General features: G+C 65.3%; 53 protein-coding genes and 1 tRNA gene (2 of these 54 running past the window's edge). 20 read left to right on the top strand and 34 right to left on the bottom strand.

The window, feature by feature from the left end:
* Positions 1–1,118: the 5' portion of an S-(hydroxymethyl)glutathione dehydrogenase/class III alcohol dehydrogenase gene (locus tag ACEN2S_RS03340; protein ID WP_441862346.1), read on the bottom strand. Its footprint begins 13 nt before the window's first position; the window shows 1,118 of its 1,131 coding nt (coding positions 1–1,118); it begins with the start codon at positions 1,116–1,118; the stop codon falls past the left edge of the window.
* An 81-nt stretch (positions 1,119–1,199) separates the two neighbouring features.
* On the opposite strand from ACEN2S_RS03340, the gene ACEN2S_RS03335 reads away from it, so the two are divergent.
* Positions 1,200–1,514, top strand: coding sequence for a hypothetical protein (locus ACEN2S_RS03335; protein ID WP_441862344.1), 315 nt, complete (start codon positions 1,200–1,202; stop codon positions 1,512–1,514).
* Complete coding sequence (locus ACEN2S_RS03330; protein ID WP_441862341.1) at positions 1,514–1,816, top strand: I78 family peptidase inhibitor; 303 nt, start codon at positions 1,514–1,516, stop codon at positions 1,814–1,816. The genes ACEN2S_RS03335 and ACEN2S_RS03330 overlap by 1 nt, the downstream gene beginning before the upstream one ends.
* A 68-nt stretch (positions 1,817–1,884) precedes the next feature.
* Here ACEN2S_RS03330 and ACEN2S_RS03325 read toward each other — a convergent pair whose 3' ends face one another.
* Positions 1,885–2,361, bottom strand: coding sequence for a c-type cytochrome (locus ACEN2S_RS03325; RefSeq protein ID WP_441862339.1), 477 nt, complete (start codon positions 2,359–2,361; stop codon positions 1,885–1,887).
* Positions 2,362–2,702: 341 nt separating this feature from the next.
* Here ACEN2S_RS03325 and ACEN2S_RS03320 point away from each other — a divergent pair, with 341 nt between their 5' ends.
* Positions 2,703–3,050: a DUF2794 domain-containing protein gene (locus ACEN2S_RS03320; RefSeq protein ID WP_441862337.1), complete on the top strand. Its 348-nt coding sequence runs from the start codon at positions 2,703–2,705 to the stop codon at positions 3,048–3,050.
* Between the two features lie 32 nt (positions 3,051–3,082).
* Here ACEN2S_RS03320 and ACEN2S_RS03315 read toward each other — a convergent pair whose 3' ends face one another.
* The 3 genes from ACEN2S_RS03315 to ACEN2S_RS03305 all read right to left on the bottom strand — a co-directional run bounded on the left by ACEN2S_RS03315 (position 3,083) and on the right by ACEN2S_RS03305 (position 5,722).
* Entirely contained in the window at positions 3,083–3,931 is an 849-nt protein-coding gene (locus ACEN2S_RS03315) for a C40 family peptidase (protein WP_441862335.1), read from the bottom strand.
* Positions 3,928–5,298 carry a leucyl aminopeptidase family protein gene (locus ACEN2S_RS03310; protein WP_441862333.1) on the bottom strand — a complete coding sequence of 457 codons (1,371 nt, stop codon included), beginning with the start codon at positions 5,296–5,298 and terminating at the stop codon, positions 3,928–3,930. Before ACEN2S_RS03310 ends, ACEN2S_RS03315 begins: the two co-directional genes overlap by 4 nt.
* Before the next feature lie 79 nt (positions 5,299–5,377).
* On the bottom strand, positions 5,378–5,722 hold the full coding sequence (locus tag ACEN2S_RS03305; RefSeq protein ID WP_441862331.1) for a hypothetical protein: 345 nt from the start codon (positions 5,720–5,722) through the stop codon (positions 5,378–5,380).
* A 180-nt stretch (positions 5,723–5,902) separates the two neighbouring features.
* Between ACEN2S_RS03305 and ACEN2S_RS03300 the strand changes: the two genes are divergently transcribed.
* Positions 5,903–6,550 (top strand): carbonic anhydrase, encoded by a 648-nt coding sequence (locus ACEN2S_RS03300; protein ID WP_441862329.1) that lies wholly within the window; start codon positions 5,903–5,905, stop codon positions 6,548–6,550.
* 133 nt (positions 6,551–6,683) lie between these two features.
* Positions 6,684–7,142 carry a CopG family transcriptional regulator gene (locus ACEN2S_RS03295; protein WP_441862327.1) on the top strand — a complete coding sequence of 153 codons (459 nt, stop codon included), beginning with the start codon at positions 6,684–6,686 and terminating at the stop codon, positions 7,140–7,142.
* Positions 7,143–7,198: 56 nt separating this feature from the next.
* Here the strand turns inward: ACEN2S_RS03295 and ACEN2S_RS03290 are convergent, their stop codons facing one another.
* Positions 7,199–8,128 carry a LysR family transcriptional regulator gene (locus ACEN2S_RS03290; protein WP_441862324.1) on the bottom strand — a complete coding sequence of 310 codons (930 nt, stop codon included), beginning with the start codon at positions 8,126–8,128 and terminating at the stop codon, positions 7,199–7,201.
* An 89-nt stretch (positions 8,129–8,217) separates the two neighbouring features.
* Here ACEN2S_RS03290 and ACEN2S_RS03285 point away from each other — a divergent pair, with 89 nt between their 5' ends.
* The 6 genes from ACEN2S_RS03285 (at position 8,218) to ACEN2S_RS03260 (ending at position 14,696) form a co-directional block, all read left to right on the top strand.
* A complete protein-coding gene (locus tag ACEN2S_RS03285; RefSeq protein WP_441862321.1) occupies positions 8,218–9,384 on the top strand; it encodes an alanine racemase in 1,167 nt (388 codons plus the stop codon).
* 10 nt (positions 9,385–9,394) lie between these two features.
* Positions 9,395–10,321 carry an ornithine cyclodeaminase family protein gene (locus ACEN2S_RS03280; protein WP_441862318.1) on the top strand — a complete coding sequence of 309 codons (927 nt, stop codon included), beginning with the start codon at positions 9,395–9,397 and terminating at the stop codon, positions 10,319–10,321.
* 326 nt (positions 10,322–10,647) lie between these two features.
* Entirely contained in the window at positions 10,648–11,001 is a 354-nt protein-coding gene (locus tag ACEN2S_RS03275) for a cupin domain-containing protein (RefSeq protein ID WP_441862317.1), read from the top strand.
* A gap of 208 nt (positions 11,002–11,209) precedes the next feature.
* On the top strand, positions 11,210–12,535 hold the full coding sequence (locus ACEN2S_RS03270; protein WP_441862315.1) for an NAD(P)/FAD-dependent oxidoreductase: 1,326 nt from the start codon (positions 11,210–11,212) through the stop codon (positions 12,533–12,535).
* A gap of 27 nt (positions 12,536–12,562) precedes the next feature.
* Entirely contained in the window at positions 12,563–13,999 is a 1,437-nt protein-coding gene (locus ACEN2S_RS03265; RefSeq protein WP_441862313.1) for an aldehyde dehydrogenase family protein, read from the top strand.
* A gap of 190 nt (positions 14,000–14,189) precedes the next feature.
* A complete protein-coding gene (locus ACEN2S_RS03260) occupies positions 14,190–14,696 on the top strand; it encodes an Lrp/AsnC family transcriptional regulator (RefSeq protein WP_441862311.1) in 507 nt (168 codons plus the stop codon).
* Between the two features lie 6 nt (positions 14,697–14,702).
* On the opposite strand, the gene ACEN2S_RS03255 is transcribed toward ACEN2S_RS03260, so the two are convergent.
* The 7 genes from ACEN2S_RS03255 to ACEN2S_RS03225 form a co-directional block, all read right to left on the bottom strand.
* Positions 14,703–16,373, bottom strand: coding sequence for an ABC transporter ATP-binding protein (locus ACEN2S_RS03255; RefSeq protein WP_441862309.1), 1,671 nt, complete (start codon positions 16,371–16,373; stop codon positions 14,703–14,705).
* Positions 16,370–17,227, bottom strand: coding sequence for an ABC transporter permease (locus ACEN2S_RS03250; protein ID WP_441862306.1), 858 nt, complete (start codon positions 17,225–17,227; stop codon positions 16,370–16,372). The genes ACEN2S_RS03255 and ACEN2S_RS03250 overlap by 4 nt, the downstream gene beginning before the upstream one ends.
* Before the next feature lie 2 nt (positions 17,228–17,229).
* A complete protein-coding gene (locus ACEN2S_RS03245; protein ID WP_441862304.1) occupies positions 17,230–18,192 on the bottom strand; it encodes an ABC transporter permease in 963 nt (320 codons plus the stop codon).
* A 70-nt stretch (positions 18,193–18,262) separates the two neighbouring features.
* Positions 18,263–19,879 carry an ABC transporter substrate-binding protein gene (locus tag ACEN2S_RS03240; protein ID WP_441862302.1) on the bottom strand — a complete coding sequence of 539 codons (1,617 nt, stop codon included), beginning with the start codon at positions 19,877–19,879 and terminating at the stop codon, positions 18,263–18,265.
* Between the two features lie 119 nt (positions 19,880–19,998).
* Positions 19,999–20,742, bottom strand: coding sequence for an HAD-IA family hydrolase (locus ACEN2S_RS03235; RefSeq protein WP_441862300.1), 744 nt, complete (start codon positions 20,740–20,742; stop codon positions 19,999–20,001).
* A gap of 313 nt (positions 20,743–21,055) precedes the next feature.
* Positions 21,056–21,973, bottom strand: a complete 918-nt coding sequence (locus ACEN2S_RS03230; RefSeq protein ID WP_441862297.1) for an N-acetyltransferase — start codon at positions 21,971–21,973, stop codon at positions 21,056–21,058.
* Positions 21,974–22,193: 220 nt separating this feature from the next.
* Complete coding sequence (locus tag ACEN2S_RS03225) at positions 22,194–23,471, bottom strand: NAD(P)/FAD-dependent oxidoreductase (protein ID WP_441862296.1); 1,278 nt, start codon at positions 23,469–23,471, stop codon at positions 22,194–22,196.
* Between the two features lie 238 nt (positions 23,472–23,709).
* Between ACEN2S_RS03225 and argE the strand changes: the two genes are divergently transcribed.
* The 3 genes from argE to ACEN2S_RS03210 all read left to right on the top strand — a co-directional run bounded on the left by argE (position 23,710) and on the right by ACEN2S_RS03210 (position 26,940).
* Entirely contained in the window at positions 23,710–24,822 is a 1,113-nt protein-coding gene (argE, locus tag ACEN2S_RS03220) for an acetylornithine deacetylase (protein WP_441862293.1), read from the top strand.
* Between the two features lie 165 nt (positions 24,823–24,987).
* A complete protein-coding gene (locus ACEN2S_RS03215) occupies positions 24,988–25,839 on the top strand; it encodes a GNAT family N-acetyltransferase (protein ID WP_441862290.1) in 852 nt (283 codons plus the stop codon).
* A 204-nt stretch (positions 25,840–26,043) separates the two neighbouring features.
* Positions 26,044–26,940: a ketopantoate reductase family protein gene (locus tag ACEN2S_RS03210; protein ID WP_441862288.1), complete on the top strand. Its 897-nt coding sequence runs from the start codon at positions 26,044–26,046 to the stop codon at positions 26,938–26,940.
* A 138-nt stretch (positions 26,941–27,078) separates the two neighbouring features.
* Here ACEN2S_RS03210 and ACEN2S_RS03205 read toward each other — a convergent pair.
* The 7 genes from ACEN2S_RS03205 to leuC form a co-directional block, all read right to left on the bottom strand.
* Positions 27,079–27,155, bottom strand: a tRNA-Pro gene (locus ACEN2S_RS03205).
* Positions 27,156–27,210: 55 nt separating this feature from the next.
* Positions 27,211–28,185, bottom strand: a complete 975-nt coding sequence (locus tag ACEN2S_RS03200; RefSeq protein WP_441862286.1) for a DMT family transporter — start codon at positions 28,183–28,185, stop codon at positions 27,211–27,213.
* Between the two features lie 158 nt (positions 28,186–28,343).
* A complete protein-coding gene (leuB, locus tag ACEN2S_RS03195) occupies positions 28,344–29,453 on the bottom strand; it encodes a 3-isopropylmalate dehydrogenase (protein ID WP_441862284.1) in 1,110 nt (369 codons plus the stop codon).
* Between the two features lie 93 nt (positions 29,454–29,546).
* Entirely contained in the window at positions 29,547–30,737 is a 1,191-nt protein-coding gene (locus ACEN2S_RS03190) for an endonuclease/exonuclease/phosphatase family protein (protein WP_441862282.1), read from the bottom strand.
* Positions 30,620–31,450: a hypothetical protein gene (locus ACEN2S_RS03185; protein WP_441862911.1), complete on the bottom strand. Its 831-nt coding sequence runs from the start codon at positions 31,448–31,450 to the stop codon at positions 30,620–30,622. The genes ACEN2S_RS03190 and ACEN2S_RS03185 overlap by 118 nt, the downstream gene beginning before the upstream one ends.
* A gap of 279 nt (positions 31,451–31,729) precedes the next feature.
* A complete protein-coding gene (leuD, locus tag ACEN2S_RS03180) occupies positions 31,730–32,335 on the bottom strand; it encodes a 3-isopropylmalate dehydratase small subunit (RefSeq protein WP_441862280.1) in 606 nt (201 codons plus the stop codon).
* Between the two features lie 12 nt (positions 32,336–32,347).
* The gene (gene leuC, locus ACEN2S_RS03175) at positions 32,348–33,766 is read right to left on the bottom strand and encodes a 3-isopropylmalate dehydratase large subunit (protein WP_441862277.1); all 1,419 of its coding nucleotides are present in this window, start codon (positions 33,764–33,766) and stop codon (positions 32,348–32,350) included.
* A 320-nt stretch (positions 33,767–34,086) separates the two neighbouring features.
* On the opposite strand from leuC, the gene rsfS reads away from it, so the two are divergent.
* The 6 genes from rsfS to ACEN2S_RS03145 all read left to right on the top strand — a co-directional run bounded on the left by rsfS (position 34,087) and on the right by ACEN2S_RS03145 (position 39,631).
* The gene (gene rsfS / locus ACEN2S_RS03170) at positions 34,087–34,506 is read left to right on the top strand and encodes a ribosome silencing factor (protein WP_441862909.1); all 420 of its coding nucleotides are present in this window, start codon (positions 34,087–34,089) and stop codon (positions 34,504–34,506) included.
* A complete protein-coding gene (rlmH, locus tag ACEN2S_RS03165) occupies positions 34,506–34,976 on the top strand; it encodes a 23S rRNA (pseudouridine(1915)-N(3))-methyltransferase RlmH (protein WP_441862275.1) in 471 nt (156 codons plus the stop codon). Before rsfS ends, rlmH begins: the two co-directional genes overlap by 1 nt.
* Before the next feature lie 62 nt (positions 34,977–35,038).
* Positions 35,039–36,562, top strand: a complete 1,524-nt coding sequence (gene gpmI, locus ACEN2S_RS03160; RefSeq protein ID WP_441862272.1) for a 2,3-bisphosphoglycerate-independent phosphoglycerate mutase — start codon at positions 35,039–35,041, stop codon at positions 36,560–36,562.
* Positions 36,559–37,719, top strand: a complete 1,161-nt coding sequence (locus ACEN2S_RS03155; protein ID WP_441862269.1) for a murein hydrolase activator EnvC family protein — start codon at positions 36,559–36,561, stop codon at positions 37,717–37,719. The genes gpmI and ACEN2S_RS03155 overlap by 4 nt, the downstream gene beginning before the upstream one ends.
* Before the next feature lie 3 nt (positions 37,720–37,722).
* Positions 37,723–39,069 carry a S41 family peptidase gene (locus tag ACEN2S_RS03150; RefSeq protein ID WP_441862266.1) on the top strand — a complete coding sequence of 449 codons (1,347 nt, stop codon included), beginning with the start codon at positions 37,723–37,725 and terminating at the stop codon, positions 39,067–39,069.
* Between the two features lie 64 nt (positions 39,070–39,133).
* Positions 39,134–39,631, top strand: a complete 498-nt coding sequence (locus ACEN2S_RS03145; RefSeq protein WP_441862263.1) for an RNA pyrophosphohydrolase — start codon at positions 39,134–39,136, stop codon at positions 39,629–39,631.
* 60 nt (positions 39,632–39,691) lie between these two features.
* Here ACEN2S_RS03145 and nadC read toward each other — a convergent pair whose 3' ends face one another.
* The 14 genes from nadC to ACEN2S_RS03075 all read right to left on the bottom strand — a co-directional run.
* A complete protein-coding gene (nadC, locus tag ACEN2S_RS03140; protein WP_441862260.1) occupies positions 39,692–40,528 on the bottom strand; it encodes a carboxylating nicotinate-nucleotide diphosphorylase in 837 nt (278 codons plus the stop codon).
* The gene (locus ACEN2S_RS03135) at positions 40,518–42,116 is read right to left on the bottom strand and encodes an L-aspartate oxidase (RefSeq protein ID WP_441862257.1); all 1,599 of its coding nucleotides are present in this window, start codon (positions 42,114–42,116) and stop codon (positions 40,518–40,520) included. Before ACEN2S_RS03135 ends, nadC begins: the two co-directional genes overlap by 11 nt.
* On the bottom strand, positions 42,113–43,165 hold the full coding sequence (gene nadA, locus ACEN2S_RS03130; protein ID WP_441862254.1) for a quinolinate synthase NadA: 1,053 nt from the start codon (positions 43,163–43,165) through the stop codon (positions 42,113–42,115). Before nadA ends, ACEN2S_RS03135 begins: the two co-directional genes overlap by 4 nt.
* A gap of 142 nt (positions 43,166–43,307) precedes the next feature.
* Complete coding sequence (locus ACEN2S_RS03125) at positions 43,308–44,387, bottom strand: bifunctional transcriptional activator/DNA repair enzyme AdaA (protein WP_441862252.1); 1,080 nt, start codon at positions 44,385–44,387, stop codon at positions 43,308–43,310.
* Between the two features lie 78 nt (positions 44,388–44,465).
* Positions 44,466–45,317 carry a tryptophan 2,3-dioxygenase gene (gene kynA, locus ACEN2S_RS03120; protein ID WP_441862249.1) on the bottom strand — a complete coding sequence of 284 codons (852 nt, stop codon included), beginning with the start codon at positions 45,315–45,317 and terminating at the stop codon, positions 44,466–44,468.
* A 42-nt stretch (positions 45,318–45,359) separates the two neighbouring features.
* Positions 45,360–45,509 carry a hypothetical protein gene (locus ACEN2S_RS03115; RefSeq protein WP_441862246.1) on the bottom strand — a complete coding sequence of 50 codons (150 nt, stop codon included), beginning with the start codon at positions 45,507–45,509 and terminating at the stop codon, positions 45,360–45,362.
* Complete coding sequence (kynU, locus tag ACEN2S_RS03110; RefSeq protein ID WP_441862244.1) at positions 45,509–46,702, bottom strand: kynureninase; 1,194 nt, start codon at positions 46,700–46,702, stop codon at positions 45,509–45,511. Before kynU ends, ACEN2S_RS03115 begins: the two co-directional genes overlap by 1 nt.
* A 121-nt stretch (positions 46,703–46,823) precedes the next feature.
* Positions 46,824–47,672, bottom strand: coding sequence for an SMP-30/gluconolactonase/LRE family protein (locus tag ACEN2S_RS03105; RefSeq protein WP_441862241.1), 849 nt, complete (start codon positions 47,670–47,672; stop codon positions 46,824–46,826).
* Positions 47,673–47,763: 91 nt separating this feature from the next.
* The gene (locus tag ACEN2S_RS03100; protein ID WP_441862238.1) at positions 47,764–49,380 is read right to left on the bottom strand and encodes a DUF4139 domain-containing protein; all 1,617 of its coding nucleotides are present in this window, start codon (positions 49,378–49,380) and stop codon (positions 47,764–47,766) included.
* Positions 49,381–49,507: 127 nt separating this feature from the next.
* On the bottom strand, positions 49,508–50,530 hold the full coding sequence (locus ACEN2S_RS03095; protein ID WP_441862235.1) for an aspartate-semialdehyde dehydrogenase: 1,023 nt from the start codon (positions 50,528–50,530) through the stop codon (positions 49,508–49,510).
* Between the two features lie 92 nt (positions 50,531–50,622).
* Positions 50,623–51,240 carry a glycosyltransferase family 29 protein gene (locus ACEN2S_RS03090; RefSeq protein ID WP_441862232.1) on the bottom strand — a complete coding sequence of 206 codons (618 nt, stop codon included), beginning with the start codon at positions 51,238–51,240 and terminating at the stop codon, positions 50,623–50,625.
* On the bottom strand, positions 51,237–52,289 hold the full coding sequence (locus ACEN2S_RS03085; RefSeq protein WP_441862230.1) for a glycosyltransferase family 4 protein: 1,053 nt from the start codon (positions 52,287–52,289) through the stop codon (positions 51,237–51,239). The genes ACEN2S_RS03090 and ACEN2S_RS03085 overlap by 4 nt, the downstream gene beginning before the upstream one ends.
* 61 nt (positions 52,290–52,350) lie before the next feature.
* Positions 52,351–53,187, bottom strand: coding sequence for a hypothetical protein (locus tag ACEN2S_RS03080; protein WP_441862228.1), 837 nt, complete (start codon positions 53,185–53,187; stop codon positions 52,351–52,353).
* A 135-nt stretch (positions 53,188–53,322) separates the two neighbouring features.
* On the bottom strand, positions 53,323–56,287 hold the 3' portion of the coding sequence (locus ACEN2S_RS03075; RefSeq protein WP_441862225.1) for a beta strand repeat-containing protein. Its footprint extends 1,331 nt past the window's final position; 2,965 of the gene's 4,296 nt are visible here — the last part of the coding sequence; its start codon lies beyond the right edge, outside the window; the stop codon is at positions 53,323–53,325.

The following is a 56,287-nucleotide window of genomic DNA, read 5'->3' as shown; positions in this document are numbered from 1 at the left end:
ACCGAGCGGATGCTCTCGCCCGAATGCATCAGATCAAAGCCTTTGTTGATGTCTTCGAGCGGCAAGATATGGGTGATCATCGGATCGATCTCGATCTTGCCATCCATGTACCAATCGACGAATTGCGGCACATCGGTGCGCCCGCGCGCGCCCCCAAAGGCCGAGCCTTTCCAGACGCGGCCGGTGACCAGCTGGAACGGTCGGGTCTCGATCACCGCGCCCGCCGGGGCCACGCCGATGACAATCGACTGACCCCAGCCACGGTGGGTGCATTCGAGCGCATCGCGCATCACTTTGACGTTACCCGTGCAGTCGAACGAGTAGTCCGCGCCGCCGATCTGATCGAAGGGCGTCTTGGTCATCTCGACGATATGCTGAACGACGGAGCCTTCGATTTCCTTCGGATTGACGAAATGGGTCATGCCGAACCGCGTGCCCCATTCCTTCTTGTCGTTGTTCAGATCGACGCCGATGATCATGTCGGCCCCGGCCATTTTCAGGCCTTGAATCACGTTCAGCCCGATGCCGCCCAGACCAAAGACCACCGCCTTGGCGCCGATCTCGACTTTGGCGGTGTTGATCACCGCGCCGATGCCGGTGGTGACGCCGCAACCGATGTAGCAGATCTTCTCGAACGGCGCGTCGTCGCGCACCTTGGCCAGTGCAATCTCGGGCACGACCGTGTGGTTGGCGAAGGTCGAACACCCCATATAGTGATGAATCGGCGTGCCATCGAGCATCGAGAACCGCGTGGTGCCATCCGGCATCAGCCCCTGCCCCTGCGTCGAGCGGATCGAGGTGCAGAGGTTGGTTTTCTGGCTCAGACAGCTCGGGCATTGGCGGCATTCGGGCGTGTAGAGCGGGATCACATGGTCGCCCGGTTTCAGCGTGGTGACGCCGGGCCCCACTTCCAGCACGATGCCCGCGCCTTCATGGCCAAGGATGGCCGGGAACAGGCCTTCGGGATCGGCGCCCGAACGGGTGAAATCATCGGTATGGCAAATGCCGGTCGCCTTGATCTCGACCAGAACCTCGCCGGCCTTCGGGCCTTCGAGGTTCACCTCCATGATTTCGAGCGGTTGGCCAGGCGCAAGCGCCACTGCGGCACGGGTTCTCATCGGGCAATCCTCACTGTATATCGTCGGGTCAGAGACTGTGCCAAACGCGGCGCAGGTGCAACCACGGGGAATGTCCGAATGATGAAACGAGCGCTTTTTTCTGCGGCCTTGCTGCTGGCCGGCTGCCAGTCCGCCCCTGAGGAAATCGCCCCCATCGACACGCCGATCCTGCCGGTGATCAATCACACGCTGGAAGAGCGCGAGCCTGACCTCTGCCACGCCAAGGATTACATCTCGGCACTGGGCCAGCCTGCGGGCGTGATCGGGTCGCTGGGCGTGACGCGGGAATACCGGGTGGTGGAGTTCCGCGGGATTGAGCCGCAGGAATACAACCCGCAGCGGATCGTGTTCCGGCTCGATCAATTCGGCAATGTTTACAACATTGATTGCGGCTGATGCGCGGGTCCCTGCTGAAAAGCGCCGCGATCTGCGGCGGCCTCACCGCCTTTCTCGCGCTCGCGGCCTGCCGTGACGAGATGGCCGAAGCCCCCGCCGGTGTCGAGCCTGCGCAGATGTGCCCGGCCGCCGCGCAGGCGGGGCTGATCGGTCAGCCCGCCAGCGTGCTGGAGACAATGCGCTTTGCGGATCCGGTGCGGATTTTGCGCCCCGGCACCGCGATGACGATGGATTACCGCGCCGAGCGGATGAACATCTACATCGACGCCGATGAAAAGATCGAAAAGCTGACCTGCGGCTGATCCGCCCGGTCACATGAGATGAAAAAGGGGGCCTCGCGGCCCCCTTTTGCGTTCACATCGCCGGGAATTCACATGCGATAGGCGGAATGGCAAGCCTTGCAGGCGCCGCCGATCGGCCCCATCGAGGTCTTCAACCCCTCGACCGAGCTGCTGTCGACGCTTTGCGCCGCCGCATAGAGCGCATCGGCCTTGCTGGTGAAATCGGCAAAGTTCAGCCAGATCTCGGGCTTGCCCTCGGTGGCCTTGTCCTGCACCTCGGTCTCGAAATGCGCGGGGATGGCGGCGGCATCGGCGGCGAGGGCCGCCGCCGCTTCGGCGGCTTTGGTCTGGTCGAAAGCGATCTTGCCGCTGGCCATGCCGCCCAGCACGCCGGAGGCATTCTTGATCTTATCCATCAGCTCCTGACGGGCGAGGATGGTCGGATCACTGGATTTGGTTTCGGCGCGGGCGCTGCCCAAATTGGCAACAGTGCCCAGCGCGAGGCTGGCCACCAGCATCGCGGTCAGGGATTTGGAACGAAACGGATTGGCGATAAAACGGATCACGGAAGCAGTCTCCCTTTTTGGCTGCGAGATGGGGAATGCTACACAGGTGACAGCCAGAACGGCGGTGCAAAGACACCAAACCGGCCCCGCCTCACGCAGATGTCATCGCGCGCACGGCCCCGTCAGCAGCGACGGGACCGTGCAGCCGCAAGAGGCGGCCCTGGCGGTGCGGGCTGGGTGGGGGCTTTCGACCTCACCGCCAGAGCCCCAGCGTTTTCCGCTAAGCCCTGTATCCCGCGCAAGCAGGGCAAGGCCGGGGCGGCTTCGCGGTAGGGTTGCGCTGATTTGCGGGCATTTTTGTGGCGCTTGATTTGCCGCAGCGGCGGTGTCACACTTTGGTCATGTCGATCCAACCGCCGACACCTTTCCCATCGAACAGTGCTGCCGCGCCGCAGATTGCCTTTGATCGTGCCGAGTTGCGGGTGATCATGGGTCTATACGGGCGCATGGTGGGGGCCGGGGAATGGCGCGATTACGGCATGAGCTTTCTGCGCGATGTGGCGGTGTTTTCGGTGTTCCGGCGTGCGGCGGAAAACCCGCTCTACCGCATCGAAAAGCGGCCCAAGCTGCGCAATCTGCAAGGGATGTATGCGGTTTTTGGCCCCGAGGGGCAGGTGCTGCGGCGCGGACATGAGCTGAGCATGGTGCTGCGGGTGCTCGAGAAGAAGCTGATCCGCCCGATCGATTGAGGTGGCTGACAAGTGACGCGGCAGGCCCGCCGTCAGAGAGGCCGCGCCCGCAGCGTCACCGGGCCACCGCCCTGCGCCATGATCCGCGCGATGGCGTCGCTGATCCCTTCACAGGCCACCGACATCGTATGGCCGTTGGCATGGATCAGCCGCGCGGCATCCACCACCAGCGCCACATGCCCCTTCCAGAACACCAGATCCCCCCTGCGCAACGGCTCTGCCTCGGCCAAGCCCCGTCCCAGCGGCCCGGCGAAAGCATGCGCCTGCAGATCACTGTCGCCCGGACAGGCCCGCCCCGCCGCATGATGCGCCAGTTGCACCAGGCCCGAGCAATCCACCCCCGCCCGGCTGTTGCCGCCCCAAAGATAGGGCGAGCCGAGCAGGCTTTCCGCCACCGTCACCGGATCCGCCGCCACTTCGGTCAACGGGCAAAGATGCGGCGCGGGGACATAGCCCGCCTCGGTCCGCCAGAGCGGCCCCTCGGCCGCGATCACCCGCAGCCGCGCATTCATCGGCAGCCAGGCCGATTCGATCTCCTTGATCGAGGCCTCGGGATAAAGATGCGTCGCAGGCGCGCACACCCGGTGGGTGGCAGCCTCTCCCCCCTCGCGCAGCGAATCCTCGGCGAGCCAGCCGCAATAGCCATCCGCCCCGGCCTGCACAAAGGCATGGCCCGCGTCGCGGTCAATCACCAGCACCTCGGCGCCGTAGAGCAGTTGCCGGTCGCGTGGCCCGCCCGGGCGTGCCAGGAGATTGGCCACCGGCTGCACCACGCGTGCGGGCGCGCCCTCGGTCAGCGCCGGCGCCTTGGCCTGGCCCCGCAGCGCGACGCGCGCGGTGGCGGGGGTCAGGCGGCGGTCCGGGGTCGGCCCGGTGGTCACAGCCCGAGCACTTCCGGCAATGCCGCAAGAATCGCCCGCGCGCCCTGGCCGACGCCGCCTTTGCCGCGGCCCGGCGCCGCCACCGGCTGCCAGCCGTAAATGTCGAAATGCGCGAATTTTTTGGTGTTGGTGACAAAGCGGCGCAGGAACAATGCCGCGGTGATCGCCCCCGCCATCCCGCCCGCGGGCGCATTGTCGAGGTCCGCGATCCCCGGCTCGATCAGCGCCTCGTAGGGTTGCCAGAACGGCAGCCGCCAGACCGGGTCCGAGGCCCGCGCGCCCGAAACGCTGAGCGCCTGCGCCAGATCATCGCAATCGGTGAAGAAGGGTGGCAGATCGGGGCCCATCGCCACCCGCGCGGCCCCCGTCAGCGTCGCCATGCAGATCATCAGATCCGGTTCTTCCTCATCCGCCAAAGCCAAGGCATCGGCCAACACGAGCCGCCCCTCGGCATCGGTATTGTTGATCTCGACCGTCAGGCCCTTGCGGCTGGTCAGCACATCCTGCGGGCGGAAGGCATTGCCCGCCACCGAATTTTCCACCGCCGGGATCAGCACCCGCAGCCGCACCGGCAGGCCCAGCGCCATGATCATATGGGCCAGCCCCATCACCGTGGCCGCGCCGCCCATGTCCTTTTTCATCAAGCCCATCGACGAGGAGGGCTTCAGATCCAGCCCGCCGGTGTCAAAGCACACGCCCTTGCCGACCAGCGTCAGTTTCGGCCCCCGCCCGCCCCAGCGCAGGTCCAGCAGGCGCGGCGCGCGCGGGCTGGCGCGGCCCACCGCATGGATCATCGGGAAATTCTCAACCAGCAGGTTGTCGCCGTGAATCACCCGCGCCTCGGCCCCGAACCGGTCGGCGAGCGCCAGAAACGCCTGCTCCAGCTCCTCCGGCCCCATGTCGGAGGCGGGGGTGTTGATCAGATCGCGGGTCAGCGCTTCGGCGGCGGCCAGCACCTCGATGCGGTCACTGTCCACACCCTCCGGGCAGACAAGCCGCGCCTTGGGCGCGCTGGCGGATTTGTAGCGGGTGAACCGATAGCCTGCGAGCAGCCAGCCCAGCGCCGCCTCTTCCGCCTCCGACGAGGAGAGCGGGCCGATCAGCTGCCAGGGCCCTTCGGGCAAGGTTTCCGCCGCGCGGGCGAGTGAAAACCGCGCGCGCGACCGCGTGGCCGCACTGCCCCAGCCGAACAGCGCGCCCATCGGTGCCCCGTCTTCACCCGGCAAGAGACAGACCTGACCCAATGCCCCGGTAAAGCCCTGCGCCGCCGCCCAGGCCTGCGCCGGGGCGGGAAACTCGCTCAGATCCGCGCCATCGGGCAGGATGTGCAACGGCAGGGCATCGGTGGCATCGTCGGCAAAACGCATCGGCTGGGCTCCTGTTATCAGCGGCGCCAGCCTAGCCCATGGTGCCGCCCCCGCAAGGGGGGAAGCCATGCGCTCAGGTTCAGACAGACATGTCGCGCAGATCCCAGACGGCGGTCAGCGAGCGGTCGCCGATCCGCACCAGACGCCCCAGCGTGGCCGCCTGCGCCACCGGATCCCCGGCACGCGTGGCATCCACCAGATCCAGCGCCACCCGCGCCAAACTGCCCATTCCCACGTTCTGGGCCAAGGCGATCAGGCTATAGAGCGCATTGGTCATTTCCATGCTGTTGCGCGCCTCAAAGGCCACCTGCGACGAGGCCAGCAGCACCGCCAGCTCCTCCATCGCATGGCACACAAACCGCTCGGCGCGGGCATCGCCCATCGCCGCATAAAGCGCCGAAACACAGTCCGGATCCAACCGCACCTGCTCATCATGACGCAGCCTGCACAAATTCTGCATGCCCACCCCTTTTTTCCACGCCCCCACGACGTGGCGCCACTCTGCCCCAGTGAGGTCAAGAAAAGGTTGAAGCCCAGCGAAAAACCTCTCGAATTTGCTGCGTCTGCATCATATCAGAGGAAAGCGACCAGAAAGGCTGACATCATGAACCATGTTCGACCGCTGCCCTCCTATCTGATCCAGCGCTATCATGGCTGGAAAGCAACCACCTATGCCGAGAACCGCGCCTGGTACCGGCGTCTGGCAGACGAGGGCCAACGCCCCCGTGCCATGGTGATTTCCTGCTGTGACAGCCGGGTCCATGTCACCTCGATCTTCGGGGCGGATCAGGGCGAGTTTTTCATTCACCGCAACATCGCCAACCTCGTGCCGCCGTTCAATCCTGACGGCGATCACCACGGCACCTCGGCCGCCGTTGAATATGCGGTCACCACGCTGAAAGTGGCGCATATCATCGTGCTGGGGCATTCCAGCTGCGGTGGCGTACAGGGATGCGACGCCATGTGTTCGGGCCATGCCCCGGCGCTGGAAGAAAAAACCAGCTTCGTCGGCACCTGGCTGAACCTGCTGCGCCCCGGCTATGAGCGCGTGGCGCATCTGCCGGACGGCGAGCGCGTTCCCGCGCTCGAGCGTGAAGCGGTCCTCGTCAGTCTGGACAATCTGATGACCTTCCCCTTCATCAAATCCGCCATCGACTCGAACGAGTTGTCGCTGCACGGCCTGTGGACCGACATTGGCGAGGGCGGCCTGCATCAGTTTGATCCGCAGACGGGCAAATTCGCGCAGATCTGACCGGATCCGGCCTCCGCTCCCAGAGGGGACGGGGGCCGTTTTCCACCAGCGCCATACCTAAGATCATCTGCCCCCGCCGACCGGACATGCGGCGCTTTACCGGCGCTTAATTGGTTAATGGCACTCTGGGGGCATGAAACTCCAGAAACTCGTCTCATTGAAACTGCCTGCCGATCTGATCGCCGTGGTTGAGCGCGCGGCGCATGCGCAGGAACGCAGTCCGGCGGACCTCATCCGCGCGGCGCTGCTCGCGGCCTTCATGCCGCGCGAGGGGGAGGCCGATCCCGGCCTTGCTGAATATGCGGTGGTGCAAGAGGCGTTTCAGGCGGCCGAAGGCTGGCTGGATCTGCAAACCCGCCTGCGCGCCGTGGGCTTTGTGCTGCGGCTGCGCGAGGGGACCACGTTGGGTCTGCACGCCTGGCCCTCCAACCGGCATCTGATCGACGTCGAGGCTTTGGGCCAGTGCCTCACCGCCCTGACACTGCGGTTTCAGGCCCATTTCCCCGGCGTCATGCCGCGCCGGGCCCGGCTGGCCGATCTGACGGCCCCCGCGGTGGCCGCACCGCGCGGCACCCACCGCGCCGCGGGATAAGGCGCCGTCATCGCGCCCCCAGAACCGGCGCCGGGTCAACCGGTGCCGGACCGGCGTCAGCGATGATCCGCAGCGGCGCCCCTGCGCCATGGCGGCGGCGCGAGAGCCGCCACGATATGCTCCAGAAAGCCGTTGCTGCGCGCGGTCCGGACGCGGTTGGGGTTCACCAGCGCGCAGACATCCGCATCCGGCAGCTGCCAGTCCGGCAGCACCGTCACCAGCCGCCCCGCCGCCAGATCGGCGGCGACGCTCCATTCCGAGCGCTCCACAATCCCCTGACCCTCCAGCGCCCAGCGGCGCATCACCTCCCCATCATTGCAGGCAAAGACCGGCGTGATCCGCACCGAGGCCCGCGCCTTGCGCGGATGTTGCAACAGCCAGAGCGTCACATCGGCGTTGTTCTCGCGCACCACACCGCAGCGATGCCGGGCCAGATCGGCAGGTTCGCCCGGTTGCCCATGCTCTGCCAGATAGGCCGGTGCCGCGCACAGAAGTCTGCGGTTCGCCGCCAGCTTGCGCTGCGTGATGCCCAGATCCGGCAGCTGGCCGACATGGATCAGAATGTCCCACATTTCGGTTTGCAGCGCGCTGCGCGGATCCTCGGCAAGGCTGAGCAACGGATGCAGGCCCGGATGCGCGCTGGCAAACCGCCACAGCGCAGGCGCCACATGGGCGCGCCCGAACCCATGCGGCGCGATGATCCGCAACGGGCCGGTCAACAGACCGCGCCGATCGGCCAGTTGCTCCTCCAACAGGTCCAGATCCCGCAGGATCGCCTGGGCACGCTGCGCCAAAAGCGCGCCCTCATCGGTCAGCACCAGATGGCGGCCGCCGCGCTCCAGAAGACGCAGGCCCAACCGGTCCTCGATCACCGCCAGACGTTGCGACACGGCCGAGGGGGTCACATTCAGCTGCCGCGCCGCAGCCGCCAACGACGGCGCGGTCGCGATCAGCGCGAAAAACCGCAGGTCCGGAGACTCCATCATTAGCTCGCCCTTCATTCAGACCTAAGTTCAGCTTTATTTCACCGGATCGCCCCCCCCCTGTAAAGTCCCGGCACTGAACAGGAGATGCGATGATGTCCACACAGAGCTATCTGGCGGCGCTGCCGACCCCCTGCCTGATCGTCGATCAGGCCCGCATGACGCGCAACATCGGGCGGCTTGCCACCCGTGCGCGCGCTCTCGGGGTGGCGCTGCGGCCCCATCTGAAAACCGTGAAATCGGTCGCAGCGGCCCGGGCGATTCTGGGGGCGCAGGTGGCTGAAGGGCAAGCGCGGCCGATGGCGACCGTCTCAACCCTGGCCGAGGCCGAGGTGTTTGCCGCCGCGGGCATCACCGACATCATCTATGCCGTGGGGATCAGCCCGGACAAGCTGGACCGGGTGATCGCTTTGCGGCAATCGGGCTGCGATCTGGCGGTTATTCTGGATTCACTGCCCCAGGCGCAGGCCGTGGCCGAGGCCGCGCGCCGGGCCGGTCACCCCATCCCGGCGCTGATCGAGATTGACTGCGACGGGCATCGCGGCGGCTACCTGCCGCAGGATCCGGCGCTGATCGACTGCGCCCGCCTGTTGCAGGACGGCGGCGCCGAACTGCGCGGCGTGCTGACCCATGCGGGCGAGAGCTACAATGTGACGGGCCGCGCCGCCCATGCCGCCTTTGCCGCGCAAGAGCGGGATGCGGTCGTGGCGGCGGCGCAGGCCCTCCGAGCGGCGGGTCTGCCCTGTCCGGTGGTCAGCGTGGGATCGACACCCACCGCCCATGCCGCCAGCGATCTGTCCGGAGTGACCGAGCTGCGCGCCGGGGTCTATGTGTTTTTCGATCTGGTGATGGCGGGAATCGGCGTCTGCACCCCTGATGACCTGGCGCTCTCGGTGCTGACCACGGTGATCGGCCATCAGGATGCCAAGAGCTGGATTCTGATCGACGCGGGCTGGATGGCCCTGTCGCGCGACCGGGGCACCCAGCGGCAGGCCGTCGATCAGGGTTACGGTCTGGTCTGCGATGCGGCGGGAACCATCATCGAGGGGCTGATCGTGGCGGCCGCCAATCAGGAGCATGGCATCATCACCCGCCGCCCCGGCAGCGCGGCGCCGCTGCCCGATCTGCCGCTGGGCACGAAACTGCGGATCTTGCCCAACCACGCCTGCGCCACCGGGGCGCAACACAGGGAATACCACGTCCTGCCCGCGGATCCTGACGCCGAGCCGGTCGTCTGGTCCCGCTTTGGCGGCTGGTGAGGAGAAAACGATGCTCTATCTGTCCGAAGACCAGACCTCGGCCGTGATCACCCATGATCTGGCCCGCAGCGCCGTCCGTGCCGCGATGATTGCGGTGCTCGAGGATGCCGCCCACAGCTTTCCGGTGCTGATCGGCCATGCCAGCGATGCGCGCAACCGGTTCACGCTGAAATCCGCCAGTGACGCGCGGCTGGCCGGGGTCAAGGTGGGGTCCTATTTCCCCAGCAACGATGCGGCGGGGCTGCCGCGCCACAGCTCGACCACGCTGCTGTTCGATCAGACGCGGGGTGAGATCGGGGCGGTGGTTCAGGGCGGCCACGTCAATGCCTATCGCACCGCCGCCGCCAATGCGGTCGCCACCGAAGCATTGTCACGCCCGCCCTCCAGCGTGATCGCCCTGTTCGGCACCGGCAATCAGGCGGGATATGAGGTCGAGGCCGTGGCCCGCATCCGTCCCATCACCCGGGTGCTGGTGGTCGGGCGCAGCCCGGAGAAATCCGCAGCGATGGTCGCACGGCTGGCCGGGATGGGCCTGAACGCCACAGCCTGCGGGGCACAGGATGCCTGTGCGCAGGCCGATATCATCATCACCGCCACGACCGCGCGCGGACCGCTGTTTGCGGCAGATTGGGTGCGGGCGGGCACGCATATCTCGGCGATGGGGGCAGATGCCCCAGGCAAGCAGGAGCTGCCGCTGGCAGAGCTGACGCAGGCGCGGCTGTTTTGCGACCTGCCCGCGCAATCGCGCCGGATCGGCGAATATCAGCATGCGGCGCCCGATGCCCCCCTGACCGCCCTCGGCGCCGTCCTGTCGGGCACCGCGCCGGGGCGGCAGCATGCCGATGAGATCACCATCTTCGACAGCTCCGGCATCTCGCTGCAGGATCTCTACATCGCCGAAGCCGTCATTGCCGCCCATCTTGCGGCACAGGGCTGACGCGGGGACCGGATGGCCCGACGGCGGTGGCAACAGCAACGGCAACGGCCGGGCAACGCGGGCAGCTGCCCCCGCACTTGCCGGGGGGACGGCGCACTTCCCTGCCCCCCGCCCCAGCGGGACGCCCCACCAATCAGCGCCGTGGCACGCCAGATGTCACGGCGGCGCGCCACGCCCTACGGATCGCGGTTCAGGCGGCAGGATATGCTGCGGCTCCAGGGGCGCTCTGCCGCGTTTTCCACCTCGGCGGCGGGGCGATGCAGTGCCAAAAGCTGTGGGCACAGACCTAGACTCTCCCCTGTATCCCTGACCCGAACGAGGCTCCCATGACATTGTTGAAATCCATCGACCCGGCCAATCTCGGTGATCCGAAAATCAGTGAGGTGGATCCGGCCAAGATCCTTGCGGGCAACCCCGAGTTCCGGGTCTGGGCGCTGGACGAGTCCCGCGACGGCACGGTCCGCACCGGCGTTTTCGAAGGCACCCCGGGCGAGAATATCTCGATCAAGGGTGCATATTTTGAGTTTTGCCACATCCTTGAAGGTGTCGTTGAACTGACCGAGGATGGCCAACCCCCGGTCACCTATCGCGCCGGCGACAGCTTCGTGATGAAGCCGGGCTACTCAGGCCGCTGGAAGACCATCGAAAAGATGCGAAAGCTCTATGTGATGGTCGGCTGACACCCGGTGCGGGCGCAGGCGGGGCAAGATGTCCCCCCGCCTCTCCCCGGCCCCGCCCCACCCCAACGGTGCCCCGGCCATCAACCGCGCCAGATGTGACTGCAAAGCAGGGGACGCAAGGCAGAATATGCCGCACCCGCCCCGCCATTCCGCAGCCTGCCGGGTCTGGGTGGCCTATACTCGCCGTAAGACAGGATCAGGAGTCCCCATGCCCGCGCCCCTTTTGAACATCGAAACCGCGTCCGATCTGCCAAAACAGGCAGATGTCGTCGTGATCGGCGGCGGCATCATCGGCACCACCACCGCCTATTTCCTCGCACGCGAAGGTCTGCAGGTGGCGCTGATCGAAAAGGGCCGGATCGGCGCTGAACAATCCAGCCGCAACTGGGGCTGGTGCCGCCAGCAAAACCGCGATGCCCGCGAACTGCCGATGGCGCGCCTGAGCCTGCAGCTTTGGGAAGAGATCGCGGCGGATCTGGGCGTGGATCTCGGCTTTCGCCGCTGCGGTCTGCTGTATCTGTCGCGCGACGCGGCCGAGATCGAGACATGGGACGCCTGGGGGAAATTCGCGCGCGGCGAAGGGGTTGATACGCGCATGCTCTCCGCCACCGAAGCCAATGCGCGCGGCCGTGCCACCGGGCAATCGTGGAAGGGCGGCGTCTGGTCTCCCTCGGATGGCACGGCAGACCCGTCGCGCGCCGCACCGCTGATCGCGGCAGGGCTGGCGAAATATGGCAGCGCGGCGCATCAGAACTGCGCGGCACGCGGGATTGAGACCGCGGCCGGGCGGGTGACCGGGGTGATCACCGAAAAAGGCGTCATCGCCACCACCCGCGTGGTCATGGCCGGCGGTGCCTGGGCCTCTTCCTTCGTGAACCAGATGGGCATCACCATGCCACAAACGACCGTCCGCTCGACGGTGGTGTCGCTGCAGCCCAATGACCTTGATCTGCCCGCCGCGCTGCACACGGCCGCGGCCAATGTGACGCGGCGCGGCGATGGCGGCCTGGGTGTTGCCATTTCAGGCCTGGCGCGCGTCGATCCGACGCCGCAAAGCATCCGCTTCGCACGGCATTTTCTGCCGATGTTTGCCCGGCGCTGGCGCGTGCTGACCCCCGGCGATTTCCGCGCCCTTGGCTATGGGCATGAAACACGCAGCATCTGGCGCATGGACCAGCCCACCCCGATGGAGCGCTGCCGGACGCTGGATCCCACCCCCGACGCGCGGATGATCGCCAGAACATTGCGGCAGGCCTATGCGCTGCTCCCGCAGCTGAAAGATGTGGCGATCCAGACCAGCTGGTCGGGCTATATCGACTGCACGCCCGATGCGGTGCCGGTGATTGACCCCACCGTGGGGCCGGACGGATTCGTGCTGGCGGCGGGCTTTTCCGGCCATGGTTTCGGCATCGGCCCGGGCGCGGGACGGCTGATCGCCGATCTGGTGCTGGGCAAGACCCCCGCCTGCGACCACGCCGAATATGCACTGGCCCGCCTGCTGAAAAGCGTGCGCGGCAAAGTGTCTGATTTCTGACCTTTCCCCCAACCGACAGGCCCCTTCATGACGCCCGCCCATGCAGACGATTTCTTTATCGACGGCCGCTGGCAGCCTGCTGCACAGCCGGGTTTTCTGACCGTCATCAACCCCGCCACCGAAACCCCGATCGGCCAGATCGCGGCGGGCACGCCGGCCGAGGTGGATGCGGCGGTTGCCGCCGCCCGTCGGGCCTTTCCCGGTTTCGCGCAAACGACGACGCAGGCGCGCGCGGATCTGCTGGGGCGCATCCATGCGCTGATCCTCGCGCGTGCCGAGGAATTCGCCCGGGCCATCGCCACGGAAATGGGCTGTGCCATCACCTTCGCCCGTAATGCGCAGGTGCCATTCGCGGCGGAGCATCTGCGCGTGCAGGCCGAAGGGGTGCTGCGCTATCCGTTCCTGTCGCATCAGGGCACCACCGCCATCGCGCGCGAGGCGATCGGCGTCGCCGCGCTGATCACGCCCTGGAACTGGCCGCTGTACCAGATCACCGCCAAGGTCGCGCCCGCGCTGGCCGCGGGCTGCACGGTGGTCCTGAAACCCAGTGAGCTGTCACCCTACAGCGCGCTGCTCTTCGCGCAGGTGGTCGCAGATGCGGGCGCACCCGCCGGGGTGTTCAACATGATCGGCGGCACCGGCCCGGTGGTGGGCGCGGCTTTGGCGGCGCATCCGGAGGTGGATGCGATTTCCATCACCGGCTCGACCGGCGCCGGGGCCGCGGTCGCGCGCGGCGCCGCCGCGGGCGTCAAGCGCGTCGTGCAGGAACTGGGCGGGAAATCCCCCAATGTGCTGCTTGAGGATGCCGATTTCGGGGTGGCGGTCGAAAAGGGTCTGCTGGCGGGCATGCGCAATGTCGGGCAATCGTGCAGTGCCCCCACCCGGATGCTGGTGCCGCGCGCGCGCCTGCGCGAGGTTGAAGGGCTGGCGGCCCGCGCCGCTGCAGCCATCCGCCTGGGCGATCCGCAGGACGCCGCCACCGACATGGGCCCCATCGCCAACCAGGCGCAATGGGAGCGGGTGCAAAAGATGATCAGCACCGGCATTGCCGAGGGGGCCACGCTGATCGCCGGTGGCATGGGGCGACCCGAGGGGCTGGAACGCGGATATTTCGCCCGCCCCACCGTGTTTTCCAATGTGGCCACCGGTATGCAGATCGCGCAGCAGGAAATCTTTGGTCCGGTGCTGGTGATCCTGCCCTATGATGACGAAGACCATGCCGCAGAGATCGCCAATGACACCATCTATGGTCTGGGCGCGCATGTGCAATCGGCCAATGCCGACCGGGCACGCCGCTTTGCAATGCGCATCCGCGCCGGTCAGGTGCATCTGAACAACCCCGCCTGGGATCCCGAAGCACCTTTTGGCGGCTATAAACAATCCGGCAACGGCCGCGAATACGGCCGCTTCGGCCTTGAAGAGTTTCTGGAGACCAAAGCCATCATCGGCTACGGCGCGCCCTGAGCCTTCAACGGGGCCATGCGCGGCGGAATGGTCCTGAACATAAGCCTCGCCCCCCGCGCGCCGGACCCGCGCCGCTGTCACCGCCGTGGCGGCCCCGCCCGCATCCGGAGACGGCAGCGCAGGCACGCCTGTCTGGACACAGGATGGTGGCGTGGTATGTCCCAGATTATGCCACCGGAAAGGACCGCGCATGACCGTTCGCCACAAGCTTGATCGGATTGACCTGAAAGTGCTGGTCGAGCTGCAACGCAACGGCCGGATCAGCAATGTCGAATTGGCCGAGCGGGTGAACCTTTCGCCCTCGCCCTGTCTGATGCGGGTCAAGAAACTGCAATCGGCGGGATTCATCACCGGCTATACCGCGCAGATCGACACTTCAAAGCTGGGCGAAACGCTGACCGTTTTTACCGAAGTCACGCTGAAGAGCCACCGCCCGAACAATTTCTCGCGGTTCCAGCAGGCGGCCGAGAAAATCGAAGGCTGTGTGGAATGCCATATGGTGTCGGGCGGGTATGATTATCTGCTGAAATTCGTCACCGCCGGCATTGCCGATTATCAGGCCGTCGTCGAACGGCTGCTTGACGACCCCAGTTTTGAGATCGACAAATATTTCAGTTATATCGTGATCAAATCACCCTTCGTGAAGGCCGAAGCGCCGCTGATGCGCCTGTTTGAAACCAACGTCGAGCCGGACTGATCACCCTCAGTCGACGGTGGCCAGATCCACCCCGTCAAGCCAGGCCGGGTCAAGCTGCGGCACCGAGGCGATCAGCTTGCGCGAATAGGGATGGGTTGCCCGTTCCGCCAGATCTTCTGCCGGCAGCGCCTCGACCATCCGGCCTTTGTACATGACCAGAACGTCATCGCAGATGGCCTGAACCGTCGACAGATGGTGGCTGATGAACAGGTAGCTGACCCCCAGTTCCCGCTGCAATTCCGTCAACAGCTCAAGGATCGAGGCCGCGACCACGGTGTCCAGCGCCGAGGTGACCTCATCACAGAGGATAACCTGCGGTTTGGCGGCCAGCGCGCGGGCGAAATTCACCCGCTGCTTCTGGCCGCCCGACAATTCGCCCGGCAGGCGGTGGCGCATGGCGGCGGGCAGATGCACCATCTCCAGCAGCTCAATCACCCGCCGCTCGCACTCAGCCCCGCGGATCCCGTCGTAGAAAGTCAGCGGGCGGCCCAGAATATTGCCCACCGAGCGCGTTGGATTCAACGCGGTATCGGCCAGCTGAAACACCATCTGCATCCGCCGCAACTCTTCGCGCGAGCGGTTCTTCAGATCGGAGTCCAGTTGCTGGCCATCCAGCTGCGTTTCACCGCGATAGGCGGGCAGGATGCCCGCCAGCGCGCGCGCCAGCGTTGATTTCCCCGAACCTGACTCCCCGATCACGCCCAGATTGCGGCCCTTTTCCAACCGGAAGCTGACCCGGTCCAGAACCTTGAACCGCGGCTCTCCATCATGGATCGGTCCGTATCCGGCGCAGATGTTATTGGCCTCAAGGATGAAGCGCGGCCGCTTTTCAGGTGCGGCGGCGGCGGCCGGAACGCGGTGCACCGGTTTGAACGCCGCCAGCAGTTCGCGGGTGTAGGGGTGCTGCGGATTTTCAAGGATCTGGCGGGTCGTGCCCTGCTCCTGGATCTCGCCGTCGCGCAGCACGATGATGCGGTCCGCCACTTGTGCCACAACAGCCAGATCATGGCTGACATAAACGCCCGCCAGGCCCCCCCGCCGCATCACCGATTTGAAGGCGCGCAGCACCTCGATCTGGGTGGTGACGTCAAGCGCGGTGGTCGGCTCGTCAAACACCACCAGCGAGGGATCGGCGATCAGCGCCATTGCCGCGGCCAGACGCTGCAACTGCCCGCCCGAGACCTGATGCGGATAGCGCTCCCCGATGGTGTCGGGGTCCGGCAAGGCCAGCGCGCGGAACAGATCGCGGGCCTTGGCCTCGGCCTCCGGTTTGGGCATCACGCCGTGGATGCGGGTGATCTCGATCACCTGCTCCAGAATGCGGCGGCTTGGGTTGAAGGCGGCGGCGGCCGACTGCGGCACATAGGCCATGCGGGTGCCGCGCAGTTTCGCCCGCCCGGCATTGGACAGGATCACCAGGTTTTGCCCGCCAATGCGGATGGAGCCGCTGAGGAAAGTGCAGCCCTTTCGGGTATGGCCCAACAGCGACAGCGCGATCGTGGTCTTGCCCGAGCCGGATTCGCCGATCAGGGCCACGACCTCACCTTCATGCACGTCAAAGGACACGCCACGGATGATCTGCACCTTGCGGCCGGAATCGGTGACCGCCCCGATCTTGAGGTCGCGGATTTCCATCAGCGGGGCGGTTGCGGGGGTGGGGGTCAAACTGTCGATCATGCGCTGCGGTCCCGGATGATGGTGGGCAGGTTGTCGATGAAGAGGTTCATCGAAATGGTCAGCGAGGCGATGGCCAGTGACGGGAACAATACGGCCGGTGCCCCCATCGAAAGACCGGCGATGTTTTCGCGCACGAGGGCACCCCAGTCCGCGTTGGGCGGCTGCACGCCAAGCCCCAGGAACGACAGGCCCGAGAGTACCAGCACGATGTAGACAAAGCGCAAGCCGACATCGGCCAGAACCGGGCCGGTGATGCTGGGCAGGATTTCCTGCACGATCAGATAGGGGGTCCGCTCGCCCCGGGCGCGGGCCACGGTCACGAAATCCATCGCGTTGACATTGACCGCCAGGGCACGGGCAAAACGGTACGAACCCGGCATATAGACCACCCCGAGCATCACGATCAGCACCTCCAGCGACGAGCCGATGGCCGCCACCACCACGAGGCCGAACAGCAGGGACGGGATGCCGTTCAGCGCGTCCAGCAGCCGCGACAGCACCATGTCAAAGGCCCCGCCGACCACCGCCGCGATCATGCCCAGCACAACCCCGGCTACACAGGCCAGCGTGACCGCGGCCATCGAAATGCCAACGGTGTAGCGCGCGCCCACCAGAATCCGCGAAAACATATCGCGGCCCAGATAATCGGATCCCAGCCACAGCTTGGCGCTGACCGGCCCGAAATAATCCATGTCGATGATCTGGCCGACGGGATAGGTGGCCAGCCAACCGCCGAACAGGGCGATGCAGGCCCAGAACAAGATGACGCACAGCGAAATCCGGCCCGTCCAGTTGAAATGGATGCGCGGGCCGGGCGCGGGCCGGGCTGCGGCGTCTTTGGTGTCATGGGTCATGGTCATTTCCGCAGCCTCGGGTTGGACAGGATCGCCACGATATCGGCCAGCGCGATCAGCAAGAGATAGCTTGCGCAGAACAGGATCGTGCAGGCCTGGATCAGCGGCAGATCGCGGGTGGCGACCGAATCAAGCATCAGCTTGGCAACGCCGGGATAATTGAAAATCGTCTCGACGATGATGACACCGCCGAGGAGATAGGACAGCGACAGCGCCATCGCATTGGCGATGGGCCCGAGCGCATTTGGCAGGGCATGGTGCAGCACCATGCGGCGGCGCGAGGCGCCTTTCAGCAGCGCCATCTCGACATAGGGGGTGTCGATGGTTTCGATGACAGCGGCGCGCGTCATCCGGATCATCTGCGCCGAGACCACGAAGGCCAGCGTCATCACCGGCATCGCGTAGAACTGCAGCATCTGCCACAGGCTGTCGGCGCGCAAACCGCCATAGCTCAGCGCGGGCAGCCATTGCAGCCAGACCGCAAACACCAGCACCGCCACCGTGGCGACCATGAATTCCGGCACCGAAATCAGCGAAATCGTCACCGCCGACACGATCCGGTCATAGGCCGACCCGCGCCACATCGCCGCCGTGATCCCCAGAAACAGCGAGACGGGCACCGCCACCAGAGCCGTGAGCCCAGCCAGCCGCAAGGAGTTGTTCAGCCGGTCACCGATCATCTCTGCCACCGGCATTCCGGTCACATAGGATGTGCCAAGATCGCCCCGCAGCAGCCCTGTCAGCCAGATCACAAAGCGTTGCGCCGCGGGTTGGTCGACGCCCATCGCCTGCCGCAGACCGGCGGCGGCTTCGGGGGTCGAGGCCTGCCCCAGTAAGATCTCGGCCACGTCGCCGGGCAGCAGGGCAGTCGCGAAAAACACGATGAAAGACACGATCAGCAACGTCAGCAAGGTCAGCGCCAGACGGCGCCCGACAAGGATCGTGGGGGTGAGAAAACGGATCATGGGCGGCGTTCTCCGAAGGGGGCTTGCGGGCAAGGTCGGGATGGCGCGCGGGGGCGCCATCCCCATCGGATCACGCGTCTTCGAGCCAGCAGTATTCCGGGAAAACATAGCCCATCATGCCGCCCAGCGGGTTGGGTTTCCAGCCCTTCACCCGGTTTGACAGCCCGGCGATATCGGCGATGAAACAGGGGATGGCGGTGCCGGCCTCATTGGCGACCATCTCTTGCATCTCCCAATAGATCTCGGTCCGCTTCTCCTCATCGAGCATGCCGCGCGCCTCGATCAGCATGCTGTCGAACTTCTCGGATTTATACTGGCTCTCATTCCAGGCCGCATCGGATTTATACAGCAGCGAGAACAGGATATCGGGCGTTGGGCGCGGGTTGATATTGCCGAAATGGATCGGTGATTTCAGCCAGTAGTTCGACCAGTAGCCATCCGCCGGCATCCGCTGCACATCGAGATCCAGCCCGATGCCACGGCCCGAGGCCTGAATGATCGTGGCCATATCCACCGAGGACAGCGCCGCATCCGACGCGATCACCGGAATTTTCTGGCCGAGCACTCCGGCCTTTTCAAACAGGCTTTTCGCCCGGTCCGGATCATAGGCGCGCGGCAGCACATTGGGGTTGTGATAGCGGTTGATCGGGGGAACGGGCTGGTCATTCCCGATCTCGCCCATACCGCGCAGGGCCGATTGCAGGATGGTCTCGCGGTCCATCAGATATTTCATCCCCTCGGCAAAGCCTGCCTTCTGGCCGGGGTCCATATCCAGACGCATGTTCATATTGGTGTAATTGCCGAGGTTTTCCGCAACGCCACGCGCCTTGCCACTCGCTTCCAGCTGGCGGACGGCGCGCGGATTGATCGACCCGGCAATCTGGATCTGATCCGAAACCAGCGCATTGACGCGCGAGGCATCATCGGGAATGGCGAACAGCTCATGGCTGTCCAGATGCGGCAGCCCCGGCTTGAAGTAATTCGGGTTGCGCTGGTGCACCGAGCGCACGCCCGGCTCGAAGGTTTCAACGATGAACGGGCCGGTGCCGATGCCCTTGTTGAAATCGGTGGTGCCGTCCTTGACGATCATGAAGTGGTTCAGCGCCAGAATCGTGGTCAGATCCGCGTTGGGGCTGCTCAGCACGATGCGCAGGGTCAGCGGATCAATGGCGGTGATTTCCGACATCTGCTTGGCGATCGAATTGACCTTGGACCCCGTCGCCTCGTCCAGATGCCGCGCCAGCGAGAACACGACATCGGCCGAGGTCAGCGTGCTCCCATCATGGAAGGTGATGCCCGGCTTCAGGTGTACGGTCCAGGTTTGCGCATCATCAGTGTCGATGCGCTCGGCCAGTTCCATCTGGATTTCGCTGTTTTCATCAAGGAACGTCAGACGGTTATAGCTTGATGCACAGCGGATGTAATCCGGCGCGCTCGCGGCCTTGGCCGGGTCCAGCGTGTCGGCGGTTGAGCCGTGCCACAGCGCAGTCACCAGATGGCCGCCCTTTTTCGGCGTGGCCGCGGTCTGTGCCTGCGCGCGGCCCAACAGCGTGCCGCCCGCCATGACGGCGACACCCGATGCCATCAGCATCCGCAAAAGATCGCGCCGGGATGCGCCGCGGCGGATCGCGTTTTCGACCGCTGCATCGTCGTGCCGGGTCCAGTTGGTCACATTCTGATCTGACATTTCATGCTTCCCTGTTGAGATATGGCCTGTCGAGGTTTGGCCACTATGGATGGATCGTGCCGCTTTGATGCGGCTATCATTCATTCCGTTGCTTCCGTCTTCGTCGGCTGCCGCGCGCCTCAGCGCGCAGCAGCATCCACCGCATCCGCCAGCGCGCGCATGCTGTGAAAGTGGTAATCCGGCACTGTGAAAGCCTGCGGTGCGGGCGTACCGCCCCAGCCGTTCTCGGCGTGCCGGCGTTCGATCCAGCAATTGGTCATCCCAAGGCTGCGGGAGACGGCCATGTCGTGGTACTGGCTTTGGGCGGTGTGCAAAATGTCGTCCTTGCTGCCGCCATCCCGGGCCACATGGTCAAACACCGCGTGGAAAAACGCCGGGTTCGGCTTTTCCGCGCCGGTATCATCGCTGGTGAACCCGGCCCAGAACGGGTTGCCCAGCTTTTGCTCATAGCGCTCAAACCCCCAGCGCCGGGCATTGGTCATCGCGATCAGTTTGAAATGCTCGCGCAGACGGCCGAGCGCCTCGACGCTGTCGGGAAACGGGCGTGATTCGGCCACCGCCTCGACCATCGCGGCGCGGTAGGCGGGGGTGTCGGGCAGGCCCAGCGATGCCGCAATGGCGCCATAGCAATAGGCCAGATCATCCGGGCAGCGCGGCGCATCGGGACGCGAGCGGGCACCGAGATAGGCCGCATAGACCTGCTCCATGTCCAGCGTGACACCGGCCTCGGCGGCGGGGGCCTGCAGACCTTCGGCAATGGCGGTTTCAAAATCGATCAGCGTGCCGACGACATCAAAGCTCATATAGCGAAAGGCGGAAAACGGTTTCGGGGTCTCGGTCCGTTGCGGGGCAAGGGCGGTCATCTGTGTCTCCTGGCGTGGGATAGGCCGGCAATGGCTGGGGCTGCGCGGTCCGACATGCTTCGGAACCGGCGCCCTGAAGCCAGACTAGTCGCAGGATCGCAGATGATTTCACGCAAACGGGGGGCTTTCGCAGTGGAAACTGCCGTAGTTCACCCGATCGCAGCCAATTCATCGGGCATCATCTGCTGATCCGCCCATGCCCGGTTCTCTCTCCCGGGGCCAGAAAAAAGCGCCGCCGCAACGGGTGCGGGGCGCTTCAGCTCGGGCAAGAGCGGGGGCAGAGTGACGTAGGGGAATTATCGGGGCTGCGTGCTCAGCCGAGGGGCTGCGCCGCCAGCCCGTAAATCGCGGTCGCGCCGCTGCCGATGCCCGCGCGGGCGGGTACCGGGCCACGGTGCATTTCGATGACCCAATCGAAAAGCCCCAGCCCGCAGGCCGAGAGAAAGCTGCTGAGCGGGCCATTTTCCTCAGGCGTGTCCAACCGCAGAAAGGCGCCCGGATGCGCTGCGATCATCGGCGCAATCAGCGCCATCGCCGCCTCCGCCGACCCGGCGATGACCGGGCCGATCAACCTGCCCCGGCCAAAGCTGCGGATCAGCGCATAGCCGGTGATGCGGTCGCCCTCGAGGATCACGCGGCCGGTGCAGTCGGGCAGCAGATGGTTCAGCAAAGCGGTCCGCGCGGCGCCAAAGGCCTGCGCATCCAGCGCGCGCACCCCCGCGTGGTCATCGTTGGTCATATCGCGGCTGTCGAACAGCGCCGATGCCTCGGGCAGATAGATCGGACGCGCGATGCCCTGATGCTGCTGCACGGTGCGGATGGTGCGGAACCCCTCGCTTTCGTACAGGCGGTGCCCGCGCCGGGTCGAGTTCAGCAAAAACGCCTTGGCACCGCTGTCGGCCATCAGGCGGCGCAGCATCCAGCGGCCCGCACCAATGGCCTGCAGCCGCGGCGCGGTGATCATCATGCCAATCGTGGCCAGATCCGGGGTGACCGGGAACAACATCCCTGAACTCAGCGGGCGCTCGATATCATCCACGGCCAGATAGCCCTGCCCCAGATCGGTCAGCAAAGCGATATCCCGGCGACGGTGCGGCCAGCCCACGCCCACGGCCAGCTCATGCAGCGCTCGCTGATCCGCGTCGGTGCCCGCAAGCGCGCGCAGCGACACGTCGAATGCCGCCAGCCGCCGGGCATCGTCCGACCGGATATCCGAGGTTGCGTCACCCATGAGCTGATCCTTTGTCCGTCTGTGTCGCAAAACGCGCGCCAGCGCGGCCCTGCGGGTTTCCTATCACTTGACCGACAGCGATTTGCAGCGTCAAGCCGCGATCCGCGCCGCAATCCGCATCAGCCCGACATTTCCGCCACGGGCGAATGCGCGTGGCCGGTTTCTTTGCCGGGGCATCTGCGCCCTGAACCACCGGCGGCGGCGGTCAGCGCCCCCCCCCTCAGGGCAACGCATCCTTCACCCGGTAGTAGGCGCCGACAACCGGCATGAACCAGGGCTTGCCAGTGTGCAGCGGCACGGCCTTCCAGGCCATTGCGTCCAGCGGGTTGCTGCCTTCGACACCCATCGCAATATCGGCCAGGGCCGCCCCGATCAGCGTGGACATCTGCGCGCCATGACCCGAGTATCCCGCGCCATAAATCACCCCATCTGCCCGGCCCGCGCGGGGCAGGCGGTCCTGCGTGCAGCCCACCAGCCCGCCCCAGCAATAATCGATGGGGATCCCGGCCATCTGCGGCAGCATCTGAACCATCTGCCGCGCCAGCAGGTGCCCCGAGCTTTCATTCGTCCGCTGATCGGAGCGGGCCGAGAAGCGCGCCCGCCCGCCAAACAGCACCCGATTGTCGGGCGACAGACGAAAATAATTGGCGATATTCAGAGAGTTCACATAGGTGCGGTTGCCGGGCAGGATGGCCTGCGCCTCGGCATCGCTCAGCGGCCGCGTGCCAATGATGAACGAGGCAATCGGCACGATGCGCCGCCGGAAATAGGGGAAGGCCGCATCCGTATAGGCATCGGTGGCGAGAATGACCTGATCGGCGCTCAGCGCGCCTTGCGGGGTGATCAGCCGGGTGGCCGCCCCCTCGGACCGACGGGCGGTCACCGGCGTGTGCTCCCAGATCACGGCGCCATGACGGCAGGCAGCGCGCGCAAGCCCGTTGACATAGTCGCCCATGTGCATCATCGCCGATTTCGGATAGAGGATCGCGCCGTGAAACCTGTCCGAGCCGATCTCGGCGCCCAGCGCATCGCGGTCAAGCCAGCGGACACTGTCATCAACCGCGCCGCGGATCTCCCGCGCCATCGCCTGCATCCGCGGGATCTGCGAGGGTTTCGACACCAGTTTCAGCTTGCCAGAGCGGCGGAAGGCGCAATCGATGCCCTCTTCCGCGACCACCGCTTCGATCAGATCAATCGAGGCGTCATAGGCCGCCCAAAGCCGCCGCGCACGGTCGGCCCCGAGATGCGCGGCGGCATGGCCGAAACTCTCGGCCATGCCGCTGTTCAGATGGCCGCCATTGCGCCCCGAGGCACCAAAGCCGACATGCTGCGCCTCAAGCACGGCCACCTTGCGACCGGCCCGCGCCAGACGCAGCGCCGCCGACAGCCCGGTGAACCCGGCACCGATCACCGCGACATCGTAATGCCCGGCCACATCCCCGGTCTGCGCGCCGTCAAAGGCCCGCGCCGTGTCATGCCAATAGGATTTCTGTTTCATCTGCCGACCACCCCGAAGGGCGCCGGAACGGGCGGGGTGAAAGGGAATGTTGGCATGATACCTCCGTCGGCGATCAGATGCCTTTATCGCGCGGTTCCGCCGGAACAGCTTGCTGCCGTGGCGCGGTATTGCGCAGCATATTGCGTTTTTACCCGCCAGAACGGCAGGCTGTGCCGCCGGGCCCGCGCTACCACAGATCAGGCGCAAAACCGCGCCGTCAGCCCGCGATGAGGACAGCATGCACACCAAGATTTTGGCCGACCTCGTCGGGTTTCCCTCGGTCGTGGGCACCCCCAATCACGCCATCGTCGACTATGTCGAGGCGCATTTCGCCGCCCATGGCATCACCGCCACCCGGATCCCCGGACCCGAAGGCGACCGCGCCAATATCTTTGCCACCATCGGACCGGCGAATGTGCCGGGCTATGTCTTGTCGGGGCATCTCGATGTGGTGCCCGCGACCGAACCGGACTGGCAGGCGGACCCGTTCGTGTTGCGGCAGTCGGGGGAGCGGCTGATCGGTCGCGGCGCCTGCGACATGAAGGGCTTTGTGGCCGCGATGCTGTCGGTGGTGCCCGATCTGGTCGCGCGGCCGCTCAGGGTGCCCATCCATTTCGCGCTCTCCTATGACGAAGAGGCCGGGGGCCGGGGCGCGCCGCATATGATTGCGCGCCTCCCCGATCTGTGCGCCCCGCCGCTGGGCTGCATCGTCGGCGAGCCGAGCAATCTGGTGCCGGTGCTGCGCCACAAGGGCAAGATGGCCCTGCGGGTCACCGCGCGCGGCATCCCGGGCCACAGTTCCCGCCCCGATCTGGGGCGCAATGCGGTGCATATGCTGGCGCCGGTCATTGCCGCCGCCGTGACCGCGGCACAGGATCTGCAATCGGGCGCGCAGGATGCGATGTTCGCCCCACCTTGGTCCAGCCTGCAAATCGGGGTGATCCGGGGCGGCGCCGCGATCAACATCATCCCCGACCACGCCTTTATGGACATCGAGGCCCGCGCCATCGCGGGGGTTGATCCGGCCTGCCTGCTGGCGCCGGTCCGCTCCGCCGCCGCCGCCACGGGCGATGATATAACCGTCGAGATCCTGTCCTCCTACCCGCCCCTTGCGATGTCGGAAGACGATCCGTTGGCGCGGTTGATGGCCGGGATCAGCGGGCAGGCGCCGCTGCCAGCGGTCAGCTATGGCACCGAGGCGGGTTTGTTCCAGCAAGCGGGCATTCCCACGGTGATCTGCGGTCCCGGCGACATCGGGCGCGCCCATAAACCCGAGGAGTATCTGACCCTTGCCGAGCTGTCGGCCGCCCGCGCCCTGATCATGGCGCTGGTGGAAAAGGTGGCGGGCTGACGCGCCCCTGCCGCTCTGGCCCCGCCCGCCGCAAGCCGGATCCTGTGTATTTCCGGTTGCCGACAGCCGATTATGCCGCGAAACCTGCCGATCCGGTGCCATCTGTTTCGCCACAGCGGCCAAACTGGACCTGACACGTTACATCCCACCCCCCCGAGGAAGCCCATGACCCAGAACACCATTTTCACCAGTCCCGCCGGAGATGCCGACGTCACGCTGGTGCCGATGACCCCCGCGCATCTGGACGGTGCCCTTGCCCTGTCGCAGGCCGCAGGCTGGCCACACCGGCGCGAGGACTGGGCGAATTTCCTCGGCATCTCTCAGGGCATCGTCGCCCTTTGCGCGGGCGAGGTCGTCGGCACCGGCATGTGCAGCATCTTTGACGGGCGCGCCCGGCTGAGCCTGATCATCGTCTCGGAGAAGATGCGCAGCCGCGGTCTCGGGCGGCGGATCATGACCGCGCTGATCGCGCTTGGCGGCGATCTGCCCATGTCGTTGACCGCCACCGAAGACGGGTTTCCCCTCTACCGCAAACTGGGGTTTGAGACCGCCACGACAGTCTCGCAATATCAGGGCATTGCCCGGGCCGGGACAGAGCTGTTGGCGGGTGCGGGCATTCGCCGCGCGGGTGAGGCCGATATGGCCGCCCTCCTCGACATGGACCGCAAAGCCACCGGCGCGGGGCGCGCGCCGCTGCTGCAGGCTCTGGCGGCGCGGGGCAAAATGTGGATTGCTGACAAGGGCTTTGCATGTCTAGTGCCTTTTGGACGTGGTCTGGTGCTCGGCCCCCTGGCGGCGGCAGATCTGGACACGGCGCAGGCACTGCTGGCCCAGGTGGTTGCGGATTGTGACGGCATGTTCCTGCGTGTCGACACCGATCCCGCGCAGGGATTGGTGCCGATGCTCACCGCGCGGGGCCTGATGCCGGTGGGCGACGGCACGGTGATGCACCGCAGCGCAGCGCCGGTCCCGGAGGGGATGACGGCCTTTGCGCTGGCCTCACAGGCGCTCGGCTGAACACCGGATTCCGGCCTGCGGCATTGCCCGGCTGACCAGCGTGATCACAGCCGGGCGGATGGAGACATCGCGGCCGTCAGCGCCTCTCTCCGGGGCCCCGCAGGGCGGCCCGCCGGGCGCTGACACCCTGCGGGACCCGGTTTGGGGTTGATATCGGACCGGGCGCGGCTTTTAGTCGGCGGCGACATGCTACCGGAGGCCGCGATGAACCCGCAAAAGATTGCCATCATGGGCGCTGGCGCCGTTGGATGCTACTATGGCGCGATGCTCGCGCTGGCGGGCGAGGCCGTCTGCCTCATCGGGCGGCCCGCGCTGGCAGAGGCGGTCCGCGCCGACGGGCTTTTGCTTGAAAAGGCCGGCACGATGACCCGGGTGGCGGTCGAGGCCAGCACCGAGCCCGACGCCGTTGCCGGGGCAGACATTGTGCTCTTTTGCGTCAAATCCCCGGATACCGAAGCCGCAGGGGCCGCCATCGCGCCGTTTCTGGCCGAAGGGGCCACCGTGCTCAGCCTGCAAAACGGCGTCAGCAATGCCGGGCGTCTGGCGGCGGTCCTCGGGCGTCCGGTGATCCCCGCCGTGGTCTATGTGGCGGCGCAAATGTCCGGGGCGGCGCATGTCACGCATCGGGGGCGCGGCGAGCTGATCCTGGGCGAACATGCCGCAAGTGCCACGGTTGCCGCGCGCCTTTGTGCGGCAGGCATCCCCACCGAAGTCTCGGCCACCGCCGACTCCGCGCTCTGGTCGAAACTGGTGATCAATTGCACGCTGAATGCGGTGTCGGCCCTGACCGGGCAGCCCTATGGCCCGATCATCGCCATGCCGGGCGCCGAAGAGCTGATGCGCGGGATCGTGGCGGAATGCGCCGCCGTGGCCTCGGCGGCGGGTGTCCCTCTGCCCGCGGATCTTCTGGCACAGGCCATGACCATCGCGCGGACCATGCCGGGGCAGATCTCGTCGACGGCGCAGGATATGCAGCGCGGCAAGACCACCGAAATCGACTATCTGAATGGTGAGATCGTCCGCTTGGCTGCGGCCTATGGCATTCCGGTGCCGCTGAACAATGCGCTGACGCTGATGGTCCGGCTGGCCGAAACGCGCTGAGCCGCGGCGCATGCGCGGCAAAGGGCACGGCGCAAACAGGGCAGGAACCACGTGAACTGCGGATGATTTTCGGGAAATCCCCGCGGGTCAATCTTGCGCCAACCGGCTGACATCATTGACCCGCGACAGGGGGATATTTGGTCGGAGCGAGAGGATTCGAACCTCCGACCCCCTGCTCCCGAAGCAGGTGCGCTACCAGGCTGCGCTACGCTCCGACCGTGCTGCGGGGGTTACAATGTCCCCGCAGCATTTGCAAGAGGAGCGTGAGAGTTATTTTGCGCCCCGCCCCACCGGCGGCAACAGGCGCTGCAAAATGCTCGAGCGCGGCGAGGTGACCGTCTCGTTTCGGCCACGGGTGGAGAGCACCGGCTGATTCTCGGAGACCGACCCCCGGCTTTCCCGAAACACGATATACATGCCCGAGGCGATGATGGTGCCCGCGCCAATGATCGTGGCCAGATCCAGTTTTTCGCCAAACAGGAACCAGCCATAAATCGTGGCCCAGATGATCTGCGAATATTGCATCGGTGCCACCACTGCCGCTTCGCCCGCACGATAGGCCATGATGATGAGGAACGAGGCGGTGAGGCCAAAGACCGCGATCACCGCCAAAAGCCCCAGATCCGAGAGCGCCATCGGCACATAGACGAAGGGCAGCGCCGCACCCATGAACAGGAAGTTGGCCACCATAGGGTAGAGCAGAAGCACGACCGAGCGCTCTTCGGCCCCGATCTTGCGCACGATGACAGAGGCGGTGGCACCGCAAATGGCCGAGATCAGCGCGGCGGCATGGCCCACCTCGAGATCAGCCTGTCCGGGCCGCAGCACGATCAACACGCCGATCAGCCCCAGAATCACCGCGCCCCAGCGGTGCAGGCCGACGCTTTCGCCGAGGATCGGGATCGAGAGGATGGTGATCAGCAAAGGCGCCGCGAAGAGAATCGCATAGACCTGCGCCAGCGGCAGTTTGGAAAAGGCGTAGAACGCCGAGACGCCGGTGACCACGGTGCAGACCGTCCGCGCCACCATCCACCAGGGATGCCTGGGCCGCAGATTGCCCTCGCGCTTCTCATTCAGCAGAATCACGGAAACCACGGGAAAACTGAGCAGGGCCGCAAAGAACACGATCTGAAAAGCGGTCATATGGGTGCCCAGGGTTTTGATCACCACATCATGCGTCGCGTAAATGCCCATCGCGATCAGCGCGAGCAGCGCGCCCTTCGCATTACTCTTGTTCCCGCTCATGAAATTCGCTCCCGTTTGCGCTCACATTGTCGGTCTCGGGGGCGGATTGGCAAGTCCGGTTTCCCGCCATGAAAAAACGGCGCGGAAATCCGCGCCGTTCTGTGTCGTTTTGGCCCGCCTGCGCGGTTGCGCCCGGAGACCACTCTCCGAGACTTGGCTCAGAGGCTGGCGTCGAGGGCCGCGATGATCGCATCGCCCATCTGGCTGGTCGAGACCGGGGTACCGCCCTCCGGGCCCATCAGATCGGCCGTCCGCACGCCATCGGCCAGAACTTTTTCCACCGCCTTTTCAAGGCGCGTGGCCTCATCGCCCTGATCAAAGCTGTAACGCAGCGCCATCGCGAAGGACAGGATGCAGGCGATCGGGTTGGCCTTGCCCTGACCGGTGATGTCGGGGGCCGAGCCGTGTACGGGCTCATAGAGCGCTTTCGGGCGGCCATTGGCCATCGGCGAGCCGAGCGAGGCCGAGGGCAGCATCCCGAGCGAGCCGGTCAGCATCGCGGCGGCATCCGACAAAAGGTCGCCGAACAGGTTGTCGGTGACGATGACGTCGAATTGCTTGGGGTTGCGCACCAGCTGCATCGCGCCGTTGTCGGCATACATATGGCTGAGCTCGACCTCGGGGTATTCGTTGTCATGCACCCATTGCACTTCTTCGCGCCACAGGATGCCCGATTCCATCACATTGGCCTTCTCCATCGAGCAGACCTTGTTGCCGCGGCGCTTGGCCAGCTCGAAGGCCGAGCGGGCGACGCGGCGGATCTCGTTGGTGGTGTAGCGCTGGGTGTTGATGCCGACGCGGCCGCCTTCATTGTCCGGGAAAATCCCGCGCGGTTCGCCGAAATAGACGCCCGAGGTCAGCTCGCGCACGATCATGATGTCGAGACCGGCAACGATGTCTTTCTTCAGCGAGGAGAAATCGGCCAAAGCGTCAAAGCACTGCGCCGGACGCAGGTTCGAGAAGAGGTCCATCTCCTTGCGCAGGCGCAGGAGGCCGCGCTCGGGCTTTACCGAGAAGTCCAGCACGTCGTATTTCGGGCCGCCCACGGCGCCGAGCAGAACCGCATCCACTTCCTGTGCCTTGGCCATCGTGTCGTCATGCAGCGGCGTGCCATGCGCGTCATAGGCGCAGCCGCCCACGAGGTCTTCGGAGACGTCAAAGGCCAGACCGCGCTTGTCGCCGTACCAGGTGATGATTTTCTTCACTTCGCCCATGACTTCGGGGCCGATGCCGTCGCCGGCCAGGATCAGGATGGATGGGTTAGCCATGGGGTTCCTCCGATGGAAAAGCGTTCGAAAACGGGTTGCAAGCGGCCTATCCAATGGGGGACGCAGGGTCAAGAACCGGGCCGTGAAACAAGGCTATTGCAGCGAAATATCTGCCCAGACGAGGTGATGGCGCGCGGCGGCGGCGGCCTCGGCGGCACCCGGCGTCTCCGGGGCGGGCCAATAGACCCCCGCGCCCGTCACTGTCAGCGTGGCGGCGGGCAGAACATAGTCAACCCGCAGGTTGCCGGGGCCGGGCGCATCCGGCCAATCGGCGGTATCCAACGCCGGGTCGCCCCGATGGGTCGCATTATCCCCGCCCTGCCCGGCCGCGGCCACCCCGCCCGCGCTGCGCGGTGCGGGATCTTGCAGCGCAGGATGTGCCAAAAGAGCGCGCAGGGCCTCCGGGCGGCCATCGCCATCCAGCGGGTCGAGGTTGGCATCGCCCAGCAGCACGAAAGGGGCATCCGCCGGTTTATCGGGCAAAGCCCCCTCCAGATAGCGCAGCCAAAAGGCGGCTTCATCATGGTTGCGGCGGCCATTGCGGTCCTCGGGCCCGTCAAACACCGGCGGGGTGGCGGCAAAGATCCAAAGATGCAGCGGCGCGCCATTCGGCATCTGCACCGGCAGGTCCCAATGCACGGTGGAGGAGAGGCGCTGCACCGCCTGCGCCCCGGGCGAGAGCGCCGCGCCACCGATCAGCGATCCGGGCAGGTCGCGCCAGAGAAAGCCGGAGAAATCCCGAAACCCGTCCTCCAGGATCGGCAGGCGTGAGAGGACGGCGACACCTCCCTGCCCGGCAAAGCGGCCAAAACCCTGCGCGTCGCCCGCCCCGCCCCGCCGCCCGTCGCCATCAAGGTCAAGATCGGTCGCCCAGCCGCTGTTGGGGCGGGCGGTGAACTGAAACGGAAAGGGGGCGGCGAGGCCCTGGTTCAGCGCGGACAGAGCATGGGCGTCGTAGTCCCAATCCATGCCGGTCAGCACCAGCACATCGGGTTGCGTGGCGGCGATCACCGCGCGCACGGCGGCCAGTTGGGCATCCTTGCCCGAGGTCAGATCGCGCAGCAAAAGGCCCGGCCCGTCGCGGGTCAGATCCGCGTGGAAACTGGCGATGCGGATATCCTGCGCGGCCAGCGGCGCCGCGCTGAGCAGCACGGCGCACAGGCCGATCAGGCAAAGGCCGTTGCGCTGCGCGGCATGGAAAGCTGGCGTTTGTGCGCGATCATCGCCGCCACCCGCCCCATGGCGATGCCGCGCATGAAAAGACTGGCCGGAAGAAATGCCCATGCGGTCACCATCCAGATCATAGACTGCGCCGACTCGAGCGAGACCGGCGCGAAATCATGCGCCGTCAGTTTGAGCGCCGCCGGAATAAGGAACGGCAAAACAAAGCCCAAAGCAATGTTCACCCGCGCATCCCGCCGCAGCCGCGCCACCACATCGCCGCCCGCCGTCGGGTCAAAGGTCGGCAGATTGACCCAGACGTTGAAGCCGCCGCGCGGATGCGGCCAGCCCATCATCCGCAGCACGATGACGAAATATCCCAGCGTGATCAGCGAGATGATATAGGCCACCCCGGCGGCCGAGCGCAGCAGGGTCACCTGCGCGGCGCTCTGCCCCTCGGGCAGGACCAGCACCAGAAGGCGTACCGGCGAATAGGGGAAATCAATGCTCTGCGCCACCGCGCCGCCGATGGCCTGCACAAACTGGATCAGCGGCGAGCTTTGATATTGCCCCGCCACCAGCGCCGAAAGGCTGAACAATGTCAGGAACAGCGAGATCAGCCGCAGACGGTTGAAGGGCGGCGCATCGCGGAATTCGATCAGGCCGGGATAGATCGAAGCATATTCGACAAAGGTCAGCACCCCGGCAAACAGCGCGACCAGTGCCACGATTTGCGTCGTGTCATGCCCCGTCCCCGGCAACATCAGCGCCGGGGTGGCGATGACCAATATCACCAAGAAAGCGCGGATAAGCGCCCCTGTCAGCCGTGCAACCACTGCGTCCAACCTCTGCCCTGGCCGGGTTCGGTACATTGCCGAATCCCTTGTGCCGATACGTCCGCCAATTGCGGCGGAATGCCTCATTCTTGACAAAATTCTGCCCATATCGGTGCCCCTTGGCAATCTTTAGATAGGGTTAACCAAGACTTTCGGGCAGAACCGGGGCAAAACTGGTGCGGGATTGCATCAAAAGTGGCGCCAAAAAAAGGCCGCCCCCGGGGGATCCCGAGGGCGGCGCAAGATGTTGTGTTCAGGGGCTTTTCAGCCCATAGGCGCTCAGGCCCAGGGCTGCGACTGCGCCAGTTTCGCCTCATAGGCGTCGATCGAGGCGGCCTTTTCCAGCGTCAGGCCGATGTCGTCGAGACCGTTCAGCAGGCAGTGCTTTTTGAACGCATCCACCTCAAACGGATAGGCGGTGCCATCCGGCGCGGTGACAGTCTGCTCTTCCAGATCGACGGTCAGACGGGCATTGGCGCCGTTTTCCGCGTCCTTCATCAGCGCATCCACCACATCCTTCGGCATCACGATCGGCAGGATGCCGTTCTTGAAGCAGTTGTTGAAGAAGATGTCGGCGAAAGAGGTCGAGATCACGCAGCGGATGCCAAAGTCGAGCAGCGCCCAGGGGGCATGTTCGCGCGACGAGCCGCAGCCGAAGTTGTCGCCCGCCACGATGATCTCGGCCTTGCGATAGGCCGGCTGGTTCAGCACGAAGCTTTCGATCTCGCTGCCATCGAGGTTATAGCGCATCTCGTCGAACAGATTCACACCCAGCCCCGACCGTTTGATGGTCTTGAGGAAGTTCTTCGGGATGATCATGTCGGTGTCGATGTTCAGCAGCGGCATCGGCGCGGCAATGCCGGTGAGTTTGGTGAATTTATCCATCACAGGCGCTCCTTATGCGAATTCACGGATGTCGGTCAGATGACCGGTGACCGCAGCAGCAGCTGCCATCGCGGGGCTGAGCAGATGCGTGCGACCGCCGCGGCCCTGACGCCCTTCAAAGTTGCGGTTCGAGGTCGCGGCACAGCGCTCGCCCGGTTGCAGCTGATCGGGGTTCATCGCCAGACACATCGAGCAGCCCGCCAGACGCCATTCGAACCCCGCATCGATGAAGATCTGCGCCAGACCCTCTTCTTCGGCCTGTGCGCGCACGAGGCCGGAGCCCGGCACCACCATCGCCCGCATGCCGTCCTTGATCTTTTTACCTTTCAGCACTTCGGCTGCGGCGCGCAGATCTTCGATCCGGCCATTGGTGCAGGAGCCGATGAAGACGGTGTCGATCTTGATGTCGGTCAGTTTCTGACCCGGCACCAGACCCATGTATTCCAGCGCGCGTTTGGCGGCCTCAACCTTGCCACCGGTGAAATCTTCCGGCGCGGGCACGGTCGCGGTGATCGGCAGCACGTCCTCGGGCGAGGTGCCCCAGGTCACGACCGGCGCGATGTCTTCGCCCTTCAGGGTGATCACCTTGTCGAAATGCGCGCCTTCGTCGGTGAAGAGCGTTTTCCAATAGCTGACGGCGGCTTCCCATTGTGCGCCCTTCGGCGCATGCGGACGGCCCATGCAATAGGCATAGGTTTTCTCATCCGGCGCGATCAGACCGGCGCGGGCGCCGCCTTCGATCGCCATGTTGCAAACGGTCATCCGGCCTTCCATCGACAGATCGCGGATCGCTTCGCCGCAATATTCGATGACATAGCCGGTGCCGCCCGCGGTGCCCGTCTCGCCGATCACCGAGAGGGTGATGTCCTTGGCGGTGACGCCCGGACGCAGCTTGCCGGTGATTTCCACCTTCATGTTCTTGGATTTCTTCTGGATCAGCGTCTGCGTCGCCAGAACATGCTCCACTTCCGAGGTGCCGATGCCATGCGCCAGCGCGCCAAAGGCGCCATGCGTCGCGGTATGGCTGTCACCGCAGACCACGGTCATGCCCGGCAGGGTCCAGCCCTGTTCCGGGCCGACGATGTGCACGATGCCCTGACGGACATCCGACACCGGATAGTAATGCACGCCGAAATCCTTGGCGTTCTTGTCGAGCGCTTCCACCTGGATGCGGCTTTCCTCGTTCTCGATCCCCTTGGCGCGGTCGAGCGTGGTCGGCACGTTGTGATCCGGCACCGCAATGGTTTTCTCCGGGGCGCGCACTTTGCGACCGGTCATCCGCAGCCCTTCAAAGGCCTGCGGGCTGGTCACTTCATGCACCAGATGGCGGTCGATGTAGAGCAGGCAGGTGCCGTCGGCATCTTCATGCGCCACATGGGCATCCCAGATTTTATCATACAGGGTCTTCGGACCCGAAGCTTGAGCGGTCATGGCTCTCTCTCACAGATAGCTGATGGAAGAATTGGTCTGTTGCGGCGGCCCGAAACGGGTCGCGGGGACAGAGAATCAAAGTCGCGCGAGGACCGACCGGTTCTCGCGGGTGAACCGCTGAGGCAGTCTGGCGTGATCCTGTATGTCGAAAAAGCGCATCATGAGCGGTCTCATACGCCTGAATCGCCCCTCTGGCAAGGATTGGCGCGTTTTCCGCTTGGCCCGGCCGCGGTTTCTTGAGATTTAGCCGCCCTGATGTTACCTTTGACACATGCCCCGCGCCGGGGCCTTGGCGGCGCGCAACACCGGAGGACCATGTCCTGTCCCAAACTCAACCCGCAGCCGGTCTACAGGCTGTATCGGCGGCACCTATGAACAACAAAGTTCAAGGCGCCGAAAATGACGTGACCAGTGAAGAGCTTTTGCAACTCATCCTTGCGTCGCTTGAAGATGACAAAGCCGAGGAGATCGTCACCATCGATCTGCGCGGTCGTTCATCCATGGGCGATTACATGGTGATCTGCTCGGGCCGTTCTTCGCGGCAGGTGGGGGCCATCGCGGAAAAGCTGATGGACCGTCTGAAGCAAGATCACGGTCGGACCTGCAAAATCGAAGGCAAAGAGCAAGGCGACTGGGTGCTGATCGACAGTGCCGATGTCATCGTCCACGTCTTCCGCCCGGAAGTGCGCGAGTTCTACCAGCTCGAGAAAATGTGGATGCCGGGCGCAGGCCAGGCCTGATGAAAGTCACGATCTGCGCGGTCGGCCGGCTTCGTGCCGGCCCCGAGCTGACGTTGATCTCCGATTACCTTGACCGGTTCGGCAAAACGGGGCGGGCGCATAGCCTTGGCCCCGCCGCTGTCGTTGAGGTCGAGGATAAAAAGAACGCCGGCATGGGGGCGGAAGCGGTTCTACTCGAACGCGCCATCCCCGCCGGTGCCCTGATCTGCACATTGGACGAGCGCGGCAGTCTGATGAGCTCGCCGGAGTTTGCCCACAAGATCGCCGATTGGCGCGATGGCGGGCGGCAGGATCTGGCCTTTGTCATCGGCGGCGCCGACGGGATCGACCCCGGCCTGCGGGCGAAGGCGGATTTCTCGCTCAGTTTCGGCCGCATGGTCTGGCCGCATATGATGGTGCGGGTGATGCTTGCCGAACAGATCTACCGTGCCGCTCAAATTCTCGCGGGGACCCCCTATCACCGGGTCTAGCGCGGTTGCCGCGCGCCCCGCAGGCGCGTAGTAAAGGGGCCAAAGCAGCAGTGGAGGCCCCGATGACCCATCCGAAACCCGTGGTTCTGTGCATTCTGGATGGCTGGGGCGAACGCGCCGAAACCGTCGGCAATGCCCCCGCGCTGGCCCATACCCCCACCATCGACAAGATCTGGGCGACCTGCCCGAAATCCACGCTGATCACCTATGGCCCCGATGTCGGCCTGCCCACCGGGCAGATGGGCAATTCCGAGGTGGGCCATATGAACATTGGCGCGGGCCGGGTGGTGGCGATGGATCTGGGCGCCATCGACCTCGCGATCGAGGATGGCTCGTTTTACAAGAATGAGGCGATGCTCGGCTTTATCGCCAGCCTGAAGGCCTCGGGCGGCACCGCGCATCTGATGGGCGTGGTCTCGGATGGCGGCGTGCATGGCCATATCGTGCATGTGCTGGCCGCCGCCCGCGCGATTGCCGATGCGGGCGTGCCGGTGGTGCTGCATGCGATCACCGATGGCCGCGATGTGGCCCCCTCCTCTGCCGGTGATTTCATCGCGCAGGTGGTGGCGGGCCTGCCGCAGGGCGCGCGCATCGGCACGGTGATCGGCCGCTATTGGGCGATGGACCGCGACACCCGCTGGGACCGCGTCAGCCGCGCCTATGACGCGATGGTCAAGGCCGAGGGCGAACGCGCCGAAGATGCCGCCACCGCTGTCGCGCAAAGCTATGCCCGCGGCGAGACCGATGAATTCATCGCCCCCACCGTCATCGACGGCTACACCGGCGCAAAGGATGGCGACGGTTTCTTCTGCCTGAATTTCCGTGCCGACCGCGCGCGCGAGATCCTCTCGGCTCTGGGTGCGCCGGGGTTTGACGGCTTTCCCACCGGCACCCGCCCCGCTTGGGCCGCAATGCTGGGCATGGTGGATTACTCCACCGCGCATTCGGAATTCATGAGCACCGCCTATCCGAAAAGCAATGTGGTCAACACCTTGGGCGAATGGGTGGCCAAGAAGGGCCTGACCCAGTTCCGCCTGGCCGAGACCGAGAAATATCCGCATGTCACCTTCTTCCTGAACGGCGGCAAGGAAACCCCGGAAGTGGGCGAAGACCGTTTCATGCCGAAATCGCCGAAAGTGGCGACCTATGATCTGCAGCCGGAAATGTCGGCGCCCGAGGTGACCGAGCAGTTCATCAAGGCGATCGAGCATGGCTATGACCTGATCGTGGTGAACTATGCCAACCCCGATATGGTCGGCCATACCGGCGTGGTCGAGGCCGGGATCAAGGCCTGTGAAGAGATCGACCGCGATCTGACACGCGTGCTGGTGGCGCTGGAAAAGGCGGGCGGGGCGATGATCCTCACCGCCGATCACGGCAATTGCGAAACGATGATTGACCCCGAAACCGGCGGCCCGCACACCGCGCATACCACCAATCCGGTGCCGGTCGCGCTGATCGGCGGCCCAGCGCATGTCAAACTGCGGCCCGGCCGTCTGGCCGATCTGGCCCCAACGCTGTTGCAGCTGATGGGCCTTGATCTGCCGCCGGAAATGACCGGCACCTCGCTGATCGAGCCCGCATGATCCGCAGTCTGACCCCGCTTCGGGCGCTGCCGCTGGCGCTCTGTCTGCTCTCCTCTCCCGTTCTGGCGGGGGAGGCTTCCGAGATTGCGCTGCGGGCCGCTGAGGATCTGCGCGCCTCGGTTGACGCGCTCGATTCCGCCAAAAGCGCCAAGGACCGGGTGACCGCCCTGACCGAAACCATCCGCGCCTATGAAACCGGCCTTGGCGCCCTGCGCGACGGTTTGCGCCGCGCCGCGATCCGCGAGACGGAAATCAGCGGCGTTTACGACGCCAAGCGCGAAGAGGTGGGGCGCCTGCTCGCCGTGATGTCGACGATCCAGCAATCCGACGGGCCGCTCTTGCTCCTGCATCCGTCGGGGGCCTTGGGGACGGCGCGGTCGGGGATGGTGCTCTCCTCGGTGACCCCGGCCTTGCAGGCCGAGGCGCAGAAAATGCGCGCCGATCTGCAGGAAATTTCCGATCTGCGCGCATTGCAGCAAAATGCCGCCAAGACGCTCTCGGCGGGGCTATCCTCGGTGCAGGCGGCGCGCACCGCGCTGAGCCAGGCCGTGGCCGACCGCACCGATCTGCCGCAACGCTATCTGGAAGAGCCGGAAGAGCTGCGCGCCCTCGTGGAACATGCTGACACGCTGGACAGCTTTGCCACCGATCTGTCCGAGCTCGATACCGACATCGGCGCGCCGATGGCCGATTTCGAGGGGGCCAAGGGCAGCTTGCGCCTGCCGGTCATGGGCAGCGTTCTGCGCCGCGCGGGCGAGGCGGATGCGGCGGGCATTCGCCGCCCCGGTCTGGTGATCGCCACGGCGCCCGCCGCGCTGGTCACCGCGCCCTGGCCCGCCACCATCCGCTACCGCGGGCCCTTGCTCGACTACGAAAACGTGATGATCGTTGAGCCCGCAGAGGGCTATCTTCTGGTTCTGGCGGGGCTCGGCACTGTCTATGGTGATACCGGAGATGTGGTCCCGGCGGGCGCACCTTTGGGGTTGATGGGCGGGGCGGAACCCAGTGCCGAGGAATTTGGCACCGGATTTGTCGCCGCCGCCGCAGAAGGTGGTAGCGCCGGACGGACGGAAACGCTTTATTTGGAACTGCGCGTGGGCAAGGATCCGGTGGACCCGGCCGAATGGTTCACTGAGACAAAGGACAATCAGGGATAACCGATGAAGAAATTCGTATTGGCCGCTTTGGGCGGTACCGTGGCCGGGGTTCTGATCTCGACGCAAATCGCCGCCCCGCTGATCGCGCAAGAGGCGGACAAACCGGCTTCGGTCTATCAACAACTCGATCTCTTCGGCGATATTTTCGAGCGCATCCGCGCCGATTACGTCGAGCCGGTGGATGAGAAAAAGCTGATCGAAGCCGCGATCAACGGCATGCTGACCTCGCTTGATCCGCATTCCTCCTACCTGCCGCCCGATGATTACGATGACATGCGGGTGCAGACGCGCGGTACTTTTGGCGGCCTCGGCATCGAGGTGACGCAAGAAGAGGGCTTTATCAAGGTCGTCTCGCCGATGGACGGCACCCCGGCGGCGGAAGCGGGCATCGAATCCGGTGATTTCATCACCCAGGTCGACGGCGAAAGCCTGATGGGGCTGACGCTGGATCAGGCGGTCGAAAAGATGCGCGGGCCGGTCGGCTCGGAGCTGACCATCACCGTCGTGCGCGAAGGCACCACCGAGCCGTTTGACGTGACGCTGACCCGCGACACCATCAAACTGACCGCCGTGAAGGGTCGCCTTGAGGGCAAGACCGCCGTGCTGCGGATCACCACCTTCAACGACCAGACCTATCCCAACCTCGAAGACAGCCTGAAAAAGGCCGTCGATGAGGCGGGCGGGCTGGACAAGATCAACGGCGTCGTCCTCGATCTGCGCAACAACCCCGGCGGGCTGCTGACGCAGGCGATCAAGGTCTCGGATGCTTTCCTCGACAAGGGCGAGATCGTCTCGACCCGCGGCCGGAACCCCGAGGACAGCGAGCGCTACAACGCCACCGCGGGCGATCTGGCCAAGGGCAAGCCGATTGTCGTGCTGATCAACGGCGGTTCGGCCTCGGCCTCCGAGATTGTCACCGGCGCGCTGCAGGATCATCACCGGGCGGTGGTGGTGGGCACCAAGAGCTTTGGCAAAGGCTCGGTGCAGACCATCATGCCGATCCAGGGCGATGGCGCGATGCGGCTGACCACGGCACGCTATTACACGCCCTCGGGCCGCTCGATTCAGGCGCTTGGGATTGCGCCCGACATCACCGTGCAGCAACCGGCGAAAGCGCCGGACACCGAGACCGAGGATAGCGCCACCCCGCCGGCAAGCCGGTCGGAGGCCGATCTGCGCGGCGCGATCACCAATGACTCGATGACCGAGGATGAAAAGGCGCAGGCCGCCGCCGAGATTGCCGCCGCGGAAGAGGCCGCCAAGCTGCGTCAGGACGATTATCAGCTGGCCTATGCGATCGACATTCTCAAAGGTCTCTCGACCATTGAAGGCGAAAAGACCGGCGAGTGATCGCAGGTTCCACATCAGACTGCGGGGGGCCAATGGCCCCCCTTTTTCACTCCGGAGACCGACAATGACCCCCGAAGAGCTTGCTGCTTTGCCCTATCGCCCCTGTGTCGGGGTGGTGCTGATCAACGCCGAAGGCGCGATTTTCGCCGGGCAGCGCATCGACAACGGCGGCACTGGCAGCCCCGCCTGGCAGATGCCGCAGGGCGGGATTGACGAGGGCGAAAAGCCCCGCGCCGCGGCGCTGCGCGAGCTTTGGGAAGAAACCGGCGTCACCGAGAATCTGGTGGAATTTGTCGCCAAGACCGAAGACTGGGTCACCTATGATCTGCCGCCGGAGTTGCTGGGCAAGGTCTGGAAGGGCAAATACCGGGGCCAGCGGCAGAAATGGTTCCTCTACCGTTTCACCGGGACAGATGCGCAGGTGAACATCGCCACCGACCATCCCGAATTTGCGGCCTGGCGCTGGGTTGGCGCCGATGAGCTGCTGGCCAGCATCGTGCCCTTCAAACGTGCCGTCTATGACACGGTGGTGGCGGCTTTTGCCGATCACCTGAAGCGTTGATTTTCAGATTACTGAAAATACCCGAAAATCAGAAGTAATTTTCAGATCAATATCTTGGCCTCAGAAATCGAGGCCAAGATCCAGGGTTTGTGCCGAATGCGTCAGCGCTCCCGATGAGATGTAATCCACCCCGGTTGCCGCCACTTCCGCGATCCGCCCGAGTTTCATATTGCCCGAGGCTTCGGTGACAATCCGGCCCTTGGCCAGCGCCACCGCCCGGATCAGCGTCGGCGTGTCCATGTTATCGAGCAGCACAACATCAGCGCCGCCAATCGCCAGCACCTCTTCCAGCTGATCCAGCCGGTCCACCTCAATCTCGATCCGCATCATATGCGAGCGCGCGGCCTTGGCAGCCTCCAGTACCGCCGCAATTCCGCCTGCGGCGGCAATGTGATTGTCCTTGATCAGGATCGCATCCGACAGGCCATAGCGGTGGTTCGACCCGCCGCCGTGCAGCACCGCCATCTTTTCCACCGCGCGCAGACCCGGCGTGGTTTTGCGGGTGCAGGTAATCCGCGTCGCGGTGCCGCGCGTCTCGGCGACAAAGGCCGCCGTCAATGTGGCAATCCCGGTCAGCCGCCCGGCAAAGTTCAGCGCCACCCGCTCCGCCATCAGGATCGAGGCGGCGGAACCTTCGATGGTCATCAGCACATCGCCAGCGCCGCAGGGCTGACCATCGGCAATCAGGGTCTCCACCTTCAGGCCCGCATCCACCAGACGAAAGGCCATCGCGGCGATCTGCATCCCCGAGACCACCCCCGCCTCGCGCGCGTTCAGCCGCGCGGTATAGCGCAGATGCGCCGGGATCACCGCCCTTGTGGTGGCATCGCCCATCGGCGCCAGATCCTCGACCAGAGCCGCACGGACGAGGGGTTCGAGGATCAGGTCAGGCAACATCGGCGGTCTCCGAAACGGCAGCGGCGCGGATTTCCAGCGCCCGCGCAAGGGTGAAATGCGAGCGCTGCGCCAGCGCCGGATCGGCGGCAGGGTAATCGCTTCGGAAATGTCCGCCCCGGCTTTCGTGGCGGGCCAAAGCGGCGGCGGTGATCAGCGTGGCGGTGGCAGTCATGTTGCGGAAGGCCTCACAGGCGCCGCCCGCCGCCTCCAGCGCGGCGATGTTCGCCAAAGCGCGGGTCAGCCCGGCGCCATGGCGTACGACGCCCACATCATTGCTCATCATCACCCGCAACTCTGCCACCAGCGCCGGATCGGGCTGGCTGCCGCCTGCGGGGAAATCGAGCACCACCGGCGCACTCGGCACCTCCACGCCCAGCGCGGCAGCAATGTCGAGCGCGCAGATGCGGCCATAGACCAGCGCCTCCAACAGCCCGTTGGAGGCCAGACGGTTGGCCCCGTGCAGGCCGGTCGAGGAGGCTTCGCCGCAAACCCAAAGCCCGACGAGGCTGGCGCGGCCCTGACGGTCGGTCTCGATCCCGCCCATATGGTAATGCGCGGCGGCAGCGACCGGGATCGGCTCGGTCACCGGATTGATGCCCGCGCGGGTGCAGGCCTCGGCCACCGCCGGAAAGCGGGTCATCACCTCGGCCCCCAAGGCGGCGCGGGTGTCCAGCGCAGGACGGCGCCCGGCCTGATATTCGGCAAAGATCGCCCGGGCGACGATGTCGCGCGGCGCGAGTTCGGCATCGGGATGCAGCGCCAGCATGAAGCGCTCGCCCGCCGCGTTGATCAGCGTGGCGCCTTCACCGCGCAAAGCTTCGGTCGCCAAAGGGGCCGGATCCTCACCGCTGGCAATCGCTGTCGGGTGGAACTGCACCATCTCGGCATCGGCAATCACCGCGCCTGCGCGTGCCGCCATGCCGATCACCTGACCCCGGATGCGCGGCGGATTGGTGGTCACCGCATAGAGCCCGCCCGAGCCGCCGCCCGCCAGCAGCACCGCCGCCCCGCGCAGCAGGATCCGGCCGGAAGGCTGATCGGCCCGCTCGACCCACAATCCGGTGACGCGGCCCTCGGTGACCTCAAGCCCGGAGGCGAGAACCCCTTCGGCCACCTGAATGCTGGCGGTATCGCGTACCGCCTCGATCAAGGCCTGCATGATCTCACGCCCGGCCTGATCGCCCTTGACCCGCACAACGCGGGCCTGCGAATGCGCGGCTTCGCGCGAGAGGACATAGCCGCCATCCGGCGCACGATCAAACGGCGTGCCAAGATCGGTGAGGTTGAGGATATGCGCCCGCGCCTCGGCGGTGACCATCTCGGCGACGCTCGCGTCCACCGTCCCCGCCCCGGCGCGCACCGTATCGGCAGCATGCGCGGTAGAGGTATCCGAGGCGGCCATTGCCGCCGCCACCCCGCCCTGCGCCCAGGCCGAGGACGCCCCGGTGCCCAAAGCCTCGGGTGAGATCACCAGCACCGGCCGCGGGGCCAGTTTCAGCGCGGCATAAAGCGCGCCCAGACCCGCACCGACAATGATCACCCGTCCGGTGTCAACCACCGGGCCGCCCGCCGCCAGGGGGGCGTTCATCCCGCGATCTTCCGGCTGAGGTCGATCATCCGCTGCACCGCGATCCGGGCTTTGGCGGCAACCTCAAGATCAACCACCACTTCCTGGCTCATCGTGTGCAGCGACCACAGGATCTTCTCCAGCGTGATCTTTTTCATATAGGGGCACATCATGCAGGGGCCGACGAAATCCACCCCCGGCAGCTCATCCGCGATGTTCGAGGCCATCGAGCATTCGGTGACGAGCATCGCCGATTTCGGCTGATGCTTGTGCACATAGTCGATGATGCCGGAGGTCGAGCCGGAGAAATCCGCCTCGGCCACCACATCGGGCGGGCATTCGGGATGCGCGATGATGCGGGTTTCGGGGTTGAACTTGCGGAAATCGCGCAGGTCCTGCGGGGTGAACTGCTCATGCACGATGCACGAGCCCTCCCACCAGACCACGTTCTTTTGCGGCACCATCTTGGCCACGTTCTGCGCCAGATATTGGTCGGGCGTCATGATCACCGTGTCGCCCTCCATCGCCGCCACGATCTGCGCGGCATTGGACGAGGTGCAGCAGATGTCCGAGGCGGCTTTTACCTCCGCGGTGGTGTTCACATAGGAAACCACCGGCGCGCCGGGATATTTCGCCCGCATCTCGGCAATCCCCGCAGCGGTGATGGATTCCGCCAGCGAACAGCCCGCTTCCATATCCGGGATCAGCACGGTTTTGGCAGGGTTCAGGATTTTCGAGGTTTCGGCCATGAAATGCACACCGCATTGCACAATGACGTCCGCCTCGACTTCCGTCGCCTTGATGGCGAGTTGCAGGCTGTCGCCCACCACATCGGCGACGCCGTGGAAAATCTCGGGCGTCATGTAATTATGCGCAAGGATCACGGCGTTCCGCTCGGCCTTGAGCCGGTTGATCGCAATGACATAGGGGGCATAGCGCGCCCAATCCGCGAAGGGCACCACCCGGTCCATTCGGGCGTGAATGTCGCGCGTGGCCTCGGCGGCCTCCACCGACGGGGCCAGATCATAGGCCTCGGCCAAAGATCCGCGCATCGAAGCGATGTCCAGCATGGGTACCTCCCCCTGACTGTAGCAGCCCCAGCACTGGCTGCAGGCTGCATGTAAGGGCTGGAGGGGCAGAGTTAAATCAAAAAGTCGTATCTGCCTTGGAAAATATGACGGTAATACGTCAAGAGGCACTGCGAGGCTGGGGTTAGCGCGAACAAATACTGGCTTTACTTGCCGTAGCGTAATGTCGCTCCAGCTCAATCAGCTTTTGCTTGCGCCAGAGGCCGCCGCCATAGCCGGTCAGCGTGCCATCGGCACCGATCACCCTGTGGCAGGGAATGATCAGCGCGATCTGATTGGCACCATTGGCGCGCGCCACCGCCCGGCTAGCCCCGGGCTGGCCCATCTCGGCGGCCAATTGGCCATAGCTGCGGGTTTCCCCTGCAGGAATGCGCAGCAGGCGCTGCCAGACCTCGCGGGTGAACGGCGTGCCGTGCATCACCAGCGGAACAGTGAAATCCGCGCTGTCTCCGGCGAAAAATGCCGCGAGTTCTGCGGCGAGCAGGTCATGCACGGGCGTGCGCCCGATCCCCAGATCACCCTTGCAGGCCGCGAGCAGGCGCTTCAGCTCACCGGGCAGCGCCGGACGGTCGATGAATTCCAGCAGGTGCAGCGCGCGGGCATCACACACCGCCAGCATCGGCCCCAGCGGCGTTTGCAACCAATCGGCGCGCAGCAATCCGGGGCTGGCAAAGCGCCCCGGCGCCTGCCCCAACAGCCGGGCAAAGGCGGCCCGAAAGGCGGCAGGTGAGTCAAATCCCGCCTCCTGCTGCGCCTCGATCACCTTGGCGCCTTCGGAGAGCGCCTCAAACCCCTCGCCGATCCGTCGCAGTCGGGCGAGATCCAGAAAGGTCAGGCCAAACTGGCGTTTGAACGCCCGCCGCACGGTCGAGGGATCATATCCCCGGCGGATCACGTCCTCCTCGCTCCAGCGGTGGTCGGGGTCATCCTCCAGCGCCGCCAGAAGAGCCGCCACCGCCCGATCGGCCTGTGCCGAGGGGGCCAGCGGATGGCAGCGTTTGCAGGGGCGGAACCCCGCCTCCAGACAGGCGGCGATACTGTCGAAAAAGCTGCAATTGGCAGCAAGCGGTTTGCGCGCCGGACAGGTCAGACGGCAAAACACGCCGGTGGTGCGGACACAGACATAGGCCCGGCCCTCATAGGCCGGATCGCGGGCGAGGAGGGCGGCGTAGAGCACCTCCGACGGGGGAAGATCGAACAACATGCGCCACCCTAGCGCGGGCGGCCCCGCCCTGCCGCCCGAAATCGGGCGTCTATTTCAGATTTTCCGCCCGCCGCCCGGTCAGAGCGTGGTGCGCAGATGCCAAAGCTCGGGGAAAAGCTCGACCTCAAGCATCCGGCGCAGATAGCTGACCCCGGCGGTACCGCCCGTGCCGCGTTTGAAACCGATCACCCGCTCGACCGTGGTGACATGGTTGAAGCGCCAGCGGCGGAAGTAATCCTCAAAATCCACCAGTTTCTCGGCCAGCTCATAGGCCTCCCAATGGGTCTCGGGCGCGCGGTAGACGGTTTCCCAGACCGCCTGCACCCCGGCATCCGCCGCCCAGGGCTGCGCCAGATCGCGGCTCAGCACCGCTTCGGGCACCGGCAGCCCGGCGCGGGCCAGATGCCGCAGGGCCTCGTCATAGAGCGAGGGCCGGGCCAGCTCGGCCTGCAACAGCGCCAAAAGATCGGGCCGGTGCTCATGCGGGCGCAGCATCGCGGCATTGCGGTTGCCGACCGCATATTCGATCAGCCGGTATTGCCAGGACTGAAAGCCCGAGCTTTGCCCCAGCCCGTCACGGAAGGTGGTGTAATCGCTGGGCGTCATCGTGCGCAGCACATCCCAGGCCGAATTCAGCTGCTCAAAGATCCGCGCCACGCGGGAGAGCATCTTGAAGCTCTCGCGCAGCCGGTCGCCCGCAATCGCACGGCGGGCGGCGTCCAGCTCATGCAGCGCCAGCCGCATCCACAGCTCCGAGGTCTGGTGCTGGATGATGAACAGCATCTCATCATGCGCGCCGGTGCGCAGATGCTGGGCGTTCAGGATGGTGTCGATCTGCAGGTAATCGCCATAGGACATCCGGTCCTTGAACGACATTTCAGCGCCCTCGCGGGCGGGATCATAGGCGGTATGCGGGCATTTCTCGGTCATCAGGACCTCCTCCGGAGCAATTTTCCCCGGCAGGAGCCGGGATCAGGCGGGCAGCATCGCGCCGCCCTGCCGCGCCAGAACCGACATCTGGCCGATCTTGCGCCAATGGCAGATCCAGCCCGCCACCGCACAAAGCGGCCGGTCGCCGGTGGCCTCGAAAAGGCCGGGCAGGGGCAATCCCACAGCCCGCATCAGGTCACCCGCGCCCGGGTTTTGAACTCGGGCCGGTCCCAGAGCGCGTCGCGCATCACCTCGGCGATGATCGCCACCGCCATGTCGACATCTTCGCTGTTGATATACAGCGGGGTAAAGCCAAAGCGCAGGATATCGGGGGCGCGGAAATCCCCCACCACCCCTTCGGCAATCAGCGCCTGCATGATCGCATAGCCCTCGGGGTGGCGGAAACTGACCTGGCTGCCGCGTTCGTCATGCGCGCGCGGCGTGGCGAGGACCAGCTCCGGGCAGGCGGCCTCGACCCCGGCGATGAAACGATCCCCCAATGCCAGCGAGACGCGGCGGATATCGGCCATTTCGACCCCGTCCCAGACATTCAGCGCCGCCTCGAGCGCCGCCAGTTGCAGGATCGGCGGCGTGCCCACCCGCATCCGCTCAATCCCGCGCCCGGGGCGGTAGCTGGGCTCAAAGGCAAAGGGCGCCTCATGCCCCAGCCAGCCGGACAGCGCCGGGCGCGCCCGCTCGGCATGGCGCGGGGCGACATAGATGAAGGCGGGGCCGCCCGGGCCGGAATTGAGGTATTTATAGGTGCAACCTACCCCGAAATCGGCCCCGCCCGCCGCCAGCTCCACCGGCAAAGCCCCCGCCGAATGCGCAAGGTCCCAGACCGCCAGCGCCCCCACCTCATGCGCCCGCGCGGTCAACGCCTTCATGTCGTGCCGGCGGCCCGTGCGGTAATCCACCTCGGTGATCATCATCACCGCCACGCTGTCATCCAGCGCCTCCATCACCTCTTCGGGTGCCACAACACGCAGGGCATAATCCGGCCCCAGACTGCGACAAAGCCCCTCGGCCATGTAAAGATCCGAGGGGAAATTGCCGCTGTCCGAGAGGATCACCCGCCGCTCCGGCACCATCTCCAGCGCCGAGGCCAGCGCCTGATAGACCTTGATCGACAGCGTATCGCCCATCACCACCGTGCCCGGCTCGGCGCCGATCAGGCGGGCGATGCGGTCGCCGATGCGGCTGGGCTGCTCCATCCAGCCGGCCTTGTTCCAGCCGGTGATCAGCATCTGCCCCCATTCCTCGGTCACGCACCGCGCGACCCGCGCCGCCGCCGCCCGCGGCAAAGGCCCCAGTGAATTGCCATCGAGATAGATGACCCCCTCGGGCAGATCAAACTGGGCGCGGGTTTCGGCGAAATCGGTCACGGGCATTCTCCTTGCTGCCTCTGCCCGGAAAAACCGGCCGCAGAGAGGGCGAGATTTTCACGCCCCCGGCGCGGCTTCAAGGGCTTTGCGCGGGCCCGCACAGCATAACGTCGCGCCGCCCTCAGCCCAGTACCACCTGCGGCTCGGCCCGTCCGCGCAAATCGGGGGCTGTGAGGCGATAGGTGCAGCCCACCCCGGCGCCCTTGTCCCCCACCGCGGCGGTGGTCACAAACAGCTGGTCAAACGCCGCGCCGCCAAAAGCAGGGCATGAGCTTTGCCCGGCAGGCAGGCTGAGCGCGCGCAGGAAATTGCCCGCCGCGTCATAGCAGGCGACGCGGCCCGCGCCCCATTGCGCATTCCACAGATTGCCCGCCGCATCGGTCACCGCGCCATCGGGATAAATCCCCTCAGGCGCCAGATCGCGGAAGAGCTGCGGCGCGCCCTCGGGCCAGCCCGCGGCATCAAGGCGCTGCCGCCAGATTTTCTGCGCATCCGTGTCGGCATAATAGGCGCAGCTTCGGTCCGGCGCGAAACAGATCGCATTTGAAATGGTGATCTCCGGGACGATCCGGCGCAATTCACCGCCGAAATAGCGGTAGATCGACCCCGCCTGCGGCTGCGCGCCCTTGCCCATCGTGCCGATCCAGAAGCCACCCCAGGGATCGGCGCGGCCATCGTTGGAACGCGTCACCGGGTTCTCTGCCTCCAGCGCACAAAGGTCGCTGCGGCTGCCGGTGATCAGGTCAAACCGGAACAAAGCGGTTTCCGAGGCGATCAGCAGCGTGTCGGCATCAATCCAGCCCGCCGCCGAGCACATCTCGGTCATCTGCCACTCCTGCGGGCCGTCTTCGGTCCGGGTCAGCAACTTGCAGTTCAGAATGTCGAACCAAAAGAACTGCTGCCGCAGCGGATGCCAAAAGGCGCCTTCGCCCAGCGCACAGATGCGGTCGTCAAAGAGAATATCGGTCATGGCTTCCTGCAGGTTGCGGGTATTTCCGGCAGTCTAGCCGAGCCGTCGGGGCGCGTCACCCGGCGCGCCCCGGTCCGTGGTCGAAATCCTGTTATTGCAGGACTTTACCGCTGGGCCAGCTCAGCGTGGTCTCGATGCTGATCTCTTGCGTCTCGCCGGCGGCGATCTCGCTCTCCCAGGCCAGCACCCCTTTTTGATCTTTCACATCCGTCTCGGTCGCCGCAGGGCTGGCGGTGTAGGAGATGCTCAGATCTTCCTGTTCCGAATAGGGCACCTGATCCAGCACATAGAGCGGCCAGCTTTCTTGCGTCAGGTTCTCAACCTTGATCTGCACCATTTCGGTCTTTTGGTTCGATTTGCTGATGATGCCCCGGTCGCCTTCGTTGTTGCTGACCGTGCGGGTCAGCCGCAGCCCGTCGATCGGGCCAAAGCCCAAGGTCATTTCGGCCCCGGCCGCCGTCAGCGGCAGATCGGTCGCGCCCACCAGCGCCCCATCGGCAAAGAGCATGGCCCGGCCCGGCAGCAACACCTCGCCGCTGGAGTTTTTGGTCAGCGCGGTCAGATAGGCGGTCATGTCGCGCGCGGGCACCGCTTCGGCGCGGATCTGCGGCGCAAGCGTCACCTGATCGAGCGCCAGCCGCAGACCATCCACCCCATCGCGCAGATCAACCGGCGTGGCGTAGTGATAGGTCAGCGTCGCGCCCATCATCTCGGCGCTGCCAGCGGAAACCACCGCCGGCGCGGCCTCCATCGCCATGTCAGAGCGCAGCGCCTTGGGCGACGGGGCGGCGTCATAGGCCACGGGCGGCATCGGATCGCCAATGCGCCGCAGGTCCGGCCAGAGCATGCCCGGCGCCGATTGGTCCGAGGGGCGGGCGGTGGAGAGCACCAGATCAACCCCGCGCCAATCCTCGCCCGAGTTCTGCGACACGGTCACACCCCGGTCCAGCGTCAGGCTGGGGTTGTCACCGCGCGTCAGCCGCAGGTCATAGACGGGGGCCCAGCTGGCCGCATCCGTGTAGCTGGTGATCGAGAAGGTGGTCGGCCCCTGCCCTTCCACGCCCAGCGCCAGCACCTCTTTCTCGGCATCCGCCTCCTGCAGCGCGGCCAGGGCCTGCTCGGCGGCTTTCAGCGCGTCCTGATCCGCCTCCTGCGCCCGTTTCATCGTCTGCGCCTCGGCCTCGGCCGCCAGTTTGGCCTGACCCAGTTCCAGCGCCTGACTGCCCATCATGGCGGCCAGCGCCTGCATCTGCGCCGGGTCCGCCGCTGTGCCCGTGCTCAGGTTGCGCAGAAAGGCCAGCTGCTCCTCGGCGGCTTTGGCTTTCAGCTCGACGGCGGCGATGGCCTGATCGCTTGTGCGAAGCACCTCTTTCAGCCGGTCAATCTCGGCTTTGGCGGCGGTGACCTCGGCGCTCTCGGGACGCTCGGTCACCGGCAGACGGTCACTCATCAGGGTCATCGTGCTCAGCGTCACCCCGCCGGTGCCCGCCACCCGCAGCGAGGAAGGATCGGTGTTGGCGGGCAGGCCTGGAATCAGCAGCTGATGCGCGCCGGGGGTCAGATCAAGGCTGACCTCCCGGGTAACGCTGGCGCCCCAGGGATAGAGCGTGACCTGCGAAATCTTGGCCTCCGCCTCAATCGTGTCGGCCAAAGCGGTCAGCGGGAAAGCAGCGGGAACAAGGGCAAGGGAAAACAAGAACGGGCGCATGGAAATTCTCCTCCGGGTTGCGGCGCAGCATCCCATGAGGGCGCGGAAACGCAAGAGGGCACCCGCCGGGGTGCCCTCACGTTCGCGCCAGTCGGCTGTGATCTGCCGATGGGTCCGGACCGGCCGGTCAGCCCTTTTTCAGGCAGCGGTTGCCCAAAGTCTCGGCGATCTGCACCGCGTTCAGGGCAGCACCCTTGCGCAGGTTGTCCGACACGCACCACATGTTCAGACCATTCTCGATGGTGCTGTCGGTGCGGATGCGGCTGATATAGGTGGCGTAATCGCCCACGCATTCCACCGGGGTGATGTAACCGCCGTTTTCACGCTTATCGATCACCATGATCCCCGGCGATTCACGCAAGATGTCACGGGCTTCGTCTTCGTCGAGGAATTCCTCAAACTCGATGTTCAGCGCCTCGGAATGGCCGACAAACACCGGCACCCGCACGCAGGTGGCCGTGACCTTGATCGCCTTGTCGAGGATCTTCTTGGTCTCGGCGACCATCTTCCATTCTTCCTTGGTCGAGCCATCGTCCAGGAAAACGTCGATATGCGGGATCACGTTGAAGGCGATCTGCTTGGTGAATTTCTTCGGCGCGACCTCCTGCCCCGGCACATACATGCCTTTGGTCTGGTCCCAGAGCTCGTCAATGCCTTCCTTGCCCGCACCCGACACCGACTGATAGGTCGAGACGACCACGCGCTTGATCCGTGCACGGTCATGCAGCGGCTTCAGCGCCACCACCATCTGCGCGGTCGAGCAGTTGGGGTTCGCGATGATCATCTTGTTTTTATATTGCTCCACGGCTTCCGGGTTCACTTCCGGCACCACCAGCGGGATCTGCGGATCATAGCGGTAGAGCGAGGAGTTATCGATGACAACGCAGCCCTGGCTGGCGCAGATTGGCGCGTATTTCGCCGTGGCTTCCGAACCGATGGCGAAGAGCGCGATGTCCCAACCGGTGAAATCGAAACCTTCGATGTCCTTGGTCTTCAGGGTCTTGTCGCCAAAGCTGACTTCGGTGCCGAGCGAGCGGCGCGAGGCCAGAGCCACAATTTCATCGACCGGGAATTCCCGTTCGGCGAGGATATTCAGCATTTCGCGACCCACGTTCCCCGTGGCGCCGGCGATGACGACCTTATAGCCCATGAGAGCCTCCATTCAGACAGAACGAGGCCCCATACCGCACCGACCGCCGAAGGGGAAGGCAATTCGCCTTTTTTTCCGGGCGGTGGTGGGGGTCAGCGGGTCAGGGTCAGCCGGGAATCGGCCTCTGTCACCGCGCTGACAAAGGCGGCCTCGGCGGCGAAATCATGCGGCACATCGCCCGCCGTGCGGCGGCCGGAGAGCGAGAGTGAGGCCATGAAGTCAAAACCAAAGAGCGTCAGCCGGGCCAGTTCTGACCGCATCAGAAGATCAATCAAGACAACGCCGGTGGTGGGCGGTGCGCCCATCCTGTCCGCCATCACGCGATAGTCCGCGAGGGGATGCAGATAAAACCCCGGTGAGGTGGCGGTGGCGTAATCCAGACGCTTGCGCTTGTGCGACATCCACAGATAGCGCCCCGCCGAAATCCGGGCGCGGTCTGCAGCGCCCAGCGCGGTGGCCAGCGCCAGCCAGTCGGTGCGTGTTCCATGTGAAACAGCGGCTGGCATCGGCGCGCGGTTGATGCGGATCACCAGATCGGCGGCATCAATCGCCGCGCCATGGCTGCTCTCGGCCAAGGCGCGGGCATTGCCGACCAGCGCCACGGATTTCCCCCGCAGATCCGCCAACAACGCCGCCTGCGGCACCGAGAGCGCCGCCAAGGGCGCTTCGCGCCGCAGGGTCCGGGCGAGGAGGAATCCGGCTCTGTTCATGCCAAAAGCTGCCGGTAGATGGCGATCAGCTGCGCCGCCTCGCCCTCGATGGCATGGTTGGTGGCCACATGGTCACGGGCCAGCGCGCGGGCCGAGGCCAGACGCGCGCGGTCGTCGATCCAGTCCCGCAAGGCATCGGTCAGCGCCGGGGCGTCATCTGCGGGTACCAGCGCGCCCACCTCCGGCCGGATCAGCGCCTCAAAGGCGCCTACGCGCGCGGCCACCACCGGCACGCCGCAGGCCATCGCCTCCAGCGGCGTCAGGCCGAACCCCTCCCAGCGGGCGGGGGCGACGAAAAGATCCAGCGCCTGATAATGCCGGACCACATCCTCCCAGGGCAGCTCGCCCAGAAACCGCACCCGGTCGGCCAGACCCGCCGCCGTCAGCTGCGCCATCAGATCGGCGTGAAAGCCACGGTGCTCCTCGGTCACCCGACCGGTAAAGATGATCTGCACATCCGGGCGCGCGGGCAGCAGCTCCAGCGCCGCCGCGACCAGGAGATCCACCCCCTTTTGCGCCCGCACCCGGCCAAAGCAGCCCAGGATCACCGCATGTTCATCAAGCCCCAGATCACGGCGGAGCGCGGCGCGGTCCGCCACGGGATGAAAAATCTCGGTATCCACCCCATGCATCACCACGGTGGCGGGCACTTCCAGATAGCCCGCCGCCTGCGGCGTTGTGGCCACCACCGCCTCTTGCTGGCGGATCAGCCATTTGGTCAGGCTTTTGTGGTGCCGCTGCGCCGCCGAGGTGAACATCAGCCTGAGCTTGCGGCGGAAGAGATGCCGCAGGATCAGCCCCAGCACCATTTCCGTGTTGCGCCGCGCATGCCAGACCCGCCAGCGGTTGCGCGGCAGCGCAAACATTTGGCCGAGCGAGACATGCGGCAAGTCCGGCGGCAGGCCCGGCCCGGTGGTCGCAATGCCGATCTCGCGCGCCATCACCGGCACCAGCCGTACGACCGTCGTCGTCACCCCCGAGAGGCGCTTTTTCAGATTGGGCGCGATCACCTCGGTGGCGGTGATCTGGGCTGAGGTCAGCTCGGGCATCGGTTTCTCCGGTTTTTTCCCTTGCTAGCGCAAAGCGCCGCCAGCCGAAAGCCGCCGCGGCTTAGGGCTGCGCCGGATCGCCACCCCGGATCGCACTCAGCGGCGGCGCGGGTTCTGGCGCGACGGGCTCGGTGACGGCGGGGGCCACCGGACGCTCGGGTCCGATGAAGGGCGAGGTGGCGGGCAGATCGCTGCCCGGCATGCTGCCCATGGTCGCGGGCACGCCGGAGGCCAGACTGCCATCGGGCATCTCTGCCGCCGCCGGTGCTGCCACCACCGCGGCTCCTTCGGCACCATTGTCAGAACAGACATAAACCGCACCCCCGACAGCCACGGCAGAAACCGCCGCAGCCGTCAGCACGGCGGGGGCTGACAAGGTGCTCATCGCCGACACCCCAAGGCCCGCCAATTGCTCGCCCAACAGCTGGCCCGAGCCGTTCAGCACCACCGCGCCAGACGGCGTCATCACCGCCCGCAGCCCCGCCCCGGTGGCGAAATCGGCCGCGTTGCCGCTGATCCGAGCCGCCGCGCGTTTGGAAGCATTCACCCGCTCACACACGCTTTTTGACGGGGTTTTGCAGATCAGATAGGCGTCCCGCTCGCCCTCGGCATAGCCGATATAGGTCTTTTCCTTGCGGTCCCATTGCAGACAGAACGGCCCCCGCTCGGCATCGGTCAGTTCGGGCGTCAGCACCCGCAGACTGACCAGCCCGGGACAGGTGATCGCGCCCCGGTCGCCCAGCAACCGCTCGCGCCGCGACTGCGCATCCTTGAGCGCGGCATTCTCCGGGTCATAGACAAAGCTCTGGCTGGTACCGCGGATCGACGTGTCACAAGACACGAGATCTGCCCGCGCCGGAACTGCCGTCAGCCAGATCCCGAAAAGGGCCAGCCCCATCTTGCCTGTCCTGCGCATCCGAACCCCGCGAAAACCCTGCCCTCTCTTAACTCCCGGCAGGGCAAGGCGCATCCCCCGACAATTGCCCGCCCGGCGCCGCAGCACCGGACGGGCGGCTTTCTGCCGATCGGCCTGTCAGAGATAGAAATCCGCCGATGTCAGGATATGGCTGCCCGCCAGCAGGACCGCGAAATCCGCCACCCGATCGCCGTCGACATCCCCGGAGATCAGCGTCCCGCCAGCATAGACCTGATAGCGCAACTCCCCCGCCGCCCCGTTGAAACCATCGGTGCCGATGAAGCTGAAGGCCTGGTTGCCCGTGTTCAGCGTGTCGGCGTCGATATTGGTCAGCACGATCCGGTCATAGGCCTCGTTGAAATTCTCAATCCGGTCATATGCCCCGGCACGAGAATCCTCTACGCTGTTGAAAACAAAGGCGTCGTATCCCGTATCCAGACCGCCGTCCAAGGTATCCTGCCCCAGGCCACCGATCAGCGTGTCGCTGCCCTGTCCGGCCCGCAGCACATTGTCGCGGTCATTCCCCGTCATCTCGTTGTTCAGATCATTGCCGAAGCCGCTGGTCGCCGTGCCCACCAGCGTCAGATGCTCGACATTGTCCCGCAGCGTCAGGCTCACCTCACTGATGATCCTGTCGTAGCCGCTGCTGCTTTCCTCGGTGACGACATCCGAAGCAGTATCGACATAATAGACATCATTGCCCGCGCCGCCGATCATCGTATCGGCCCCGGTGCCGCCGTTCAGCGTGTCATCACCCGCCGAACCCCGCAGCGTGTCACTCCCGCCGCCGCCGATCAGTTCAAAATCGGTATAGGTTGAGGTGCTGCCGCTGTTCCAGCCGATGATATCCCCGACCGCCGTGCCTTCCACGATCTCGATCGAGTTGTTCAGGATCGTGTCATTGCCTTCGCCGGTGATCACCCCGGTCGCCAGATTGACGTTGACGCCGCCGGTCGTGAGATGGGCATAGCTGATCATGTCACGGCCATAGCCGCCGTCGATCACGTCATTGCCGCCGTTGCCATAGAGCGTGTCATCGCCATAACCGCCGCTGATGGTGTCGTTGCCGCCACCGCCGTAAATCAGGTTGTTGCCGCTGTTGCCACCAAGCGAATCCGCATAGGCGCTGCCCACGATATCCTCAAAGCCGCTGACCGTGTCGGTACCATTGGCGGAGGTGAACGTCGCGGTGGAGTAATTGTCCAGCGTGCCGCTGACCCCGGAGGCATTGTCCGAGAAGTTCAGCCTGTCGGTGCCATTGCCCCCCACCAGACTGTCAGATCCGTTGCCCCCGAGAATATTGTCATCGCCATCACCACCAAGGATCGTGTCCGCGCCCGCATAGCCGCGCAGCAGGTTGTTGACGCTGTTGCCGGTGATCGCATTGGCGCCGGCATTGCCGGAACCGCTGATGTTGTTCAGGCCGGTCAGGGTCAGGTTTTCGATGTCCACGTCGCTCAGCGCGAAGGACACCGACGATTGCACCAGATCAGTGCCCTCTCCGGCCAGCTCACTCAGCACATCCGCGGCAGAGGTCACCACATAGGTGTCGTTCCCCGCGCCACCAAACAGCCGGTTCGCCCCCGCGCCGCCGATCAGCACATCCGCGCCGTCCCCGCCGCGCAGGGTGTCGTTGCCGCCACCACCTTCAAAGGTTTCATCGGCGACGGAGCCCACGAGGCTGTCGCCGTAATTCGTGCCGATGATCCACTCAAAATTGCTCAGCGTGTCGGTGCCGGTGGCGTTGCCCTGAATGGTGCCCGCGATGTTGCCGCGGATGGCCGCTCCGGCGCCGGAATAATCCGCCACATCGATATCGACATAGGAAGAGGAATAATTGACGCCGCCATCCATGGTGTCATTGCCCGCGCCGCCGATCAGCGTGTCGCTGCCAAAGCCGCCCTGCAACAGATCGTTGCCAGCCCCGCCGTCAAACAGGTTGTTGAGCGACCGGCTGTAATTCCCATCTGAAATCCGGTCGCCATAGCCGCTGCCGATGATCGCCTCGATGTCATCGAGCGCATCGCTGCCTTCCGCACCATTGCCGCTGCTGGACGTGCCGCCATAATAGCTCTGGTTCAACGCCACGGTCACAGCTGAGGTGGCGGATGCAAAGCTGACGGTGTCAAACCCGGCGCCACCATCAATGGTGTCATTGCCGCCGCGGCCGATGATCACATTGTCACCGCCGTCCCCGGTCAGGTCGTCGCCGTAATTCGATCCCCAGATGTTCTCGAACCCGCTCAGCACATCGGTGCGCCCGTTCAGCAGCCCGCTGCCCGAGCTCAGATCGACACTGACCCCTTGGGTGGCTGCGGTGTAGGACACAGTATCAACACCAAAACCACCGATCAGCGTGTCACCGCCCCCGATCCCCTGAATGACGTTGTTGCCAATGTTGCCCTGAATGACATTGGCCAGCGCATTCCCGGTGCCCGAAATATTCCGCGAGCCCATCAGGGACAGATTCTCGATATTCGCCCCCGAGGCCGCGCTCAGGCTGAAACTGACCGTGCTTTCGATACCATCAGTACCGGCATTGGCAGCTTCAACGATCACATCCCCGCCGCTGTCGACGCGGTAGATATCGTTGCCGGTGCCGCCCTGCAGCGTATCCACCCCCGCCCCGCCGTCCAGCGTGTCATCGCCCGCGCCGCCGTAAAGCCGGTCATTGGAAACCAGCGCCCCGACCGACACGGTCTGCACGGTCGAGATATAGCTGGAGGCGCCGTCGTTCAGCAGCAGCCGCGCCTCAATCTGGTTGGTGCCGCCGCTGCTCAGGCCCGGAATCGTGTAGGAATATTGCAGACCAAACGGCGTCTGGGTCAGCTGTGCGGCGCTGAGCGTGGTCAGCAATGTGCCGTTGCGCCAGATCTGCAGGCCCGCCACATCGGCCAGATTGACCTGCGAGTTCAGCAAACCGGCGGTCAGATCCGCGGGGTCGACCACATCAATGGCGGAATCATTGGCGCGCCCGTCATCCAGAGCATCCAGAACATCGTAGTAGCTGCCCGCCCCGGCGCTGATGCCCAAAGCCCGGATGGTGGCATTGATCCCGTCCGGATCCCGCAGCTGATTGAGA

It is taken from the genome of Phaeovulum sp. W22_SRMD_FR3 (genome assembly GCF_052113705.1).
GTDB lineage: Bacteria > Pseudomonadota > Alphaproteobacteria > Rhodobacterales > Rhodobacteraceae > JBGQOG01.
Note: the sequence above shows the minus strand (reverse complement) of the source record. Positions and strands in the feature narration are given on the sequence as shown.

Bases quoted from the DNA above. Each gene is read 5' to 3' on its own strand.
- ACEN2S_RS03335 (WP_441862344.1), top strand. From the start codon at position 1,200: ATGAAACGAGCGCTTTTTTCTGCGGCCTTGCTGCTGGCCGGCTGCCAG.
- ACEN2S_RS03330 (WP_441862341.1), top strand. From the start codon at position 1,514: ATGCGCGGGTCCCTGCTGAAAAGCGCCGCGATCTGCGGCGGCCTCACC.
- ACEN2S_RS03320 (WP_441862337.1), top strand. From the start codon at position 2,703: ATGTCGATCCAACCGCCGACACCTTTCCCATCGAACAGTGCTGCCGCG.
- ACEN2S_RS03310 (WP_441862333.1), bottom strand. From the start codon at position 5,298: ATGCGTTTTGCCGACGATGCCACCGATGCCCTGCCGTTGCACATCCTG.
- ACEN2S_RS03300 (WP_441862329.1), top strand. From the start codon at position 5,903: ATGAACCATGTTCGACCGCTGCCCTCCTATCTGATCCAGCGCTATCAT.
- ACEN2S_RS03295 (WP_441862327.1), top strand. From the start codon at position 6,684: ATGAAACTCCAGAAACTCGTCTCATTGAAACTGCCTGCCGATCTGATC.
- ACEN2S_RS03290 (WP_441862324.1), bottom strand. From the start codon at position 8,128: ATGATGGAGTCTCCGGACCTGCGGTTTTTCGCGCTGATCGCGACCGCG.
- ACEN2S_RS03285 (WP_441862321.1), top strand. From the start codon at position 8,218: ATGATGTCCACACAGAGCTATCTGGCGGCGCTGCCGACCCCCTGCCTG.
- ACEN2S_RS03280 (WP_441862318.1), top strand. From the start codon at position 9,395: ATGCTCTATCTGTCCGAAGACCAGACCTCGGCCGTGATCACCCATGAT.
- ACEN2S_RS03275 (WP_441862317.1), top strand. From the start codon at position 10,648: ATGACATTGTTGAAATCCATCGACCCGGCCAATCTCGGTGATCCGAAA.
- ACEN2S_RS03270 (WP_441862315.1), top strand. From the start codon at position 11,210: ATGCCCGCGCCCCTTTTGAACATCGAAACCGCGTCCGATCTGCCAAAA.
- ACEN2S_RS03265 (WP_441862313.1), top strand. From the start codon at position 12,563: ATGACGCCCGCCCATGCAGACGATTTCTTTATCGACGGCCGCTGGCAG.
- ACEN2S_RS03260 (WP_441862311.1), top strand. From the start codon at position 14,190: ATGACCGTTCGCCACAAGCTTGATCGGATTGACCTGAAAGTGCTGGTC.
- ACEN2S_RS03255 (WP_441862309.1), bottom strand. From the start codon at position 16,373: ATGATCGACAGTTTGACCCCCACCCCCGCAACCGCCCCGCTGATGGAA.
- ACEN2S_RS03250 (WP_441862306.1), bottom strand. From the start codon at position 17,227: ATGACCCATGACACCAAAGACGCCGCAGCCCGGCCCGCGCCCGGCCCG.
- ACEN2S_RS03245 (WP_441862304.1), bottom strand. From the start codon at position 18,192: ATGATCCGTTTTCTCACCCCCACGATCCTTGTCGGGCGCCGTCTGGCG.
- ACEN2S_RS03240 (WP_441862302.1), bottom strand. From the start codon at position 19,879: ATGTCAGATCAGAATGTGACCAACTGGACCCGGCACGACGATGCAGCG.
- ACEN2S_RS03235 (WP_441862300.1), bottom strand. From the start codon at position 20,742: ATGACCGCCCTTGCCCCGCAACGGACCGAGACCCCGAAACCGTTTTCC.
- ACEN2S_RS03230 (WP_441862297.1), bottom strand. From the start codon at position 21,973: ATGGGTGACGCAACCTCGGATATCCGGTCGGACGATGCCCGGCGGCTG.
- ACEN2S_RS03225 (WP_441862296.1), bottom strand. From the start codon at position 23,471: ATGAAACAGAAATCCTATTGGCATGACACGGCGCGGGCCTTTGACGGC.
- argE (WP_441862293.1), top strand. From the start codon at position 23,710: ATGCACACCAAGATTTTGGCCGACCTCGTCGGGTTTCCCTCGGTCGTG.
- ACEN2S_RS03215 (WP_441862290.1), top strand. From the start codon at position 24,988: ATGACCCAGAACACCATTTTCACCAGTCCCGCCGGAGATGCCGACGTC.
- ACEN2S_RS03210 (WP_441862288.1), top strand. From the start codon at position 26,044: ATGAACCCGCAAAAGATTGCCATCATGGGCGCTGGCGCCGTTGGATGC.
- ACEN2S_RS03200 (WP_441862286.1), bottom strand. From the start codon at position 28,185: ATGAGCGGGAACAAGAGTAATGCGAAGGGCGCGCTGCTCGCGCTGATC.
- leuB (WP_441862284.1), bottom strand. From the start codon at position 29,453: ATGGCTAACCCATCCATCCTGATCCTGGCCGGCGACGGCATCGGCCCC.
- ACEN2S_RS03190 (WP_441862282.1), bottom strand. From the start codon at position 30,737: ATGGGCATTTCTTCCGGCCAGTCTTTTCATGCGCGGCATCGCCATGGG.
- leuD (WP_441862280.1), bottom strand. From the start codon at position 32,335: ATGGATAAATTCACCAAACTCACCGGCATTGCCGCGCCGATGCCGCTG.
- leuC (WP_441862277.1), bottom strand. From the start codon at position 33,766: ATGACCGCTCAAGCTTCGGGTCCGAAGACCCTGTATGATAAAATCTGG.
- rlmH (WP_441862275.1), top strand. From the start codon at position 34,506: ATGAAAGTCACGATCTGCGCGGTCGGCCGGCTTCGTGCCGGCCCCGAG.
- gpmI (WP_441862272.1), top strand. From the start codon at position 35,039: ATGACCCATCCGAAACCCGTGGTTCTGTGCATTCTGGATGGCTGGGGC.
- ACEN2S_RS03155 (WP_441862269.1), top strand. From the start codon at position 36,559: ATGATCCGCAGTCTGACCCCGCTTCGGGCGCTGCCGCTGGCGCTCTGT.
- ACEN2S_RS03150 (WP_441862266.1), top strand. From the start codon at position 37,723: ATGAAGAAATTCGTATTGGCCGCTTTGGGCGGTACCGTGGCCGGGGTT.
- ACEN2S_RS03145 (WP_441862263.1), top strand. From the start codon at position 39,134: ATGACCCCCGAAGAGCTTGCTGCTTTGCCCTATCGCCCCTGTGTCGGG.
- nadC (WP_441862260.1), bottom strand. From the start codon at position 40,528: ATGTTGCCTGACCTGATCCTCGAACCCCTCGTCCGTGCGGCTCTGGTC.
- ACEN2S_RS03135 (WP_441862257.1), bottom strand. From the start codon at position 42,116: ATGAACGCCCCCCTGGCGGCGGGCGGCCCGGTGGTTGACACCGGACGG.
- nadA (WP_441862254.1), bottom strand. From the start codon at position 43,165: ATGCTGGACATCGCTTCGATGCGCGGATCTTTGGCCGAGGCCTATGAT.
- ACEN2S_RS03125 (WP_441862252.1), bottom strand. From the start codon at position 44,387: ATGTTGTTCGATCTTCCCCCGTCGGAGGTGCTCTACGCCGCCCTCCTC.
- kynA (WP_441862249.1), bottom strand. From the start codon at position 45,317: ATGACCGAGAAATGCCCGCATACCGCCTATGATCCCGCCCGCGAGGGC.
- ACEN2S_RS03115 (WP_441862246.1), bottom strand. From the start codon at position 45,509: ATGCGGGCTGTGGGATTGCCCCTGCCCGGCCTTTTCGAGGCCACCGGC.
- ACEN2S_RS03105 (WP_441862241.1), bottom strand. From the start codon at position 47,672: ATGACCGATATTCTCTTTGACGACCGCATCTGTGCGCTGGGCGAAGGC.
- ACEN2S_RS03100 (WP_441862238.1), bottom strand. From the start codon at position 49,380: ATGCGCCCGTTCTTGTTTTCCCTTGCCCTTGTTCCCGCTGCTTTCCCG.
- ACEN2S_RS03095 (WP_441862235.1), bottom strand. From the start codon at position 50,530: ATGGGCTATAAGGTCGTCATCGCCGGCGCCACGGGGAACGTGGGTCGC.
- ACEN2S_RS03090 (WP_441862232.1), bottom strand. From the start codon at position 51,240: ATGAACAGAGCCGGATTCCTCCTCGCCCGGACCCTGCGGCGCGAAGCG.
- ACEN2S_RS03085 (WP_441862230.1), bottom strand. From the start codon at position 52,289: ATGCCCGAGCTGACCTCAGCCCAGATCACCGCCACCGAGGTGATCGCG.
- ACEN2S_RS03080 (WP_441862228.1), bottom strand. From the start codon at position 53,187: ATGGGGCTGGCCCTTTTCGGGATCTGGCTGACGGCAGTTCCGGCGCGG.